The sequence below is a fragment of the Nemorincola caseinilytica genome (assembly GCF_039540515.1).
Classification (GTDB): Bacteria; Bacteroidota; Bacteroidia; order Chitinophagales; family Chitinophagaceae; genus Nemorincola; species Nemorincola caseinilytica.
On the sequence record NZ_BAABFA010000015.1, the window covers coordinates 1 to 57,671 of the forward strand.

The following is a 57,671-nucleotide window of genomic DNA, read 5'->3' on the forward strand; positions in this document are numbered from 1 at the left end:
TGACGGGGTATAAGATCACCAAACTAAAATTCGCTCTAGACCTCGAAGAGGAATTAATAAAAGAAATAGTACTCCTGTGTGGAGGGGATCCAACAAAGATGAATAAATCACCATAACGACTTTCGAACACTTATGGACGGAATCCGGCTACCGTGCCCGCCGTAGGTACAACCTACGGCGAACTGGGGTTAACGAGTAGTATTCTCATTATTCAGTATGCAATAGTTCCTCTATTCTATAAAAACCAAAAGCAGGTCTGTTATATAAATAGTACACTATGCTATCTTTATTGAAATAATAATATATGTATTCTGAGAAAGGTCTTGTGCTGCTGAACTTTAGTCTTTCGTTCACTGTATCATAGGCATAATATGAAAGATCAAGATCAATGCTGCCTTTTCTTTTGATCAATAATTGCGTATCTTTTTGTACTATTATGTCAAAGTATGCCGTTTCTTCATAGGAAGTATCGAACGTGCTCGCACCCGTAGGATCCCACCTCGACTCTTCATATCTTCCTACCATTTTAAGGTCTTCCCTTGCCATTTTTGCTATGTGATCTTTTGGCGATAAAGGATGTGGTTCAATGCCATTCTTTTTACAAGAGATGAAGCCTGCAATAAAGAATAAGAATAGATAAGAGAGAACGCTAAAATTCATTGCAGATATATTCATTACTCGCTATGCAGTATCTCTTCTGTTCGGCAAAAGGTAGATTTTTCGAGCATGTAGGATGAAATACGACCTTCTTTGTAATGATAGTGTATATCATCTTCATAATAACCAGTTGAACGCATCTTTCGAAATCCTAATATTGCATATGTGGTATCAGTAAAACGATAATTACATACATATTCTTCTCCTGTAGACTCTTTTATATAGATGTCCGTATCGTTCATCATCGAAATTTCATAATACAGTTCTTTTGTGATGGTAGTATCGTCACTTGGATAACCCGGAACGGCACAGCCATGATGATATTGCCCTGTCATTTTATGCTTCCCCACCATTTTAGGAATATACTCTTTAGGGGTTAATGTGCGCGGCGGGTCTATTATTTTCTTTTTACAAGAGACGAAGCCTGCAATAAAGAATAAGAATAGGTAAGAGATATATGTAATTCGCATAATGATAATTTTATTGCAAAAACTGTACCAAATGTATGTTGAGTTACTCACGGGAAATCTACTACTGCAGGATTAGTACAAAAATATTCTTCAAATTTTAGTTGGTGAATAAAATGCTCTGTCCATCTATCTGTATAGAATATATCGTTGTCTCGGAAGTGCAGGCTGTTATCGCCCTTTCGTGACCGGGCGGGGTAGGTACCCTCATATTTGTACCGTTCTCCATCAATATTGCGGAATAGACAGACGAATGAGAATGGCAGACCGAAATAGGCTATCAACTTACCATCGGGGCTTACGGCTATCTCTCCATCGAAGCCCGAATTGGCCTGGCCGCTCATGCTTTGCCCGTAGAAGTGCTGTGCTGAATACGATAAACTGATAAGGTTCCACACGCCGCCGCCATGGTCTATCAGGCAATTCACACGGTCTTGCCGGGTATGTATGTCGTAGCCGGTATCGAGGTCGTGGCTTACGAAGTATACCCTGTTGCCATGCACCGCCAGCTTGCCCAGTATGGCCAGGTGGTGGCTGTGCAGCAGGAAGTTGCCGGGACAGGGCACATATCTATACCGTATCGGGTCTATCACTTCGTAGTAGGCCAGCCAGCCATTCTGAGTGCGGTAATACAGCCTGTGTATGGGTGTACTGCTGTCGTATACCAGGCAGCCGGGGGCGGTAGTGCCGGGGTGGGCCGATGTGGGCCTCGGAGCGCCCGCAGGCTGGAACTGTGCCATTACTCGCTGGCCGGTATCGCCCGCTGCAAAATTGTCTTCTGCCGAGCGGGAAGGGCTGACCAAGCTCCATGCGCCAAACGACCGCAGAAAACCATGTACGCGCAGGGTGCCATCGCCCTGCCGGGCTATGTAATATACCCTGTCGTTGGCTGGATATATCAGCCCGCACTCGGCCCGTAGCCCCTGCCACAGCATCTGCCGCATCATAAAGCCGGGAATATGCCTGTAGTCCCAGATGTCTATTATATCGAACCCATGTATGTACCCGTCTACCCCTATGTACAGCAGTGTTCGGCCATCGGGGCTGGCCACGAGGTCGCTCTTTGCCTGCACCTGCCCGCCTGGTACATTCACCTCCTGACCATACTTCATTTTGGCCGCATAGGTGGGGCTTACGCCCAGCCATGTACCATTGTAGCGCACATAGCCATGTATATACCCATCGGTAGCTATGAAGTATATTTTGTCTTCGCCTACGAAGATAAGGGAGGATGCTGCATTGTGCAGACCATTGAATACTTGGTCGTCGGTAAAATTGTGATGCACCCATTCGTGTGGGGTGGCAAAGTCTCCGTTCCATAATTTTTTGATGGTCTCCTGCTGGTTGCCATACCCCGTTTCTGCACGATATGTAAAGGTGTCGAAAGTACCACGATAGCGTGTCGTTCCCCTTCGGCCATGGAACATATAATGCCCATTGTTATCTACACAGGGTATGGCATAGTAGAGGTTCTTTATGATGTTATTCCTATTATCGTCCGACTGGTTGGCGAACCAGCTAGACTGATCCCAGCCATACATCCACATTCCTTCTTTTTCTTCTGCACGCCCAGGGGCAAAAATAGCTCTACAACCCACTTCATAATCGTTGGACGACCCACCATCAAGCAGCAACATATAAGGCGTATGCTTGCATATCCATCCTTGAGGGTTAAGCCCCCCGGGGCTATCATTTATCAGGTTCCTTGGTTTGCCATTTACCATTACCCGTTCCCCTTTGTTCTTTACCATTAACACAAGAGGCTGATAGCCCGGCGTATACGATCCCGCAGGGTAGCCACTTGGTATGCACCACGGTGGGTCTGGTCGCGCTTGTGGTGGCAGAAAAGTAAAATAGTCGAACAATAATTGTCTTTCCCATGGTTTTACACGGTCACGAATAGACCTAGGCGGATCGTAATATGCGGTAGTTATCTTCCCGGTATCTGGATCGGTATGATATCGCCCATCTATCAGTACTACCCCTCTGTTCTTTGTTGCAGCGTATTGGCGGAGTTTGGTGAGTAAATTCCAATAACCTGCGTGGCCATTCCTTTTATCGACTTTATTTATCTCGAAGATATCACCTAGATGTATTCCCTCGCAACCACAGTCGATATACCTAGTAGCTATATAATAGAAGTACATTTGAGTTTCTATTCTTGACATATCAGGGAACAGCCCACGAGCAGGAATATACCACATTTGTTCATGGTCGAAATAGGTCGGATCTTTTCCGGGTGAAACGATATGGTGGGTCTGGCCAAAAACAGAAAGCACCCAAGTGGGTATCTTCACTTCGGTCATTACAGAGACAGCTTCATACACTGAAGCAGAGCATATCACATCGGGATCGAAAGAGTGTATCTCTCTTACATCGCTTTTAAGCCGGGCACATGTCAGGTCGAGATGGCCGTCATGGAATTGATCCCAGAAAAAGGCCATATCGTGAATGAACTTTGGCCTTATATCTTTTAGCATTGCCATTATCTCAGTGCGTTCGGTTTCAGAGACCTCGTGTTTCGACATACCCTGCATTATAATACTACGGCTGAGGTACCGGTGCATTACTTCCTGAGACATACTTCCATGAAAGCGGTAGGCAGGGTCGCCGCTAAGAGTCATTACGCCCGAGCTGTCTCCGCCACCGACGGGGCCGGTGAGTCGGCTTATATGTTCGCTGAATGTAGCAACGCCATCATTCGCATGCACTTCGGGGATAGCCCTGACCTTAGCAGGAAATGGGGCCGGGCCACCATTTGCGGTATCCTTCTGGGCGTCTGTTGCGCTATTCAGCGATCCGTTCTTTATTGTGGGGGGCATAGTGTATTATTTACTAAATGGAGTATTGTTGAACGCAGTACGGTCTGTGGCTTCGTTCAAGCCTGACCGCTGATGACAGCCACAGTCGTTATGTTGAGTATATCCGATCGAAGGACGATCATCTGTTCTGGTATATGGGTATTTACTTTCTATTCCGTACATCTGAGACAGGTAATTTCCCTGATCATTCCGAAGATCATAGAATGTTGAGGTTGCTTTATGACCATCGGTAGGTGAGTTCAAAAGATCTTTTGTCATAGTATTTGCTTTTAAAAGGTGATACTGTTCCAGTTATGATATAGGATAGCTCCACGCCTCGCTTTCTACGGTGATACCGAATGCCTCAGCATTTTGTGTAGTAACGCCTATGACGTAGCCGGGGGCCAGGTAGTAGTCCATATCTATGACCTGCTTGTAAGATGGCTCATAGGCCGACTGTGTGGTCTGCGGTACCATTACTTCTTTCATCAGGTAGAAGCTAGTGCCGCCATCGTTGCTGATGAAGATGCGTATGGCGCCATTGATGCTGGTGCTTTGCAGGGCCTTGATGGTGATGCTTTTGATATGCGAACCGTTGGCGGTAGCAGATGCGGTGAATACGGGATCGATAGTGCCGGAGCCATCGAGGTTGGGGTTGGCCTTGTCTATCAGGATCATACCCGTCTCGGCGGTGACCTGCCTGAAGTTGCAGCAGTCGGTAGGCAGGTCTTCGGGGTATACCCAGTCCAGGCCTTCTACGAATATATTGAATGCATTTTTCGTTTGGGTAGATGCTACCAGCTCATCGCCTGCGGCCAGCTTCAGGTCGCCTGTCAGTACGGTCTCGAACATGGGCAGCAGGGGCGTGGGCGTAGGTGTGGCCTGCAGTACGGGTGTAACAGGAACAGGTACCTCTTTGTACAGGATGATGGCCGTGCCCTTTTTGATGAACAGCCTGACCATACCAGCGGTAACGGGCGCAATGGCCTTGATGGATACGGACCTGATGGTAGCGCCTATGCCACCTGCGGTAAGGATACTTACAGTGTTGCCTGTACCATTGAGGGCAGGGTTTGCGGACGATACGGTATCGATACCTGTGTTGGCGGTCTGCAGGGAGTAGTCCTGGCAGCAGTTCTTACTTGAGCTTTGACACATGATGTTAATGATTAAAGGGTGAGATAATTAAAATCGTATAATCGAATGTATCAATGACCGCAATGTGCGGATACCGTATTTTTCCCGTTTTTTGAATGGGTTTTTTCCCGATGAGATATTTTACGATGCTAATACCTGTTCGGTTATATTGCATTTATTCTTTCTCGCATTCCCTGCCTACCTTTGCACTCCATTCCATAATTCTGATCATAACCTCATAGAAATGAATAACGCATATTTCGATTTTGCAGAACCAAAGAACGAACCGGTACTGGGCTATGCGCCGGGCAGTGCAGAGCGCAAGGCGCTGCAGCATGCACTGGCCGAAATGAAGGCCACCAAGCGCGATATACCCATGTATATAGATGGCGAGGAAGTGCGCAGCGACAATAAGGTAGAGATACGCCCGCCGCATGAGACAGCACACCTGCTGGGCCACTTCCACATGTCTTCGGAAGAGCATGTGCATGATGCTATAGATGCCGCACTGGATGCAAGAGAAAAATGGGCCGCTATGAACTGGGAGCACCGCGCATCTATATTTCTGAAAGCTGCCGACCTGCTAGCCACCAAATACCGCTATCGCATGAATGCGGCCACCATGCTGGGCCAGAGCAAGAACGCCTACCAGGCAGAGATAGACAGCGCCTGCGAACTCATAGATTTCCTGCGCTTCAACGTGCACTTCCTGAGCAAGATATACAAGGACCAGCCCATATCGCCCGCGGGTATGAACAACCGTATGGAGTACCGCCCGCTGGAGGGTTTCGTGCTGGCCGTTACCCCGTTCAACTTCACGGCCATAGGCGGCAACCTGCCTACCAGCGCGGCCATGTGCGGCAACGTGGTGGTATGGAAACCCGCTAATACACAGGTATATTCTGCCAGCGTATTTATGGAGATACTTATAGAAGCAGGCCTGCCTGCCGGTGTCATCAACCTCATATACCCTCCCGGCCCTATGGTGGGCGAGATATGCTATGCGCATCCCTACTTTGCAGGTGTGCATTTCACAGGTTCTACCGGTGTGTTCCAGAGCATGTGGAAGAGCATAGGCAATAACATCAGCCGTTACAGGTCTTACCCCCGCATAGTGGGCGAGACAGGTGGCAAGGATTTCGTATTCGTACACCCATCGGCCAATGTAGATGCCGTAGTGGCCGGCCTGGCGCGTGGCGCATTCGAATTCCAGGGGCAGAAATGCTCTGCGGCATCGCGCGCCTACCTGCCTGCCAACCTTGCAGAAGAGATAAAGAAAAAACTGGTAGCCGAGCTGGCCACCATGAAGATGGGCCCTGTGGACGACTTCACCAACTTCGTAAATGCTGTGATAGATGAAAAGGCATTCAAGAGCATTACTAAATACATAGATGGCGTGAAGAACGGCAATGGCGATGCCAAGATACTCTGCGGTGGCAACTATGACAGCAAGAAAGGCTGGTTCATAGAGCCTACAGTCATAGAGACCACAGACCCGTCTTATGTGACCATGTGCGAAGAGATATTCGGCCCTGTGCTTACCATATATACCTACGAGGCCGACATGTGGATACAGACACTAGAAGTACTGGACAGCACATCGCCATATGCACTTACCGGTGCCATATTCGCGCAGGACAGGTATGCCATAGAGTATATGACCAAGGCACTGGTGAACAGTGCAGGCAACTTCTACATCAACGACAAGCCTACGGGCGCAGTAGTAGGCCAGCAGCCGTTCGGCGGTGCGCGTGCATCGGGCACCAACGACAAGGCGGGCTCTATACTGAACCTCTACCGTTGGCTCAGTGCCCGCACCATCAAGGAGACCTATGTATCGCCTACCGATTACAGGTACCCCTTCCACCAGCCCGACAAGGCCGATAAATAATATTTACAGATACCATAACAAAAGCCACCCGGGGAAGGGTGGCTTTTGTGTTTGTGCTCTTTATCAGGAGAATAGCGATGCCTGTACCGGGCGCGATGATGTGTGTTGCCGGGCTACGGCCGCGCCTATCTCATATACCTCGGTCTCGTTGTAGCGCGATGCCACGGTCACATGTACATCGCCGGCATGTGGCCTGAAGGCCTCCAGCGCCACACCGGGATCATTGTTGTCGCGCGAGAGGTGTGAAAGGAACAGATGGCTCATATGCCCCGGCCGGTGCGTCCTGAATAGATCCAGCGCCTGCGCGTTCGACATATGGCCTTTATCTCCGCTGATGCGTTTCTTCAGGTGGTAGGGGTAGCGGCCGTTGGCCAGCATTTCATCGTCATAGTTAGTTTCCAGGAAGGCTGCATGGCACTGCCCGAAGTAGTGGGCCACATGATCGCAGGGGGCGCCTATGTCGGTGAGCACACCTATACGCACGCCGCTGCTTTCTACAACAAAGCTGTGCGCATCGGCAGCATCGTGCCACTTGGGAAAGGCCGTTACCATAAGCCCGCCTATGGGCACAGGCATATGCGCTACAAAGGCCCGCACATGCTGCAATGGTGGCTTGGTGATGCTGTTGTTCAGTGTGGCGGGGGTTATATACACCGGTAGTCCATATCGCTTCGATAGCACCTCTACACCTTTCACATGGTCTATGTGCTCGTGCGATATGAATATGGCCTTTATCAGGTCCATAGACAGACCCAGGCGGCGCATGCGTTTCTCGGTCTCGCGGCAAGATATGCCGGCATCTATCAGCACGGCCTCGCCGGAATTGCCTATGTAGTAACAATTGCCATTACTTCCCGAGTTCAGCGACGCTATGAATACCGACATGGGCGCAAAGATAAGCACGGCCGCAGTACGGCCGTGCTCCTGTTCTGTTGTATATTATGCAAATAGTGACAACGCCTAGTTACTGCTAGGCTTGTCGTTGGTCTCGTGCGGCGGGTACTGCGGGCGGCTCAGTTTTTTCAGTATACGCTCCGATAGTGTGTCGGAATATATGCCATAGCCTGTTACCAGTATGCCTTTCATGCCCGACGATGATTCTATGGCGTATACCGCAGCCTCATCGGCAGGATCGCTGTCGCCCTCATACCTGTATACCTTCTTTATCTCGAAGTCGTCTATCCCGAACCGGCCGGAATTGTATACGATGTGGTCGCTCTCTATATTGAAGTCTAAAAGATACCCTTCTTCCCTCAGGCTTTCTATTGCCTCGGTAACGGTACCATAATGAAGTGCCCTGTCCATAATGTAGTGGTTTTAGTGGTTTATAAAATGTGTGTGTTTTTATTCGTCTTTTGATGACGGCTATTTTTCATCCTCTGTTTCGCCGCCGGATAGCGGGAAGTGGGTATTGAGCCCGTCCAGGAAGCTCTTATGTTCTTCTTCGGCCTCTTCAGGTGCGGTCAGGTCGTCGTCCGTTTCTCCACCCGAGAGCGGGAAATCATTATTTACCTGTTTCAGCGCACCCTTTACCCAGGATGACAGGTCGTTGTTCTCCGTTTCTGTTCTGTTGTGCTTTTCCATAGTTGTATGTATTAGAGGTGTAGTAAAAGATGGGTCGATCGCAGAGCAGTGATACTGCCTTATGGCATTACTGTAAAGTTACCAACTGATACGTTAAAGGAATTTTAGATCGCCGGGCTATAACGTTATATATTTGTTACACCCTATCGCTTCTTCAGCGGGGGTACGAACATCTTTAGCAGTAGCGCATACAGCCCGGGATGGTTGGCTTCCAGCTTGTCCGGCCGCTCAAAAAAGTATTCGGCTATCACGGCAAAGAACTCTGCATCGCTGGTAGCGCCATACATATCTATTCCTCCGGTATCGCCTCCTTTCATTTCGCGTATGGTGTCGCGTATCATGCCTACCCATGGTATGATATAGGGATGTGACAGCAGGTATTCGGGTATACCGTCCACAGAGCCGTCGGCCTTGTCTATGAGGTGTACGAACTCATGTATCACCGTGTTGCGCCCGTCCAGCTCGTTCCGGAACGACTGCCAGAGTGCCTGCTTCGATAGTATCATTCTGCGATGCATCACCCCATCGCCTACCATGCCTGCTACATCGCGCCCGTCACCGCTCTTGCGGAAGTCGCGCGTGAAAGCGCCGGGATAGATAAGTACCTCATCTATATTGTTGTACCGCCAGTCGGGGAACGCGAATATGGGAATGATAGCCCCTGCGGCCACCAGCAGGCGGTCCTCGTCGCTCACGTCTACGCCCACTCCTCGTACCGATGTGTTCGCAAGAAAGCCCCGTACCCTGTTCAGGAACTGCTGCTTACCATCATCGCCCAGGTCGCTGAAAAAGGACACATTGTCGTTCAGGAATGCACCTGCATCTGCGGGCAGCTTATATTCACTTACTTTCCTTTTCTGCCTTGCATAGAAGTAGACGAACCATACCACGATACCAATAAAAAGCAGGACGCCTATCATAACAGGCACAATATCGCACATATTGTTCGCCCGCCATTGTGGAATTTGTCATCGGCTGCATCTTACTTACAGGCTCCTGGTTTAACTTGCACCTATACATACACCTCTTTTGCCATCCCTTGCACAACATACCGACCTCTCTGACGAGCAGCTGCTGGCCGCCTATCGCGATAGCCGTGACAATCGGTGGTTGGGTGCACTGCTGCAGCGCTATACCGCCCTGCTGCTGGGTGTGGGCATGAAATATCTCAAAGATCATACCTTGGCCGAAGATGCCGTGCAGCATGTATTCGAGACCACGCTCACTCGCCTGCCCGAAGGGCCGATAGCCAACTTCAAAGGCTGGCTGTATGTGCTGATGCGCAACCACTGCCTGCAACTATTGCGCGATAAGCGGTATATGGCCGATGAGACCGCCATACAGGAGGTAGAATACAGTGCGAACGGAGTGGAGGATGCCCAATGGCTGGAACATTCGCTGCAGCAGATGGCCGAGGCGCTGGAGCAGATAAATACCGAACAGCGCGAGGCCATAGAACTCTTCTACCTGCAAAAATGCAGCTATGAGCAGATCATTGAGCGCACAGGCTTTACCTTTATGCAAGTGAAAAGCTATATACAGAACGGCAAACGCAACCTTAAGGCCATACTGATGAAGAAACTAGGAAGTACAGAAAAATGAGCGCCCCGAACAACATACCGCCCACCGGCCGTAACAACGGCGAACGCCCAGGCCTTAGTGAGGAGCGCCTGCTGGCCTACCTGGAAGGAAGGCTGTCGCCGCAGGAGCAGCATGAGGTAGAGCTGTGGCTGGCCGACGAGGGCATGGAAAGCGATGCCGTGGATGGGCTGCGCCAGATGCAGACCGCAGAGCGGTCGCACTCCATAAACAGGCTGAACCATGGCCTGCGCAAAAAGCTGGGCCGCAAAAAGACCAAAAGGCGCGCCGCGCGCACCGATATCAATACCATAGTGGCCCTGCTGTTGGTACTATTGATGGCCGCCATAACATACTTGGTCATAAGGTATGCCATATGAGGAGTTAGGCTTAATAAATAACCTCAAATAGAGATATTTTCGTATCTTTATCAGCCTTAATTGGTATCGGCTCCGGAATGAATAACGAAAATCATGATATTGCCCCCATTGCTATAGATGAACAGAACCTACGCGCGCTCATTAACAATACCGACGACCCGCTATGGCTCGTAGATGTGCATCACAACGTATTGGAATGCAATGAGGCCTTCCGCACATGGGTGCACCACTTTACAGGCAGGCATATAAGCAAGGGCGATAATGTACTGCTGAACGGCGAGCATAAGATATACAACGACAAATTCGAGATGTGCTACAAGCTGGCTCTCAGCGGCAGCAACTTTCGTACTGTAGAGGATATGGTCATAAACGGCGTTCAACACTATACCAGTGTCACTTTCAAGCCCGTGATAGACTCATCGGGCCGGGTAACGGCCGTTAGCTGCTTCGCTCGCGATATCACCGAGCACCGCAAACACCTCTTTCGTATAGAGCAGCAGAATGCCGCCCTGCGCGAGATAGCCTTCATAGAGTCGCACCGCATACGCGGCCCAGTAGCTACGATACTGGGGCTGGAGCAGTTGTATAACTATACAGACCTATCCGATCCTATGAACAAGGAAATAATGGATGGCATCAAAAAAATGGGCCTCGACCTTGATGTCATTATCAGGCAGGTCGTTAAGATGTCCAACGAGATAGGGGTGTGACCTACCTCGTCAGCCGCACATATGCAAGGGTGCTGCCCGCAGTGATGCGCGCCATGTAATTGCCGGGTACAAGCTGTGTTATGTCCAGCTCGTTCCTGTTCACCCAGGTACCTACTTTTCTTCCCTGTACATCGAACAGTTCTATCACATACTGCTTCCATGCCGCAGGCATATCAAAACGTACATGGCCATCTGTTGCCGGGTTAGGGAAGGCGTTCACCTGTTCTACCCCCGGTGTGGCCGTTGCTACAGCGGTAGAGAATTCCGGGCGGTACCTGTCCTTGTAGCGTACAGTGGTCACTATCTCGGTATCGGCCAGGCTTATGGCCGATATCATCAGTGCCGGCTGGTGTTCGCCCTTTACCATCCACCTGTATTCTATGGTGGTACGCTCTATCCCGAACGTTTGCCCGCTGAAGTCTATAGAGTCTATCTCGTTTATCTCTGAACGTACACGCAGGCAGGGTGTAGGCGTCGTAAAGTAGGGGGTAGTGATGGTGCCCCATCCGTCCACACGCGTTTTGCGGTTGCCCTTCTGTTCTATAGACCCGAACACAGCTGCGCCGAACTTCAGGTGAAAATCGGCATTATAGCTATCGCCATAGGTGAGCGGCAGCCTGTACCATACATCGGGCAGGGTATAGTCGGCGCCTACGGGGAAGCCGCTTATAGTGGCGCTGAAGGCCTCTGCCACAAAGGCGGGCGGCGTCACATAGCAGTTGAAATAGGTATGCAGGTCTTTGATGGTGACGCCCGAGGCTATCAGGCCTATACCGGGTATGCTATCGGCCATTTTGGGGCCATAGGCATAGTCGGCCGTGATGCCGGGTATGAAGAGCGATCCCACCAGGGCAGGGTTCACCTCTGCAGGGCGTTTATATTCGTCCAGTCCCTGCGATGTAGGGAAGAGCGTGTAATTCCACACTTTGCCCGTACCACTGTCTGCCGCCCACGACAACACATCGGTAGCACTGGCATTGCTGAAACGCAGCGTATCGCGGTGTACAGGCATATCGGCCCCGGTTATGGTTATCTGGCCATAGGCAGGCGACAGGAATAGGAGTCCGGCAACGATCATGGACCAACGCATCGACATAGAGAGTAGATTTTTCACAAATGTAAGTTCATTAAAGTGTGATGGCAAATATGTGGTGAACATATTTATCGCAGCCATCGTCCTATCACCGGCATAGCGGCCAGTTCGTCCTTCTCTGTGCGCAATACTATACCCACAAAGGCCAGCATCAGTACCGTGGCCGATGCCAGCCGCAGCGGCAGGACAGCGGTAAAGTGCATTACCCCCCACTGTATACCGAAGAACAGCAGCATAAGGCCTATGTAGCGGCCCAGCCGGCCCACTTGGTAGTTGACCGGGAAGTAATGCTGCCCCATCACATAGCATACCACCATCATGATGGTGTAGGCCGCAAGTGTGGTCCATGCACAGGCATACATGCCATATATGGGTATAAAGATGTAATTGAGTGTCAAGGTCAGTACTGCACCTACGATGGTTATTATCATACCCATGTACATCCGGTCGGTTATCTTGTACCATACGGCCAGGTTGTAATATATGCCCAGGGCCACATTGGCGGCCAGCAGTATGGGTACTACACCCAGACCCTCGCGGTACTGCGAACCTATAAAGTATTTCCAGAGGTCTATATAGAGGGCAGTGAAGAGGAAGGCGCAGCAGAGCGTAATGACGAACCACTTCATGACGCGGGCATAGGTAGTGGCCGCATTCCTGTCGGCCGACCGGCTGAAGAAAAATGGCTCTGCCGACATCTTGAACGCCTGTATGAACAGGCTGATGAATATGGCTATCTTATAGTTGGCCGAATATATGCCTACCGCTATCTTCTGCTGCTCAGGGGTGCCTATATACAGCTTGCCCAGCATTATACGGTCTACCGTTTCGTTCACCATACCGCCCATACCTACTATGACCATGGGCCAACTATATTTAAATATTTGTTTCCACAATGCGGTATCAAAGCGCATGCGGTAGCCGCTCCATTCTTTGAACAGCAGCAGGAATGTGATGAAGGCCTGCCCAAGGTTTGCCCATAGCAAGAAACCGACCGGGGAGTTGCCTGTATACCATTTAGCGAATTCAGTTTCGGGGTGGGCTGCTACCTGGTTGGGGCAATATGCCATAAGGTAGACCGTGAGCACAATGTTCACAATGATACCTGCCACGCGTACTATGGCATATTTGCGCGGGCGCCCCTCTTGCCGTAGCCTTGCAAATGGTATGGCGGCAAGCGTATCTATGGCTATTATCAGCACACACAAGGTCACATATTCCGAGTGTCCTCCCAGCTCTATATAATCGGCTATAGGTTCGCGCAGCCATATAAGCAGAGCGCTGAAGGCCAATGTGCTCATGAGCAGTGAGCTGAATGTGGTATTAAAAAGACCGGTCTTGTCGGTACCCTTTGATGCGAAACGGAAGTATGCGGTCTCCAGCCCATAGGTGTACAGCACATTCACCAATGCTATAAAGGAATAGAGCATTGTGAGGTCGCCATAGGCCACCATACCCGATGGGTTGTTGAGTATATAAGTAATGATAGGGGTAAGCAATTGGTTCAGCAGCTTGGCCGCTATATTACTTACGCCATACCATATCGTTTGCCCCGCTAATTGTTTGAGGGATGCCATTTTCCGATGTCAAAAGTAGAAAGTAGTAAGTAGAATATTAGCAGGCAGGCCGATCTTTTACATTTCTATATTTCTATGATCATGCAGTATCGCTATTATAATGACCCGTTTCTTGGGTTCGTCTATATAAAAGTGTATACCAAAAGGAATATCGTACCGCATATGCATGAGGGTTCGTACTCAATCTGGAAATTGCTTGTATCAAAGCCGTTGCGAACCGCTTTTCCAAGCCTTCCTGCTGCTGTCTGTACCACGCTTTTGCTTCTTGGATGTCGCGCTTCGCGTCATCCAGGTGAACGGTACTATACTGCATGGTCAGTCTTCCTTATTCAGCTCATCCAGCAATTCATCTATTGGGCGCAGATCGTCAGAAGATGTAGCCTTTTTCAGACGGGGGTCTATCACATCTTTTTGCCATTGAGGCAATTCGCCTTCTATTGTTTCTATATCCGGATGTTTCTCCCTTATCTTATTCCATTCATCTATAGGAATAATAACAGCCGTGGGGCGGCCGGAACCATCTGCTATATACTGTAAGGACATACTACAAAATTAGCCCATTTTCCTAGAGGATAACCATGTATTAAGTCTATTTTCTGGAAAATGCTTCCGCGTAGTGGATGTTTGGGGTAAACGTGCCAAAATTCAATTATTTGATTTTCAATGTTTTATGTTTTTTGGCACAGCATTGGTTATATACCTGTCAAACCTACCTACGGCAGGCAGGCAAACAAACTAAAACAAACAAAAACGAACTACAATGAAAAACATCTTCAAGTCTCTCGCTCTCGCAACTGTTGCCCTGGTATCTTTCTCTAGCAGCTCTTTCGCACAGGCCACTGCAACTGCTTCTGCATCTGCTAACATCATCACTCCGATATCTATAGTAAAGACAGTAGATATGAACTTCGGTAACGTAGCCGTTTCTGCAACTATAGCAGGTACTGCCGTTCTGGCCCCTGCAGGTACACGCACTACAGGCGGTGCAGGTGGTGTTACCCTTCCTGCTACTACAGGTACCGTAGCTGCTGCCAGCTTCACAGTTTCTGGTCAGGGTGGTTATACTTACGCAATAACTCTTCCTACTTCTTGCACAATAACTGATGGTGCTACACACAACATGACCGTAGACAACTTTACCAGCTCACCTTCTGCCACAGGTACCCTGAGCGCGGGCGGTACTGAGACCCTGAACGTAGGTGCTACCCTGAACGTAGCTGCCGGCCAGGCATCTGGTCTGTACACCAATGCTACCGGTGTACCTGTAACAGTGAACTATAACTAATAAGAACTTTTTAAGAATAGGGGGAGGAAACAGTGATATAGTTTGGTGAAAGCGCTTTCGGAAACGGAGGCGCTTTTTTGTTGTCTGAACCTTGTCATCTATACTACTTAGTCGGCCAGGAACCCGAACTTTCCTGCATTATAATCTTCTATGGCCTGCTTTATCTCATCGTGCGTGTTCATCACAAAGGGGCCATAGCTCACATAGGGTTCGTTCAGCGGCTCGCCGCTCAGAACCAGCAGTATGGTGTTCTTTGTCGCTTTTATGTGTATATCACCGGCCTCGTTCTTTAGCTGCACATAGTGGTTCTCCGGTGCTGTATGATCGTTTATGCTCACCGCCCCATCCACTATCAGTATACCCGTATTGAATTTCGCAGGCAGCGTGAATCTCAGGTCGGCCCCTGCATTCAGGTGCATATCGTACATATGCACCGGCGAGAAGGTGCTGGCCACACCCTTTACGCCATTGTACTCACCTGCCACCACATACACAGTACCCATATTGGCAGGTAGCTGAATGGCCGGCTTTTCGGTATGTACTATGCTCTGGTATTTGGCAGGCGTCATTTTGTGGGCCTTGGGCAGGTTTATCCATAGCTGCAGCATCTCGAAAGCGCCGCCGCTCTTAGTATAGGTCTGCTCATGATACTCCTTATGCAGTACGCCGCCGCCTGCGGTCATCCACTGTATGTCGCCGGGTTTTATCACGCCATGGTTGCCCTTGCTGTCGTGGTGCTCTACAGAGCCTTTGTAGGCAAAAGTGATGGTCTCTATACCCCGGTGCGGATGCACGCCTACGCCACGCGATATCTCTGACGGCGGGTAGTTCACCTCGGCATTGAAGTCCAGCAGGAAGAACGGGCTCATGCGTTCCACAAAGCCCTTACCGCCCGGAAAGAAGTTCATCACCTTGAAGCCATTACCCACCATATGTGTATTGGTAGGCGACAGTACACCCTCTACACCCCTATATCCCGTTGCGCTTAGTTTCTCTGCCGCTTTTGCAGTGGTGCCGAACAATGAGCGCATATATACAAAGGCGCTGGCAAGAATGCCCGAACGTATGAATTCCTTTCTTTCCATAAAATAGATGTTTGTACATCAAATTTACGCATTGTGAGAGTATAGCCATACCGGCAACATCGATACATCCATCGGCAATATCTATATGGCACCTACAGCTTCACGAATTTTCCGCTATACATGCCATTCACCCTCACCAGGTACACCCCGGCAGGCATAGCGGATATATCTATACTCACCTGCGCCCGGTCATATGTATTGCTGAACATGGCCTTGCCCGACATATCGGTAATAACGATGTCCGATATCTTCACTGCGCTTACAATGGTCACTTCATCCCTTGCAGGGTCGGGGTAGATGCGTGTTCCCTGCACCATACCACCGGTGTTTATGCCGGTAATGGGGCATGCCTTCACATATACAGGGCGAGTGACACTCCTGGCAAAACACCAATTGGTGACCGTATAGATGATGGTATCCATACCCACGGTCATGCCTGTCACTACACCACCCGATACGGTGGTTTTGGCGTGCATACTGCTCCATGTGCCACCCGCAGTGGCAGATGACAGGGTGATATTGCCACCTGTGCAAAGTGTGTCGGGTCCCGATATAGCGCTGACAACAGGCGCATTACAGGTGATCTTGCGTACACGGTTGTTCAAACAATCGCCTGCGTACAGATTGCCGAAAGTGTCTACATATATTCCTTGGTGAAAATTGAGCTGTGCCGCGGTAGCAGGCCCGCCATCGCCCGAATAACCCGCTACAGATGAGCCTCCGGCTATGTTGGAAATGATACCTGTATTGATGTCTATCTTCCGTATCTTCTGGTTATCGGTATCGGCAATGATGATATTGCCCAACTTGTCTATGCATACACCTTTTGGCCTTTTTATCATGGCCAGTGTGGCCGCTCCGCCATCGCCGCTATAGCCCCATACACCTGTGCCAGCTATGGTAGTGATGATGCCCGATGCGCTTATTTTCCTTATACGGTCGCCCATCATTTCGGCCACATATATGTTGCCTGCCTTATCTACCGCCAGGCCCGATGGATGATTGATGCCCGCTGCTGTAGCAGGCCCGCCATCGCCACCCGATGTGGCTGTGCCATTGCCGCCTATGGTAGTGATGATGCCATCTATACCTACCTTCCGTACCCTGTTGTTGTGTGCATCGCTGAAGTATACATTGCCTGCGGAGTCCCAGAAAATGCCTTGCGGCTTATTGATCTTTGCTGCTATGGCAGGCCCGCCATCGCCACTATACCCGGCCACGCCTGTGCCTGCTATAGTACTGATAAGCGATCCCTCATTGTTGATGAGGCGCACACGGTCATTGTTCATGTCGGTGATAACAATAGAGCCAAAGGTGCTCACGGCCATGCCATACGGAAAATTGAGCTGCGCGGTAGTGGCCATTATACCATCGCCATTATAGCCTGCCACACCTGTGCCGGCTACTGTGGTGATAATACCTGTAGGGTCTACTTTGCGTATGCGGTTATTGCCTACATTGCCTATATACAGGTTGCCGTAGGTGTCCATACCTACATCGTATGGCTGCGATACGGCCGTGGCTGTGGCCTGTACACCATCGCCAGAGAATGTGGATGTGCCATTACCGGCTACTGTAGTGATGGTCTGTGCAAATGCGGGTATCGATATCAGGCATAGGAATGCCATGATCGTCTTCTTCATAAGGGGGTATTTTTACCTAAATTTAGTATTATATATCAAAAGCATTGAAATTATTTTCCTATCTTTGTACCCGAAACATTTTGTTCCAGCCTTTTTAGTGTCGGCAACTTTTTTGTCCGGCTATCGACTTTCGACCACCATATCGGGTTCATACAAGACACTTTGGGGTTTTATTTAACCAGAACCATTTTTACAAAAAATGACATTTAATGACCTGGGCCTTATTGCGCCCATTCTCAATGCACTTGAGACAGAGGGGTATAAGACCCCTACACCCATTCAGCAGCAGGCCATACCCATCATACTGCAAAAGCGCGATATACTGGGCTGCGCACAGACAGGCACCGGCAAGACGGCAGCCTTTGCCATACCTATACTGCAACTGCTGGATGCCGCACATGCCGAGCGCCAGCAACACAGGATAAAAGTACTGATACTGACACCTACACGCGAACTGGCCATACAGATAGGCGAAAGCTTTGCCGCTTACGGCCGCAACCTGCTGATGCGCCATACAGTGATATTTGGCGGTGTGCCACAGGGTGCGCAGGTACAGGCACTGAAAAAAGGAGTGGATGTACTTATAGCCACACCGGGCCGCCTGCTGGACCTGATAAACCAGGGCTACATAAATATAAAGACACTGGACATCTTTGTACTGGATGAGGCCGACCGCATGCTGGACATGGGCTTCATACACGATGTGAAACGCGTGGTAGCAATGCTGCCTCAAAAGCGGCAAACACTTTTCTTCAGTGCTACAATGCCGCCGGAGATACAGAAACTGGCCAATACCATATTGGTGAACCCGGAGAAGGTAGAGGTGACACCTGTATCATCTACCGCAGATACCATAGCACAGGCGCTTTACTATGTGGACAAGAAGGACAAGCGCATGCTGCTGCAGTATGTGCTGGATGCCGAAAAGATAACCCGTGCGCTGGTCTTCACGCGTACCAAGCATGGCGCCGACAAGGTGGTGAAAGACCTGCACAAGGCAGGTATAAAGGCCGAGGCCATACATGGCAACAAATCGCAGAATGCAAGGCAGCGCGCCCTGGGCAATTTCAAGGATGGTACACTGCGTGCGCTTATAGCTACCGATATAGCTGCCCGTGGTATAGATGTGGACAACCTGTCGCACGTTATCAACTACGAGATACCCGAGGTGCCCGAGACTTATGTGCACCGCATAGGCCGTACCGGCAGGGCAGGCGCCAGTGGTATAGCCATATCTTTCTGCGACGACGATGAAAAAGCAGACCTGAGGAACATCATAAAGCTCATAGGCAAGCAGATACCTGTGGTAGATAACCACCCGTATCCTATGGCATCGAGCGGGCAGGTGGTGATAAACCTGCCAAAGGGCAAAGATGTGGTAACAAGACCCGATGCTGTGGTCCTTAACAGACCTAATAACAACAACCGCCACAAGAACAGCAATAACAGGAATAACAACGGAAATAGGTCTGGCGGTAACAACAGGCACGGCAAGCCTGCGCAGGAAGGCAACAACGCTCAGAACAATAATACTGAACGGAGCACAAAACCTGCACAGCAGGGAGAGAACAGGCAGCACAAACAGAACGACAGGCCTGCCCAGCAGCCACAGCAGCGCAACAACAATAACAACAATAACAACAGGGATAACCACCTGCATGGCAACGACAGGCGCGACAACCGCCCTAAGCCTGCTGCTACAGAGAGGTCTGCGCCACAGCGCCCCGCCAGCTACGATGATGTGGACCTGTCGTGGTAAATGATATATGACATTAAAAAGCAGAAAGGCGCACCGTAAAGTGCGCCTTTCATTTTGCATGTCTTAGTATCAGTACCGGAATGTGACCTCTGTAGCGCCGAAGCCATACCTGCCGCTCCACTCGTTCTTGTAGCGGCCCACCTCGGGCGTGGCTTTCAGCATGGCGTGTACCTCATCGCGCAGCTTGCCCTTGCCCAGTCCATGTATCACTATCATACGCTCCAGCCGGTGCATGATGGCCAGGTGCAGGTAGCGCTCCAGTGTGTCCAGTTGTATCTTTATTATCTCTGCGTTCGATAGGCCCTTGCTATTGCTGCGCAGTTGCTCTATGTGCAGATCCAGCTCGTACCTGGGTTGCTCTGCGGTATGTTTGCTTTGCCCTATGGTCTTTGATGGCCCTATCGCCACGGGCTGCTCATACATGGGCTCCGGCTTTTTCTTTTCCTTTAGCTCTGCGGCCAGCAGGTAGCTGAAAGATGGCTCATTGCCCTGCTGTATAGAGGTAATGTGCTCGAACAGTTTTGCGGGTTTTATCCGTACTATACCCTCTGCCATGGTCTCGTCCGGCGCTGTCAGTGTCCAGTTGAAGCGTGGCTGGTCGTTCATTTCGGCATATGGTATGCTGTGCAGGTATATATTGCCAAAGGCATGCAGTCCGCCTTCCAGCCTGAAGAGCGAACGCTCTGCCATTCGTACATCATATACGAAGCGGATGTTCACCGGCAGCTCGTTCAGCAGGAAGACCTTTACATGGCTCACCATTTCCTCCATATCATCCGTTCTGAACTCGGGTATGAACGAAAGGTAGGCGCCCTTTGCCATACGCCTGGTAGTGGCAGGCAATTTCTCTACCGGTAGTTGCACTGGCATGGCGCTTTTTTTCTGCACGCTCTTTTTCTCTGTGAACCATTTCAGGTATGGGTGGTCTACATCATCATTATACACCGGGAATACCGTGCCCGCTACCTCTACTTCCACCATTTTCTTGTTCACAATGGCCACTACACGCCCTTCTTCGCCTGTGCGTTTCATTACTATCTTATCGCCTATCGAGAATTTCATCTTTCTTGTTGTTTGCTTGCCTCTATCCGCTCTTTTATGAAGGCCACCATCTGCCTCACGGCCTTGCCGCGGTGGCTTATGCTGTTCTTCACATCGGGTGGCAGTTCTGCAAAGGTCTGTGAATATCCCGTGGGAACAAAAATGGGATCATAGCCGAAGCCTCCATCACCGCGTTTCTCCATTATTATCTGCCCCTCGCACACCCCTTCGAAGTAGTGGAGCTCACCCTCCCATACCAGGCATATCACGGCCTTGTAGTATGCGCTGCGGTCGGTAACGTTGGCGATATCGGCAAGCACTTGCTGCAGGTTGGCCTCATCGTCCCGGCTGCCGCTGTAGTGTGCGCTAACCACGCCCGGCCTGCCACCCAAGGCATTCACACATATGCCGCTATCATCGGCAAATACGTTCAGCCCGCTGTGGCGGTGTATGGTCTCGGCCTTTGTGCGGGCATTTTCCTCAAAGGTGTGGTAGGGCTCAGGTATATCGTCCTTAAAGCCTATATCCTTTAGCGACAGTAGTGTCACATTGTCTATCATCTGTTCTATCTCGCGTATCTTACCCTTGTTGTTCGATGCCACAACAAGCCTGTGTGCCGATGCATGCTCCATGTGCCAAAAGTAAAAAGGAATGGCGCAATTCGCTATGGTTCGTACTTTTGTTGCCATCCACCCTTTTTGCGCCGATGGCCAACATCACCCTTTTGTCAGACCTGGGAGTACAGGATGCCGCTGCGGGTATCGTAAAGGGTATGTTGTATAGCTGGGTGCCCGACGCGCGCATCACCGACATCAGCCACGAGGTCACACCCTTCGATACCGTACAGGCGGCTTATGTACTGGGCAGCGCTTACAGCAGCTTTCCCAAGGACACAGTGCATGTGGTGCTGGTAGATATATTTGCCGAGGCAGATACCCTCTTATTGCTTGCTGTGTATGATGGTCATTACTTCCTCGTTCCTGATAATGGTATTCTGCAAATGGCGCTGGGCGATAGTGGGGTCGAAACATGGGTATGTCCCATCGTCTCTGGTGAGCACCCATACGATGCATGGATGGCTACTGTAGCGGGCATCATAAATGGCCTCTCCACTATGTCTCCCGCACAATTGAGGCTGCGCCCCTTGGCCATAGAACCTGTACCACCTGCGGAAGCTGCTGTTGCAGGCCCGGAGGTACTGTGCCGTATACTGCATATAGATAAGTTCGGAAATGTGGTGACGGATATGACCCGCGACCGTTTTGATATGCTGAACCACAGCGGCAATTTTTCCATCACCATAGGGGGGGACACGATACGGAAGGTGAGCAACTACTATACCGATGCCATAAAGGGCGATCCGCTTTGCCGTTTCAACCGGCGTGGCTACCTGGAGATATGTGTGAACAAGGGTGATGCATCAGCCGTGCTGGGGCTGAGGATAGGCGGTATTCCTAACGATATAAAAATAATTTTTGAATGATAGTACGAATAGTACAGATGAGCTTTCGCGATGAGGCCGTAGAGGAATTCACTATCCTGTTCAACGAGCGTAAGGAGCGTATACGCCACTTCGATGGCTGTACCCACCTGGAGCTATGGCAGGACACTGCAAGGCCGTATATATTCTTCACCTACAGTAAATGGGAGTCGCAGGCCGCGCTGGATAAATATCGTTTCTCCGAGTTCTTCAAAGATACATGGGGGCGTACCAAGGCGCTCTTCGCTGATGCGCCACAGGCGTGGAGTGTAGAACAGCGGCATGTGGTAGAGTAGGGGCCTCTCCCCAGTCCTCTCCGAAGGAGAGGGAGGTGTTTACGGCTCTTAGGGCTGGCTAACGGTTGCCGAACAGCATACTGCCTATGCGCACCATATTGCCGCCCTCGGCAAGGGCTATATGGTAGTCGCTGCTCATACCTATAGAGCGTATGGCAAAGTATGGCTTGCCCAGGAAGGATGTCTCTGCAAGGTGTATGAAAAAGTTGTTCAGCCGTGCGAACTCGCTGCGTATCTTCTGCTCATCATCCGTGTTCGATGCCATGCCCATCAGGCCGCAGATGCGCACGTTCTGCATGTCTTCCTTTTGTGCGGTATAGTATTCCATCAGCTCAAAGATGTCTGCCTCATCCATGCCGAATTTCGTCTCCTCATCGGCTATGTGCATTTGCAGCAGCACATCTATCACACGGCTGTTCTTTGCGGCCTGTTTGTTTATCTCCTTCAGCAGGCCAAAGCTGTCCACTGCATGTACCAGGTGCACGAAGGGCGCTATATACTTCACCTTATTGCTTTGCAGGTGGCCTATGTAGTGCCATTGTATATCGGCAGGCAGTTCTGCCTGTTTGCTCACCAGCTCCTGCACATAATTTTCGCCAAAGTGCCGCTGCCCCAGGTCGTACAGCTCCTTTATATCGCTTGCAGGTTTCGTTTTCGATACTGCTACCAGCGTAGCTCCCGCAGCGGCCAGTTCTTTATGCAATGTTTCCCAGACAGCTCTGTTCACCATAATGAAAGTTGTATAAAAAAGCCGGAACTCTGACAGAATTCCGGCTTGTTATCTATTGAATGTTCTTAGTTGGCATATTCGCTCATGAACTTGATGCGCATCATTTTCAGGTGCTCTATGCTCACGTCCCTGTCCTTGAATTCTTCATAGGCGCTCTCCATATCATCGTCATGGCTGTTGCGGAAGTAGTCGAAGATGTCCTCCTGCTCGTTATCGTCCAGTTCCTGTTCCAGGCAGTAGTCCAGGTTCAGGCGGGTGCCGCTGGCCACTATGGTCTCCATCTCCACCAGTAGGTCCGGCAGCGACAGACCCTTGTTCTTGGCTATGGTCTCCAGTGGTATCTTCTTGTCTATGTTCTGAATGATGTACACCTTCATGCCGCTCTTGTTCACCACGCTTTTCATCACAAAGTCGTCGGGCTTCACTACGTCGTTCTCCTCTACATACTTGGCTATCAGCTCTACGAATTTTTTACCATATCGCAATGCCTTGCCCTTGCTCACACCCTGTATCTTCTCCAGTTCGGTAAGCGTGGTAGGGTAGTTGGTGGCCATATCCTCCAGCGAATTCTCAAGGAATATCACGAAGGGTGGCAGGTTCTTCTCCCTGGCCACCTGCTTGCGCAGGTCCTTCAGCATCTCGAAGAGCTGCGGGTCGGTGGTAGAGGTACCGCCGCCGGCGGCGCTTGTCTCCTCATCGTCACAGGTGGCCTCTTCATACTTGTGGTTCAGCGCCACCATTATAGAGTATGGCTTCTTGTGGAATTTCTGTCCCTTCTCGGTTATCTTCAGCAGGCCATATTCTTCTATGTCCTTGCGTATCATGCCTTCCAGCATCATCTGGCGTATGAGCGAGTTCCAGAAGTTGGCATCCATCTGCATCACCAGTCCTGCGCCGAACGACTTCAGCTTATCGTGCCTGAAGGTATGTATCTGCGGATTGGCCTTGCCCAGTATTATGTTCACCACATAGTCTATGCCAAAGCGCTCATCCAGTTCCTTTATGGCATCCAGGGTTATCTTTATGCTGTCCTTTACTTCCAGCTTTTCCTTGGGGTTCTTGCAGTTGTCGCAGTTGCCGCAGTTAGTGGACTTGTATTCCTCGCCAAAATAGTGCAGCAGCAGCTTGCGGCGGCATACGCCGCTCTCTACATAGGCCAGCGTTTCTGAGATAAGCTGTGCCCCCATCTCGCGTTCGCTCAGCGGCTTGTCGCGCATCAGGTGTTCCAGCTTCTGTACGTCCTTGTGCGAGTAGTACAGCAGGCATTTTCCCTCCATACCGTCACGGCCTGCACGGCCGGTCTCCTGGTAATAGTTCTCCAGCGACTTAGGTATGTTGTAGTGTATCACAAAGCGCACATCGGGCTTGTCTATGCCCATGCCAAATGCTATGGTGGCCACTATCACGTCCACTTTCTCCAGCAGGAACTGGTCCTGCCTTTGCGAGCGTATCTGTGCTTCCAGGCCTGCATGGTAGGCCACGGCGCTTATGCCATTGGCCTGCAGGGTCTGTGCCAGCTCTTCGGTCGTCTTGCGGTTCAGCGTGTATATGATGCCGCTCTTTCCCTTCATCGTATTGATGAACTTCACAATGCTTTTCAGCGTCTGTTCCTTGCTTATCTTGGGCACTATCTCGTAGTACAGGTTGGGCCTGTTGAACGAGTCTACGAATATCTGCGGTTCGCGCAGCGCCAGGTTCTTCACTATGTCGTCCTGCACCTTGGGAGTAGCAGTAGCAGTAAGGGCTATGATAGGCAGCTCGGGGTCTATCATGTCTATCATGTCGCGCAGCTTGCGGTATTCGGGTCTGAAATCATGTCCCCATTCCGATATGCAGTGCGCCTCATCTACCGCTACGAACGATATGTTCAGGTCGGAGAAGAAAGATATGTTCTCTTGCTTGGTGAGTGTTTCGGGTGCTACATACAGCATTTTGGTGCGGCCGTCCGTCAGGTCGGACTTCACTTTCTTTTGCTGCGCCTTGCTCAGGGTCGAGTTCAGGAAGTGTGCTATGTTATCGCGAGAGCTGTAGCCGCGTATCAGGTCCACCTGGTTCTTCATCAGGGCTATGAGTGGAGATACTATGATGGCCACACCGTCGCTCAGCAGCGCGGGCAACTGGTAGCAGAGCGATTTGCCGCCACCTGTGGGCATTATCACGAATGTGTCCTTGCCCGACAGTATGCTTTTTATTATTTTCTCCTGCTCGCCCTTAAAAGAGTCGAAACCGAAATATTGTTGTAATTCTTTCTTGAGGTTCACCTTTGCACCACTACCTACTGCGTTCATACACAAAATATTAACTTGTAATTAGAATTTCTGCAGACCAAAACATTACGAGAAATGATATTTCTGAGAAAAGTCTGCGAATTTACGACTGTTAAGTTAATCTATAATGTTTACAATTGCAATAGTTTTGTTATAAAAATAACATGGGGTGTCTGCACTGCAGACACCCCACTATACAATTTCCGCATATTTACCGTTCGATCATCGTTTTTATCACATTTGCCTTTTCTCCGCACGATATACGGGTCAGGTACAATCCCTTCGGTACATCGCCGGTATTAATATTAAAGACATTATATCCATTAGCTGCCTGCATGGTCTGTGTATGGATACTTCTTCCCGTCATATCCATCACGGTTACGGTCACAGTCTTTGCCATGGTCGTATTGTTGTAAACCAGGGTAAATGTGCCGTTCGTAGGGTTGGGGTAGAGCAGGCAGTCCATAGGGTCTTCGGCCAGTGTGTTCTGCACCGTCAGTTGGGCGGCCATATCGCGCAGCGCCTTGTAGGCATTTGCCTTGCCATGTCCCCAGGTATTGGTGCCGGCCGGGGGTATGGTACCCGTATTGGCATCTACTATGGCCGTACGCGCCAGTATGTTCTTTACAGAGTCGGGGGTAAGGGTAGAGTTGAGCTGCAGCATCATGGCTATGATACCCGCTACCGCCGGGCACGACATAGATGTGCCTGCCGCCATGGCATAGGGATATACACGACCATCTATAGTGCTCTTGCTGATGACATAGATGTAATTTTCGTTAAGGGGCGTATAGCTGGTATCGTAAGAGCTGATGGCCGATGCCAGCGCCATGCCCGGCCCGGTGATGTCGGGTTTTATGCGGCCATCAGGCAGCGGCCCCAGGCTGGAGAAGGGGGCTATCCTGCCACTGGTGACACCATAGCTCAGGAATGTTCCGCCGATGTTGGTAAAGGAACCCTTGCTTACATATGCGCCAACAGATATTGCCGAGAAACTACTGCTGATGTCGGATACGGTCATGCGGTTATCCCCATCGACGGCCCATGCGTAACCCAGCTTCTTAAGCTCTCCATAGTATCCCGTAGGCGGTATAAGGAAACCCTCCCACATATCTATGGTCCCCGAGGTGGCTGTGGCCGACAGGCAAATGTTATCTGGTACCAGGCTGTGCAGGTACACAAAGGCATGGGGCTTACCATTATACTCTGTCGGTGTCATGCTGATGGTGATATGGCAGGGGTCGCCATCAGATCCCGTCAGCACATAGTCGTGTACAGTGTCAGAAATGCAGATGGGCCCTGTAGAGTCTATTGCATTCACGCCGTCATATAGCTTTATGTTCAGGCAGAAGGTCCTTCCTGTATCGCCCCACACATCTATCCATGTTTTCCGGTCGGTCGTATCCAGTTGCGGGTCGAATGTCACGAATGTGCTTACCGAAGTATTGGTGGCAGTGAATGTCTTTCGCAGGTGCAGGCTATCCTCTCCGCAGTTGCCGGCGCTGCAGGCGAATATGCGCCCCGGTCCTGTGAGTGCATCGCACGCCTGGCTGAAGAGCGAATGCCCATCGTGCGGGCCTATGCTGCTGCCCCAGCTCAGGTTCGCTATGGCGGGCTTGAACACCGATGCGGCATAGGTGAAGATGTAGTTCATTCCATCTATGATGTCGGTAGCGCCGGCTACGGCCCATTGGCCGGGTGGCGGCATGATGCCTACGAACACCATATCGCTCTCATAGGCCATGCCCCTGTACTTGCTCGATGGGCTGCTGTAGCCCGAGCCCGCTGCTATACCTGCCACATGGGTACCATGTGTGGTAATGGCGGTATCGTAGCCTACCGACCGCATCACATACGGGTCGGTCATCTCGCGCCCATAAGAAAAACCTGCGGGTGGTGTGCCTGTCAGTTTCTGTGTCCATACGCGGCGCACACGGTACAGGGTGTGTGTAGTATCGTAGAGGGTAGGGTGGTCGAAATCGAAACCGGCATCTATGATGCCCACTACCACGTTCTTGCCTGTGAATGGCATAGGCAGGTTTATGCCCTTCTGTGCCGAATCGGCCCTTGTGGTCTTTTTCGCATTATCCAGCAGGGGCGTTATCGGCGCATCAAGGTCTATGTTGGCTATGCCTGCCACTTTGGTAAAAGCCGTTACCTTATCTGCAGGTATCTGCACCGTCCATATGTTGCCCGCACGGGTACCTATGTATACACCCAAGGTATTCAGCGCTGCCTCATCTACATCAGCACCCACTTTTACAAAGGCGCTTATATACATCCTGCCTTCTATCATCTTGTACACATAGCCATCCATGGGTTTCCCATCATTCCCTGCTTTTGCCACATTGTTCAGGTACATACGGGTGTGGGCAGATAGTATGGCATTTTTTGTATCTCGTGCCGACACAGCGCTTGCGCCAGATACTATGGCCAGTAGGTAAAAAAGTACCTTTTTTATCATTGTAACATATTTATCATTGTAAAAATATAGAATAGGGCGAAGAAAAGGAACAGAAAAGCCCGTTCAAGTGGCATTGTTATGGTTTGTGATACTCCCAATATTCTCTTGGTGTTACGATCTTCGTTCTCTTATATCGGGTAAAAGTAAGGTCATTCGTATTGCCTGATATGAGAATGTCGGCTTTGCATTCCAGTGCAAGTTCTAGCAGCATATTATCACTTGCGTCCTTTATGATCTTTACTTTCTTTTTAGGATAAAAGAATGATGCATTGTTCTCTATATCAACAAGAATACTGTTCGCTTTGGCTTTGAAATCAGGGAACTTCGAGAATTTATCACAGTTCAGAACAGTGTAATACTCTGCCATCAGGTCTTCCGATATACATAGCTGGCACTTTCTGCCAAGGTACACGTCCATTAATATGAGGTAGGGAAAGCTTCTTTGGATAAGAGCCGAAACAACAACGTTCGTATCAAGAATGATCTTTTGCATGTCGAACTGCGTTGACCTCTTTTGTTATCTCATCCATGGTCATTTTAGACAGGCCATACTTTTCGGCCAGTTCGATGCTGTCATTCAAATTTTGTTTGCTGAGCTCGTTACTTAAGATCTCCAAAAGGTCTGAAAAAGATAATTTCTCTTTTTTAAGGCCAAACTTGTTGAACTCAAGTTCTGATATGGAAATATTGAGTGTTCTCATTTTTTTATTCCGAACTATATCCAAAACTACAAAAAAACGGCGAACGATAAAAGCCGTTCGCCGAAGATCTATCTGCTTTATAAGCAGTCTTACACCACTTCCCCCTCAAGGTCATAATCAAAGGCTTTGGTGATGCGCACATTCACAAAGTCGCCTATGGGCAGGGGCTTTTTGCTGTGTATCACTACTTCGTTATCTACCTCTACACTGTCGAATTCGGTACGCGCCAGGTAGCGGCCGGCCTCTTTTTTGTCCACTATCACCTTGTAGGTCTTGCCTATGTGCTCCTGGTTCTTCTCGTAAGATATTTCCTGCTGCACTTCCATTATCTCCTGTGCGCGGGCCTCTTTCTCTTCAGATGTAAGGGTGTCTTCCAACTCGTGGGCGCTCGTATTCTCCTCGTGCGAGTAGGTAAAGATGCCCACCCTGTCCAGGCGGCTCTCTTCCAGGAAGGCTTTCAGATCCTCCACATCGTCACGCGTCTCACCCGGGAAACCGGTGATGAGTGTAGTGCGTATGGCTATGCCCGGTACGCGGTCGCGTATGCCTGCTATCAGGTCGGTTATCTCGCGGCGGGTTATCTGGCGCTTCATGGCCTTTAGCATATTGTCCGATATATGCTGCAGCGGCATATCCAGGTAGTTGCATATGTTGTCGCGCTCGCGCATCACATCCAGTATATCCATCGGGAACTTCGATGGGTATGCATAATGCAACCTTATCCAGTGCAGTCCCTCTATGTCCGACAGGTATTTAAGCAGGTCGGACAGGGCGCGTTTTTTGTATATATCCAGGCCATAGTATGTCAGCTCCTGCGCTATCAACATTATCTCCTTCACACCCATGCTCACCAGGCGTTTGGCCTCGCTCACCACCTCTTCTATGGTCTTCGATACATGGCCGCCGCGCATCAACGGTATGGCGCAGAAAGAGCATGTACGGTTGCATCCCTCCGATATCTTCAGGTATGCATAGTGTTTGGGCGTGCTCAGCAGGCGTTCGCCTACCAGCTCGCTCTTATAGTCAGCATTGAATTGTTTCAGTATCAGCGGCAGCTCCATCGTCCCGAACCACGCATCCACTTCAGGTATCTCGGTCAGCAGGTTCTCGCGGTAGCGCTCGCTCAGGCAGCCGGTCACATATACCTTGTCCAGCTTACCGCGGCGTTTCAGTTCCACCTGGTCCAGTATGGTGTTCACGCTCTCTTCCTTGGCCTTGTCTATAAAGCCGCAGGTGTTCACCACCACTATATTATGGTCCAGCTTACGGTTCTCGTGTGTCACATCTATACCATTGGCCGTAAGCTGTCCGCCCAGCATCTCACTGTCCACCATGTTCTTCGAACAGCCAAGTGTAATGATGTTCACCTTGTCGTTCTTCAGTGTTCTCGTTTTCACGTTATCCTATTTTTAAAGCCCCTCCCGACCTCCCCCAGGGGGAGGTGAGATGCCGTGACCGTATGTTTTTTTCTCAGAACTTGCATGTTCGCCTTATTTCTTCCTCATGAATATGCGTATGGGCACACCGGTAAAGTTGAAATGCTCGCGTATCTTGTTCTCCAGGAAGTTGCGGTAAGATTCTTTTACTGCATCGGGGTAGTTGGCAAAGAACGCGAACGAGGGTACCGCTGTGGGTACCTGCTGCACGAACTTTATCTTTATAGAATACCCGCGCGACATGCCCGGAGAGAACGCCTCTATCTCTTTCAGCATCACCTCGTTCAGTACCGATGTGGCTATGCGCTTGCTGCGGTTCTCATACACCTCCAGCGCCTTCTCCATACCCTGGAAGATGCGCGTCTTATCTTTTGCCGATATGAATATGATGGGCACATCATTGAATGGCGCCAGCTTGTTCTTTACTTCTTTCTCATAGTCGCGGGCGGTATTGGTGGCTTTCTCTACCATATCCCACTTATTCACCAGCAGCACTATGCCCTTGCCTTTGCGTGCGGCCAGACTGTATATGTTCACATCCTGCGCGGTAAGGCCCTGTTGTGCGTCTATCAGCAGCATGCACACATCCGATTCGTCCATGGCCTTTATGGCGCGTATCACCGAGTAGAACTCCAGATCCTCATGTACGTTCTTCTTCTTGCGTATGCCCGCCGTGTCTATCAGCACGAATTCCTTGTTGAAGAGCTTGTAATGGGTATGTATCGTATCGCGGGTGGTACCTGCAATGTCCGATACTATGGTACGCTCCTGGTTCACCAGCGCGTTCAGCAGGGTCGATTTTCCGGCGTTCGGCTGTCCTATGATGGCAAATTTCGCCAGGGCGTTGCCATCCTTGTCGGTGGCTTCGGTAGGTGCGTCTTCGGTTATGTGCTCCACTACCTCATCCAGCACTTCCCCGGAACCCGAACCTGATATAGAGGACAGAAAGAATGTCTTCTCAAAGCCCAGCGAATAGAACTCTGTGGCAAAGAGCGCACGCTCACTATTGTCCACCTTGTTCACCACCAGCAGTACGGGCTTGGTAGAGCGGCGCAGTACATCGGCCATATCCTCGTCCTGGTTGGTGATGCCTGTTACGGCATCGCATACAAAGAGTATCAGGTCGGCCTCGTCGACGGCTATATGTACCTGCTTGCGTATCTCGCGTTCAAAGACATCTTCCGACCGCGACACGAACCCACCGGTATCTATCACGTTGAATACCTTGCCGCTCCAGTCGGCAACACCGTACTGGCGGTCGCGGGTCACGCCGCTCTGGTCGTCCACTATGGCCTTGCGCTGTTCCAGCAGGCGGTTGAACAATGTCGACTTCCCCACATTCGGCCTTCCCACTATGGCAACCGTAAAACCAGGCATGTTATAATTTTTTATTTGAGTGTGCAAAGGTACTTGTAAATCCGTTGCCAATGGTGGTTTTTCGTTACGCATATTGTTAATGCGTGAAAAAGAGCGCCCCTACATATTGTAATATCTATGCAATACTTTTCCATTACAGGCCTGTTGCCTACCCTACATCTCTTATCTTTGCGATAACGATCATTTAATATCATGAAGAAACACCTACTTGCTTTATTCGTTATGCTGTCAGCAGCATTCTCCTCGCAGGCCGCCCCCGGAGACACTACCTGGGTACAGGCCAACTTGGACACCCTATCCTGGTATGGCAATTACGATAGTACCGTTACCTTCCCCGCAGCGGGCAGCTACCGTAATATATACATGATAGTCACCATTGGCAAATATGTTTGCCCCGGCTCTCCCACCTACTGCGGCGACTGGGACTACACCGTACAGAACTTCCTGATGACACCAGGTGGCGATACGCTGGAACTGGGTCGCCTCATTACCCCTTATGCCAATTCTAGCGCACCCCGTACACCGCTGGCCTGGAAACACAGGTATGTGTTCGATGTCACCGATTATGCCAGCAAGCTTACCGGATCGGCCACTATGCGCCTGCACTATTCCGGCTATTCCGGCGGCTTTACCGGCGATATCAAGTTCGCCTTCATAGAAGGTACGCCCGACCGCAATGTAACGGGCCTGAACCGCTTATGGAAAGGTAGCTACGGCTATGGTGGCGCTACCAGCATCAATACCAACTTTACCGATGTGCCGCAGACGGCCCCCGCCGGTACACAATCTGCCGAGTTCAAGTTCAATATCACCGGCCACGGCAGCGACGACCTGGGTTGCTGCGAGTTCCTGAGCAAGAACTATAAGGTGATGCTGAACGGAGCGGCCACCGAAACAAAGGCCATATGGCGCGACAACTGTGCAGTGAACGAGCTTTATCCACAGTCGGGTACATGGCTGTACGACCGTGCCAACTGGTGCCCGGGCGCTCTGGTGAACTCCAACTTCCACAAGCTGCCCGGTATCACATCTGGCAGTTCGTTCAATATAGCTCTTGAGTACGATGCATATACCAGCCCCGGTGGCGGCCTTGGCAGCTATACTACAGAGGGCCATATGATATACTATGGTGGCTACAACAAGACCACCGATGCCGGAATAGATGATATAATAGCCCCTACCAACAACGAGAACCATTTCCGCAGCAACCCTATTTGCGGTACACCCACCATCACCGTGAAGAACCATGGCTCTAACAGCATCACGGGTATGACATTCGAGTATGGTGTGAAAGACTCTGCACAGCAGACCCACACATGGATGGGTACACTGAACGCCGGCGAAAGCACAGAGATATCGCTGCCGGCCCTCACCAACCTGGAAACACTGGCCGGCACTACACCTGTAAGCACATTCGTGGCCAGGATAGTGACAGTGAACGGCAGTGCCGACCTGGACCCCACCAACGACAAGATGACCACGCCGTTCAACCCTTCGCCCAAATGGGATGGCCAGTTCCGCATCATGTTCAAGCCCAATAACCAGGGTGCAGGCGGCATCAGCGAGACAAACTGGAAGATATACGACGCCAGCAACACAGTGGTGAAACAGCGTATAAATGCGGCCATAAATACCCTGTATACCGATACCGTGACACTGCCCACAGGCTGCTACAGGCTAGAGATAACCGACGGTAGCTGCGATGGCCTGCACTGGTGGGTATACGACTCCAACCCCGGCCTTGGTGTGAACGCAGGTACTTTCTTCGTGAAGAAATACTCTAGCGCTGCCAACATCAATATGAACGGCTATGTCTATTCGGGTACTTTCTCCAACGACTTCGGCTGCAAGTTCACACAGTATTTCTACACCAATACGCCTGTAAGTGTTACCGATATCACCGCTATGGCAGCAGGTATGGATGTATATCCCAACCCTGCCTACAATGAGGTGAACGTAGAGATAGGTGGTATGACCAATGTGCGTGGCACTATACATATAGTGGACATCATGGGGCGCATAGTAAAAACAGTAGCGTGCAGCGAAATGAGCACGCGCATCGGCACCGGCGATATGAACACAGGTGTGTACACCATACTGTTCGTAGATGCGGCCGGCAACAAGCTGCAGTCGAAACTGGTGATAGCAAAATAGTAAGGCTGTTCATGAAAATAGTATTGCCGGTCGCCCTGATAGGGGCGACCGGCTTTTTTATGCCTTATAAATACGTCAGGTTCAGCAGCCAGTAATGACCGGTCTGGTGCGATGAACATCAGGTAATACCATTTAGACTTTAATATCCGGCATTTGTAAAACCTGTAATAAGCCCCTCCCCAACCCTCCCCGAAAGGGGAGGGCAGTGTTACGTCCTATAATTCGCCATGCCACCATTCTATGTCTAAATGGTGTAATGTATGCCTTTACATGACTTTTTTAAGATAATGTTCAATAAAATATGACCTATTTTTAAACCTATATACCACTGTGTGGTCAAAAACAGAACGACAGACCCTTATAGATGGCAGGGAATACAGAGCATCCGGGCGACCAGGAGCTTATAGCATCCTTCAGGATAGAGGGTGCAAGAGCGGCCGCCTTTACTGCCCTGGTGCGCAAGTACCAGGAGCGCCTGTATTGGCACATACGCCGTATGGTGGTAGTGCATAACGATGCCGACGATGTGCTGCAGAACGTGTTCATGAAGGTATGGAAGGGACTGGAGGGGTTTCGGGAAGAATCGAACCTGTATACCTGGCTGTACCGCATAGCCACCAACGAGACCCTGACGTGGATAGAGGCACAAAAACGCCGGGCCACGGTGCCTATGGATGGCAACGAGGCATTTTATGAGAACAGGCTGCTGGCCCAGCGCGATGCCGACCCGAACAAGATAGAATGGAAACTGCTGCAGGCCATAGCAAAACTGCCCGAGAAGCAACGTATAGTGTTCAACCTGAGGTACTATGATGAGATGCCCTATGACGAAATGGCCCAGGTGCTGGATACATCGGCCGGGGCACTGAAGGCATCTTACCACCATGCGGTAAAAAAGGTGGAACAACACCTGTCGGGTGGTTAAACTATTGAATAAAGAAACTGTCTAATGCTATGATGCAGGACGAGATAAGGAACGAGTTGAATGAGCTGGGAAGTACCCTTGGCAGCAAGGGGCGGGAAATGCCTATGCAGGCGCCGGAGGGGTATTTCGAAGGGCTGGCAGAGAGAATGACCCGCATGGCCGCAGATACGGAAGATCTGCGTATGGCCAGGATAGATATGCCCTATAAGGTGCCCGCCGGATATTTCGATACGCTGCCTGGCAAGGTGATGGAGCGTACAGGCGTGGTACAGAAAAAAGGTATTCTCATTTCCTTCAGGCAGTTGCGCTGGGCGGCCGCAGCGGTACTGTTCATAATGGCAGGCATAGGCGGTTACCAGATGTTCTACGGCAATGAGGCTCCGCGATATGAGCAAGAGATACTGGCAAATGTGGAAGATGGCGATATACAGGAATACCTGGCCGATGCCGGCGGCGCAAAGCCCGATGCCGGAAAAGGTACAAGCATAGACAAAATGGATATAGCACCGGCAGATATAATAGTGTACCTGGATGAGACAGGATGGGACAATGAATATTATTAGCAGAGATGGGTAGTGGTAATGTAAATTTGGAATAAGGCAGATCTGTAAGAGAATGAAAAAGATATTGAGTTCAATGGTGTTCCTGCTGATGATGGCTGCCGTTTCTTATGGCAAGCAGGGCAGGGGCATGGAGCGTATACATGCGGCCAAGATGGCTTATATAACCGACAGGCTGAAATTGCAGGCCGATCAGTCGGTGCGCTTTGTGCCGGTGTATAACGAATACGAGCAGGACCTGCGCGCGATACGGAAACAGTACATGAAGAAGTACAATGTGAAGGATGTGGACGGTAAGACCCGGGAAAACAAGATGGCGGCCCGGCAGAAACTGGAAGAGGACCTGGACTACCAGCAGCAGGTGATAGAACTGAAGCGCAGGTACAACGACCGTTTCCTGAAGGTGCTATCGCAGGAACAACTATCGGACCTGTATGTGGCCGAGAAAGAATTCCGCCAATTGCTGATGCAGCGGCTGAAACAGCGTGAACGTGGCCCGCGACAGCATAGGTAAGGGTGGTCATTTAGCCATCGGTATCGTATTCTTTTAGCTCATAATTAATATCATATATTCATCATTAAACGGAATAGATATGCGAACTACACGACTCAAGATGTATGCAGGCTCGCTGCTGCTGGTAGCGGCCATAAGCCTTCTTTCTGCCTGCCGCAGGGACAAGAACAATGATACCGATACCAAGGAGGACACCGGCTATACTACAGACCAGAACCTGACAGAAAAGATATTCGACGATGCGCAGACCATGTCTGACAAGGGTGCGGTGGTAACGGGCAGCGGCGCCTTCAAGACCACGGCCTGCGGAAGCGTGACGCATGCCGCAGGTACATTCACCATCGACTTCGGATCGGTGAACTGCCTGTGCTCGGATGGGCGTAACCGCAGAGGAAAAATAATAGTGAACTATACAGGGGCCTATGCCGATAGTGGGTCTGTACATACCATCACCTTCGACAATTATTACCAGAACGACAATAAGGTAGAGGGCACCAGGACGGTGACCAATATGGGACATAACAGTGCGGGCCAGCCGTATTTTAATGTGATGGTGAACGGTACCATCACCAAAACAGATGGCAGTGTGATAACCACCAACTTTACCCGTACCCGAACCTGGACGGCAGGATATACGACCCTGCTGAACTGGACGGACGATGTGTACCAGATAACAGGCGCCGGTACCATGACCCGCCCCTCGGGAACAGTGAGTGTGAGCATCACGTCTCCGCTGATGCTGGCCCTGAATTGCAGGTGGATACAGGCAGGTACCATAGTGTATACCCTGCCTAGCAGCCTTACCCGCACGCTGAACTATGGCGCTACAGCCGCCTGCGATGACCAGGCCACGCTGACGTTGCCCAGCGGCACTGTATATACCATCACTTTGCCGTAATATCTTGTATGCATATATAGAGGCAGGCCTGATGGTCTGCCTCTATTTGTTTTCTCTATAGTATACATTTGTAGCCGTTCCGGTAACCAGGCCGCGAACGGTCATTTATTTGAACACGGCTGCGCACATACTAAAGAAATATTGGGGATACGATTCCTTCCGGCCCTTGCAGGAAGATATCATAGCCAGTGTGTTGAGTGGTAAGGACACCGTGGCGCTGCTGCCTACTGGTGGCGGCAAATCGGTATGTTACCAGGTGCCCGCACTGATGATGGGTGGTATGTGCCTGGTGGTATCGCCGCTGATAGCCCTGATGCAGGACCAGGTGAGTCGTTTGCAGCAACTGGGTATAAGCGCAGCTTGCATTCACTCTGGCATGCACCACAATGATGTGGTGCGTATGCTGGCCGATGCTGTACATGGTGCGTATAAGCTGCTGTATGTATCGCCTGAGCGTTTGCGTACAGAGCTGTTCAGAGATCACCTGCCCGAACTGGACCTGCGCATGCTGGCCGTAGACGAGGCGCACTGCATATCGCAATGGGGGCACGACTTCAGACCGGCCTACTTGGGCATAGGCATTGTGCGCGAGGTGCATGGCCGCATACCACTGCTGGCACTCACCGCCAGCGCTACACAAGAGGTGCAGGAAGACATAGTAAGACAGGCCGCCATGCGGGCGCCACAGGTGTATCGCAGCAGTTTTGCGAGAGACAATATCTTTTACCGGGTAGCCTATAGCGAGAACAAGAATGCCGATGTGTTGCGTACCCTCACCGGGGAGTGCAGCATAGTATACTGTCGCAGCCGCAGGCAGACAGAGACACTGGCCGAGTATGTGCGATATGATGGCAAGGATGCTGTGATATATCATGCAGGCCTGCAGAAAGAAGCGCGCGACGAAGCACAGGAACAATGGATGACCGACCGCGCGCCGGTGATGATAGCAACTACTGCCTTTGGCATGGGTATAGATAAGCCCGGCGTGCGGCAAGTGGTGCATTATGATGCGCCCGAGCACCCCGAGGCGTATTACCAGGAGGCAGGAAGGGCGGGGCGCGATGGCAGACCATCTGCCGCCTATGCCGTATATAATGCTACGGATATAAAACGGCTGGAGGACAGTATAGCGTTGCAGTACCCGGCGGAAGCATACCTGCGGCAGGTATACCAGTCGGTAGTAGACTTTTTGCAGATACCCATAACTGCCCAGCCCGATAAGTACTACCCGTTCGATCTGTATGAATTCTCCAGGCGATTCGAATTGCAGGCCACGCAGGCCATGTATGCATTGAAACTGCTGGAGCGGGAAGGCCTGTGGACACTTACGGAATCGGTGTATATGCCTGCCACCATACGTTTTGCTGCCGACAGGCATACGATAGATGCTTTACAGATATCACACCCGCAACTGGGCTATATGGCCGTGAGCCTTTTGCGCATGTACAGCGGTATCTTTCACCACCCGGTGCACATACGCGAGCTGGCCATAGCCCGGCAGTTAAGGATGCAAAAAGAGGATGTGATAAAGGCGCTGCAGCGCCTTGCCGCCATGGAAATAATAGAATACAACAGGCCGGGCGAAGGGCCGCAACTGTTCTTTCATCACTACCGGGTAGATAGCCGTCACCTGCATATAGATATGAAGCGCATAGGCGACCTGCGCCGCCAGCACGAAAAGCGTACCCGTGCCATGATAGCCATGCTGCAGAACACTACCGAGTGCAGGGAGCGGCTGTTGCTGCAGTATTTCGGGGAAACACCGGTGGGCGATTGCGGTCATTGCGATGTTTGTCATGCGGCGCAAGGTGTGCGCATGGGCGATAAGGAACTGGAAGCCTTGCTGCTAAAAGATATCCGTAGCGGAGTGGTGACGCCTAATGAGCTTGCCGCGCGCTATAGGCCGCATATGAAAGAACAGGTGCTGCGCATACTGCGCCAGATGATAGACAGCGGCGTACTGCGGCTGAACGATGGCAAGGTGAATGGCAGGCGTGCAGAGTAGCGCTCATTATTCGCAGGGCGCCATACTATATATATGCCATGTTCCGTTCTGGTTTTATACATTTGGGTATATATGCAGGAAAGGATCCGTTTTTCTATAGTTGGGTTCGGTAATATAGGCAGCCGCCATGCTGCGCAAATAGCGAACAACCCATGGGCACGATTGGTAGCGGTATGCGATATAGATAGCTCGGTAAAAGTTCCGCAGGGAGTTCCTTTCTATACCGACCTGGATACCATGCTGCGAGAAACACCTGCCGACGTGCTATGCGTATGTACACCCAACTACCTGCACGAGCCGCATACCATAGCCGGCCTCGATGCCGGCCTGCATACGGTGGTAGAGAAACCTATGGCCATAAGCGTAGATGAGTGTGAGCGGATGATAGCTGCCGGCAAGCGGAACGACAAGATAATATTCGCGGTAAAGCAGAACCGTTACAATCCACCGGTGCAGGAGGTAAAGAAGCTGATAGCGGCCAATGCACTGGGGCGCATATTCATGGTGCAGGTGAATTGTTTCTGGAACAGGGGCGATGCCTACTATGCCCATAGCGACTGGCGTGGCAGCCGCCTGCGCGACGGAGGTTGCCTCTTCACCCAGTTCAGCCATTTTGTGGACATACTGTATTACCTCAATGGTACCATCACAAGCTCGCACGGCACCATACACAACTATGCCCACATGCACAATACCGAGGTAGAAGATACCGGCAGTTTTGTGATGAATGCAGAGAATGGCGCCATCATCAACTTCAATTTCACTACCTGCTCTTACGAGCGCAATATGGAGGGGTCTATCACCATTTTTGCCGAAAAAGGTACGGTGAAGATAGGCGGCCAATACCTGAACACTATAGAGTACCAGCAACTGGAGGGCGAGCAGCTACCGGCCATCAATATATCGGCCAGGTCTAACGATTATGGGCTGTACCAGGGGTCTATGAGCAATCATGACAAGGTGATACAGAACGTAGTAGATGTGTTGCACCACGATCATCCTGTGATGACCAGCGCCGAGGAGGGCAGGGAAGTAGTACGCATCATACAGATGATGTATGATAGTGTAGGGAAATAAGGATCTTCCGAAAGCTATATTGTCCACTATATACTAATATTATGGCCCTGCATAGCAGGGCCATAATATTAGGGAGTGTATTATTTTTTCTTTGGTGGCTGCGTTTTGGCGCGCTCGGCCTGCATCTTCTGCATATCTTCCAGGCGTGCTGCCCATTTCGACTGTACAGGTGGTTTGGTCTTGTTCTCCTGTATCTGTGCGTGTATGGCCTTTTCGTTGATGAAGTATTTCTGTATCACGAACTGTTGTACGATGCTCAGAAGGTTAGAGCAGGTGTAGTAGAACGTAAGGGCTGCCGCCATCTTATTGAACATACCCATAAGGATAATGGGGAAGATGTAGGGCATGTACTTCAGCATAGGGTTGTTGGGGTCCTGTGGCGTCATGTTGCGATTGTACAGTGCCAGGAAGAGGCTGGATGCCGTAAGCAGCAGGGTGAAGAGACTTATATGATCACCATAGAAAGGCACCTCGAAACCGAAGTTGAAGATACTGTCGTAGGTAGATAGGTCGTTCACCCACAGGAAGCTCTGCTGGCGGAACTCTATGAACGATGGGAAGATGTAGTAGATAGAGAGCAGTATAGGCAACTGGAAGAGCATGGGCATACAGCCACCCAGCGGGTTCACACCGGCAGAGCGGTATAGCTTCATCTGTTCCATGCCAAATTTTTGCTGGTCGTCGCCTATCTTCTCGCGCAGTTCATCCAGCTCGGGTTTCAGTACACGCATCTTGGCGCTGGAGAGGTAGCTTTTGTAAGTGAAGAACGACAGTATGAGCCTTATGAAGAGCGTCATCAGCACTATGAGCAGGGCGTAGTTGTTCACAAAGCTGTCGAAGAGGTAGAATATAGGTATGATGGCCCAGCGATTGATGTACTTAACGAAAGACATGATACCGATACCCAGTGGCACCATCTCTTCCATATCCATATTGTAAGACTTCAGTGTACGGTAGTCGTTGGGGCCTATGTACCAGCGCAGCGATGCCGTCTGTGCGCCGCCCGATGCTTTCAGGGGCAGCTCCATAGTGGCCAGGCTCTGTGCCACTACATTGGTATCGCCGGCCTTGTAGCCGAACTTCGACTCCATACGCGAGAAATGGTCGTCGGCTATGAGGGCCGTACTGAAATACTGCTTGCGGAAGCCCAGCCATTGTGCAGAATTGCTGCTGTTGTTCAGGCCTTTTTCCTCCTGCTGTACGGTAAAGTAGTCGTTGTCTTCGTTGGTATTGCGGTAGTATACCTGCGTGGCCATGCGCTCATTGGTCATGTCCTTCTCTGTAGGCAGCGCGAAGGTATGCCATGTGAGCGGCACCGATGATGCAGGTATGCCCGTAAGCGCTATGCTGCAGCTCATCATATAGCCATCGGCAGGCAGGGTATAGGTGATGTTCACCCTTTTGCCGCCACCCATATCGGCCACGAAGTCTATGCTCTTATCGCCATTGGTCAATTGCTTTACGACGGGGCTGAAGTAGAGGGCCGCAGTAGATATATTATTATCCACAGGCAGTGCCACGCTCAGTTTGTTGTTCTTGCCATTGAAGAGGTAGAGCGGCTGCTGCTCGTAGGTCTTATAGGCCTTCAGCATGGCCGATACCGGGTGCGCACCCTTGGTAGAGAACTGTATAGATACTTTGCTGTTCTCCAGTGTCACCATCTGCTCGGTGCCATTGTAGGCGGCGGGCTGCAGGGCCCTTAGCGCGGCAGTGGCCGAGTCTGTAGCAGTGTCTGCTACCACATTAGGCGTCAGCTTGCTGCTGTCTATGAGTGGCTTGGGGTGGGCCTTTGCGTAGGCCACACTGTCGGTATACTTTTTTTCTAGGTACGACTTTTGTTCGTGCTGGTTGTACATGATGTAGCCTATGAGCAGTACTGCCAGCAGCGAGAAACCTATTACCTGGTTACGGTCCATTTAAAAAACTAATAAGTAATTACAGAAATGAGGCGCAAAGGTAATGGATCTGAGACGACAACAACGAAAAGCAAAGTTGTTATTATTCAATTAATATGTCATTTCTCTATGTAAATATTACGGCCACGGTTTATTTACCCATACATATAGAGTGGTTTTTTAACGTCTCTTTTACATGGGTAAAGGTAAATTGTGGCGGCATCAAACCACATATACAATGAAAAAAGCATTTACTACAGCCCTGTTACTGGCTTCTTTTACCGCTGCGCAGGCGCAGCTTACCACCACCGCCAGCGGCACCAGCGTTCGTGCCAGGGTAAGCGAGCGGGTAGGGCTTACCGATATCTCCATAGAGTATGGCCGCCCGGCGGTAAAGGGCCGCGAGGGCAAGATATGGGGAGACCTCGTACACACAGGTTTCCAGGACCAGGGCTTTGGCAATGGCAACCCCGCACCATGGAGAGCAGGCGCCAATGAGAACACTATAATTGAATTTGGTACGGATGTGACCATAGAGGGCAGGCCGCTGGCGGCAGGCAAGTACGGCTTCTTTGTGGCCTATGGGCCCGATGCATGTACGCTCATATTCAGCAAGGCCACCAGTAGCTGGGGCAGCTACTTTTACGAGCCGGGCGAGGATGTGCTGCGTGTGCAGGTAAAGCCTGTGAAGCTGAACGAGCTGCGTGAACGCCTCACCTACCAGTTCGGCGATGAGACCGACAGCTCTGCCACCATAAGCTTGGAATGGGAAAAGCTGGCCATACCATTCAAAGTGTCTACTGCGCTGCAGCAGTTGCAGATAGCCTCTTTTGAGCGCGAGCTGAGGGGCGAGAAGGGTTTCGACCCACATGCATTGCAGCAGATGGCCGATTACCTGCAGGAGCATGATATAAGGCTGAACGATGCACTGACCTACATAGAGCGTGCAGAACAGAGCATACCCACATTTGGTGTACTGAGCAGCAAGGCCGATATACTGCGCAAACTGAAGAAGGATGCCCAGGCCGACAGCGTGATGAAGGTAGCTATGGAAAGAGGTACTGCACAGGACGTACACTCCTATGCACGCCGCCTGATGGCCACCGGCAAGAAGCAGCAGGCATACGAGGCCTTTCAGCAGAACTATAAGCGCCACCCCGATGCTTACCTTACCTGTGTAGGTATGGCCAGGGGATGCTCGGCCATAGGCAAAACAAAGGATGCGCTGAAATATGCCAACCTTGCGCTGCCCAAGGCGCCCGATGCCGCCAACAAAAAGATAATTGAGGATATAATAGCCAAACTGAAGGAAGGCAAACAGATATGATGCCCACCAGAAACGATGATACAGAAGGCCCCCGCAAGGGGGCTTTTCGTTAACTGTACTATCTTGCGGCGGTATATATGAGTTACCGCCTGCTGCTATTGGGGATGATGATATTGTGCGCCGCGCATGTATATGCACAGCAGGGCAGAGTAGTAGTGGGGCGTATAGATATAGAGGGCGACCGCATCACCAAACGGAGTGTGATACTGCGGGAGATAGGCATGCACGAGGGAGATATCATACCCCGCGACTCGCTGGAACTGATGGTGAACCGTAATAAGCAGCGTCTCTTCAACCTGCAACTGTTCAATGAGGTGGACCAGGATGTGGTGGACGGCCGTGGAGATACAGTAATATGGTATATACGCGTAAAGGAGCGTTGGTACATCATTCCCATAGGCATACTGCAGTTCGCCGACAGGAACATCAATACATGGTGGGCCGACCAGGGCCACGACCTGCGGCGCATATCGGCAGGGCTTACCGTTACCGACCGCAATTTTCGCGGTGCGCTGGAAACATTGTCCATTACCGCGCAGGCGGGGTATACACAAAAACTGGGGTTGAGCTATATACTGCCCTATGTGAACAAACAGCAGACGCATGGTATAGGCATAACGGGAAGTATGGCCCGCAGCCGGCAGATATACTACACCACGGCCGGCAATAAGCTGCGTTTTGCAGGCGACCTTACAGGGCCGGTGGTATGGCAGCAGGCAGAGGGTGGGCTGTGCTATATACACCGCCCGGGCTATGCCAAAAAACATACTATACAGGCCATATACAAGCGGATATGGGTAGGCGATACGATAGCCATGCTGAACCCCGGATACTTTGCGGATAGCAGCAATGTGGCACGCTTCGCAGAGGTGAACTACCGCTATGAGTACAATGGTGTGGACAACTGGAACTACTCGCTACGGGGCGAAAAACTGGTAGCTACTACTGTAGCGCGGGTAGGGATGGAGGGCATACGGTACCAGGCCTTTGTGAATTATGAGGCGGGTATCTTTCGGGGCATAGGGAAACGCTGGTATGCTGCGGCCATATCGCGCGGGCGACTGATGCTGCCACAGAAGCTGCCCTACTACTTCAGGAACGGGCTGGGTACACAGACCGACTATGTGCGCGGGTATGAATACTATGTGACCGATGGTTATAACTATGGCCTGCTGCGCCTGGACCTGAAAAAGGAACTATTCAGCAGAACGTGGTCGCTGCCGGTACGCTATTTTACGGCCGTGCCTGTGCGTATCTATCCCAAGGTGTTCTTTGATGCCGGGTATATAAATGGCCCGGCACAGAACGGCAATACCCTGAACAACACCCTTATGTACAGCATAGGCGCGGGTGTGGACATAGTGACCCTCTACGATGTGAAGGTGCGGATAGAGCTGGCGCGCAACCACCTGGGGCAAAATGGCCTATATTTACACTTCAATAGCGAATAGAAGATCACGACCATGCTGGTAGCATTATACAACCGTACTTTCGATGAGCAGGATGTACCCTTTCTGCAAAGCATATTCCAGCTGCTGGAAGTGCATAAGCTGCAGGTGGCGATATACAAAGAGTTCTATGAGCGCCTGCTGCCGCATGTGACCTTCAGGGAGCAGCCGCGCACCTTTACCGGCCGCCGCGATCTGCCCGCCAATACCGATATGCTCTTCAGCCTGGGTGGCGATGGCACCATGCTGGATGCCGTATGCTTTGTAGGCAATACCAATATACCTCTTATAGGTGTGAACCTGGGCAGGCTGGGCTTCCTGGCCGCCATACCCGAGGAGGAGGCCGAAGCCGCTATATTATCGCTGGTAAGAGGATCATATACGCTGGAGAAACGTACGCTGCTGCACCTGGATGCCAGTATACCGCTCTTCAATGGCGCACCCTTTGCGCTGAACGAGTTCACTATACACCGGCAGGACACTTCCTCCATGATCAAGATACACACTTACCTGAACGGTGAGTTCCTCAATACCTATTGGTCTGACGGGCTTATAGTGGCCACGCCTACGGGGTCTACAGGTTATTCGCTTAGCTGTGGCGGACCGGTGGTGTTTCCGCAGGCATCCAGTTTCGTTATCACTCCTGTAGCGCCGCACAACCTCAATACCCGCCCCATAGTAGTGCCCGACGATAATGTGATCTCGTTCGAGATAGAAGGGCGGTCGGAACATTTCCTGTGTACGCTGGATGCGCGTACCGAGACCATTCGCAGCAATGTGCAGCTGGCCGTGAAGAAGGAGAGCTTCATGGTATCGCTGGTGCGGCCCGATGAGCATAATTTCCTCAAGACCATTCGCCAAAAACTGTACTGGGGTATAGATAAGCGCAATTAGTTCGGTAATGCGATAAACGATAATGTGGTAATGCGACCTTTTGATGTGCGGAAAGGGTTAGCTATTTTTAGCAGGTAACATACTGCATATGGAGCCATTTTTCGTTCACCCCGATATCGCCAGGGCACATACTTTATCTACCGCTTTCTATACCGATGCCGTATACCACAATGCCGCTAAGGAGCGCATTTTTGCACCCTCGTGGCAGTATGTGGCCGATGCAGGTGTGGTGCAGGACAGTGGCGCTGCATATCCCTTTACACTGCTGGAAGGGCATATGGACGAGCCCCTGCTGCTGACCAATGATAGCGGCACGCTGCGGTGCATGAGTAATGTATGCACGCACAGGGGAAATATACTGGTGAACAAGCCCTGCAAGCTGCGCAATATACGATGTGGCTACCATGGCCGCCAGTTCGCGCTGGATGGTAAGTTCCTGTCCATGCCCGAGTTCAGGGAGGTAGAGGATTTCCCCTCGCCTGCCGACGACCTGCATACGCTGCCTGTGTTCCGCTGGGGGCCTATGATGTTCACATCCCTGCTGCGGGAGCTGGCCGTAGAACAGGTGTTCGGCGAAATGATGGAGCGCATACACTGGTACCCCATTGATAGACTGGTACTGCGGCAGGAGTTGTCGAAGGACTACAAGGTAGCGGCCAACTGGGCGCTCTACTGCGAGAACTACCTGGAAGGTTTCCATATCCCATTTGTGCACGAGGGGCTGAACAAGGCGTTGGACTTTGGGGAATATACCACAGAGCTGTTCCGGTACTCTAACCTGCAACTGGGTATAGGCAAAGATGGTGATGTATGCTTCGACCTGCCGGAGACATCTGCGGACCATGGCAAGAAGGTAGCGGCCTACTATTTTTGGGTGTTCCCCAATATGATGTTCAATTTTTACCCCTGGGGCTTGTCGCTGAACATAGTGCGGCCTGCCGGTATAAGCGAGTGTACGGTCTCCTTCCTTACTTATGTGATGGACGAAAGCAAGCTGGGTGCTGGTGCCGGCAGTGGGTTGGACGAGGTAGAGCTGGAAGATGAGGAGGTAGTGCAGCAGGTGCAGCGGGGTGTTCGGTCGCGTTTCTACCGGCATGGGCGATATTCTGCCACGCGGGAGCAGGGCACACACCATTTTCACCGCCTGATAGCAGAATTCATGGGCAAGTAAAGAGGGGGCGGAAAACCTCATTTTTACATAAACCACTAGGTAATAAGCCGTTAGGTTTTTATGCGCCAGAATGCATGAGCGATATGCGCATGTGTGTGGAAAAGAAATTCATCTGTGCATTTGAAACATTGAACAATTATTATATTTTTGATAATAATTGATGTGCTTTATCCAAACGTTTTGTGAAAAAGGCACGTCACTATATAATTAATAGGCGCATAGTGTCATTTTCAGAAAGGTCCATGAGAACACCCATACTTGATATTTCCCGCAGGTCAATTGCCAGGGCTGTCACTACCTGTGCATTTTTGCTGGCGGGTACCATGGGGGCAAGTGCCCAGATAAATGTGAACCAGAACCAGACCGCAGCAGCGCTGGCCACAGCCCTTACCGGCACAGGTGTATTGGTACTGAGCCCCACCCTTACCTGCGATACGGGCGCCAATGGCACCTTTACCACGGTGGTAGACCCCATAGGGGTATCTAACGGTATAGTGCTTACCAGCGGATCGGCCAATGCCATAGCAGCGCCTGCCAGTACCTTTGAGAGCGTAGGACATACGCCCTCGCTTTCTGATGCCGACCTGGCCACACTGGCTGCAGGTACCACCAATGATGCCTGCGTGCTGGAGTTCGACTTCAAAGCGGCGGGAGATACGGTAAAATTCAATTATGTGTTCGCCTCGGAGGAATATCCCGAGTTCGCCTGTTCCAGCTTCAACGACGTTTTCGGCTTTCTTATTTCGGGTGGTGTCACTTCCCCGCCCACATCTTATCCCACGCCTTACAACATAGCGCGCGTACCCGGCACCAATATACCTGTATGTATCAATAGTGTGAACTCTGCGCCCACAGGTACCAGCTATGCCATAGCTACCTGCAATGCATTAGGCCCCGGCTCGCCCTTCAATATGTACTATATCGATAATTCGGCAAGTACACTACTGGTGTATGACGGTAAGACCACCGTGCTCACCGCTATAGCTGCAGTGAGCCCCTGCGATACCTACCACCTGAAGATAGGTATAGCCGATGTGGGCGATAATGCCTACAACTCGGGTGTGTTCATAAAGGGAGGCAGCCTTACCTCTACCGTACCTACCACCATCACGGCTACAGGTACCAGCGGCCTGCCTTATTGCATTCGCGGCTGCAATCCGGGCAACTTTGTTTTCTCTATACCCGAAGAGCAGGATACCAATGTAGTGGTACACTTCAACATACTGGGCACAGCGGTGAACGGCTTCGACTATACCTGGATACCCGATAGCGTGATAATACCCGCATCGGCCACGTCTACCATACTGAATATCAATACATTGCCGGTGCCGCCCACTGGGCCTAAGGTGGTGACGCTGGAGATCCTTAAAGAAGATCCCTGTCATCCCGGGATATTCACACCCGTTGCTACGGCCAGCCTCACCATACTCGACTCTTTCAACTTCCATATCCTTACCCCCGATACCTCTATCTGTGCGGGGCAGTACGTACATGTCATAGCTACCGGCGATACCATGTTCGCCCCCATACTCGATTATCACTGGCTGCCCTCTGCCTCGGTAAGTGACGATACTATGCTGATAGTAGACGTGACACCCGTCGTCACCACTACCTACTCGCTTATAGTGACGGCCGACCCCGCGCTGGGTTGTACTCCGCAGATAAAAACGATAACGGTCTCCATTTTCCCCAACCCTGTACTGACGGTAGACTCGCCGCTGGTGAAGACCTGCGTAGGTACAGGAGTGCCATTGCATGTATATGTGTCGCCACCCGGTACGCCCTATACATATACATGGTCGCCGGGTACGGACCTCAGTGGTACCACCATATATAACCCTGTGGTCACGCCCTCTGTAGCCGGCGATGTGACCTATACTGTGACGGTATACCCCACAGCATTACCCGCCTGCGCCAGTACGGCCAATGTGACCGTGCATACCCTGCCCAACGACTTTGTGCTGCACAACACAGATACAGCGATATGCATAGGTGAATTTGTACAGGCCGATATAACAGGCTCTTCGGAGTTCAACTGGCTGTGGACACCACCTACAGGTGTGTCCGATCCGGGTATAATGGAGCCCACGCTGACACCTACCATCAATACTACCTATACCGTTACGGCATCGTACGCTCATTGCCCCGATATGGTACACAGCTTCTACATAGAGGTAGATACCCCTGCGCCCCTGGTGGTAGTGTATGATACCATATGCCTGCCCATGACCTATACCATAGACCTGACCGTACCGGGCAGTACAGGCATAGGCAATGGCTACTACCACTACCAGTGGTCGCCGGCCACCTATGTGAGCAATGATACGCTTCCCAACCCTGTGATAATGCCCACGGTAGGCGGCTCGCATGTATATACGGTGACGGTGCAGCCACATGCAGCGAGCTGTGCCGTGAATGACATCATAAACCTGTATGTACTACCCAATACCATAGACCTGATGCCGGATACGGCCATATGTAAGGGCCGTTCGGTGCAGATAGTGGCCACAGGCGATCCGCTGTTCCAGTACCAATGGCTGCCGACGGCGGGTATACCCATATCCAATGTGCTGGCGCCGCTCATTACGCCCGATACATCGGCACTGTACAAGGTGCGGGTATCTTTCCACCTCTGCCCCGAATTCTACGACTCTGTGATGATAGATGTGCAGCCTAATCCTGTGGTATATGCAGGTGGCAGCAGGTTCGTGTGCGAGGCCGATACCATACGCCTGAAAGCCTCTGTGATGCCGGACTGGTATACGCACTACAGCTACGACTGGGCCCCGGCCACTCATATAGATCACCCGAACGATAAGGCCGCCGTACTGACCGGTGTGGCCAATGAGACCATCATACTTACCGTATCTACGCCTGCGGGCTGCTATGGTATGGATTCGGCACACATCATAGTGCTGCCCGGCAATTTTGCCAAGATGATACCCAGCATGGACTTCTGCCCGCACGATAGCGCGGTGCTGATACCGGAGGGTGGTGTTTCTTACCAGTGGCTGCCCGACCTGTACCTGAGCGAGGCCAATGCTGCCCGACCAGTGATAAAGCCCATTACCGACCAGAGCTACAGCATAGTGGCCACCAGCGCCGACGGCTGTAAGGATACTGTATACTTCAGCGCATATGTACACCCCGGCGCGGTCATATTCCTGGAAGATTCTGTGACACTGCATCCGGGGGAGACGTACCAGATAGATCCTGAGACGAATGCTACATCGGTATCGTGGAGCCCATCTGGTGGCCTCAATAGCCGCTATATAGTGAACCCCATAGCATCGCCTGCCATCAGCACTAAATATGTGATAACAGGTGTGACAGAATATGGCTGCAAAACAAAAGATTCGATAAACATAAATGTGAGCGAAGAGACACTGATCGGCGTTCCGAACGCGTTCAGTCCGGGAACAGGCGTGAATAACGAATTTAAAATTATAAAGCGCGGTCTTGCGTCATTGAATTATTTCCGTATTTTCAACCGTTGGGGGAACGTAGTGTTCGAAACCACTGATATTGAGAAGGGTTGGAACGGTGAATACAAGGGAGTGCCACAGCCTGTAGGCGTATATGTGTACATGATAGAAGGTACGGCCAAGTCAGGAAAAATATTTAAAAAACAAGGAAACGTAACATTATTACGATAATTTTACCACGATAATTCAAGAAGATGAATACAAAGAATATCATAACCCGTTCGATCTTAACGACCGCTATCGCTGTAAGTGCGTCTGCTGTATCCGCGCAGGATATACATTTTACCCAGTTCGATATGGCACCGCTGGTGGTGAATCCCGCGTTCACAGGCATGTTCGATGGTACTGCCCGTGCGGGTGGTATCTACAGGAGCCAGTGGGGTAGTGTCACTGTTCCTTATGTGACCATGGGCGCGCATGCAGATATGCCGCTGTATGCCGACCAGAGCGGAGGCTATATGGCTGCCGGTCTGCAGGTGTTCAACGACAAGGCGGGCGATGGTAATCTTCAGAATTTCACAGGTCTTCTTTCGCTTGCCTACCACAAGACCATGGGCGAAAGGAACGAGATAGCCGTAGGTATGCAGGGTGGCTATGCCCAGAAGAGCATAGACCTGTCCAAGCTGTACTTCGGCGATGAGTTCATCAACGGTACGGCCAGTGGCGGTTCATCTGCAGAGTATGGCCTTGGCGTAGGCAACCAGGTGAGCTACTTCCTGATAAATGCAGGTGTTAGCTATGCTGGATCTAACAGCGACGGCTCGTTCGGCTATGTGATAGGCCTTGGCGCCAACAATATTAACCAACCCAACGACGCCCTGCTGAAGAAGCAGAACAGCGATGTGGGCCTGGATATGCGCTTCACCGGTCAGCTGGGTCTTACCGTAAAGACCAACGACAGGTTCAGCCTGCGCCCTGCGCTGCTGTTCCAGTCGCAGTCATCGGCCACAGAGGTGATAGGCGGTAATGAATTCATGTACTATGTAGGCAATGAGCCCGGTTACAACAACTTCTCTACAGCAGTATTCCTGGGCGGCTGGTACCGCAGCGGCGATGCCGTGATGATAACAGGCGGTGTGGAGTTCAAGGGTGTACGCATAGGCCTTGGCTATGACTATAATATCTCCTCGCTCAACTCTGCCAGCAATGGCAATGGCGGCTTTGAAATAGCTCTGCGCTATATAGCGCCATACCCGCTGAAATTCGCGGGTAAGCGTGTGGTTCCTTGCCAGCGGTTCTGATCAGGAAAATATTCTTATATTTGAAGGGCTAAAAAAAGTTTTTTTTAAAAGCCCTTCTTTTTTTTAAAACTGATTTATACTTTTATATCCATTAACAACGCTCACGCACATGAGAAAAAATTGGCTGTACCTGTTTTTAGTAACATTGATCGTTATTGCCCCGTTTCATGCCGATGCCCAGAAAAATATGAAGGAAAAGTACCGTAATAAAGGTAATGACCCCCTTTCCAGTCTTTCTTACGGTAAAAAAATGAATTGGGCCGATCAACTGTATCTTCACGGCAGCTACTTCAATGCGATAGATTACTACCAGCAGTTAAAGCAACAGGATGAGCGTAACCCATACATCACATGGCAGCTTGCAGAGTGTTACCGCGCTACCCGCGATTATGTACTTGCTGCACACTACTATACAGAAGTAAAGAACATGGGTAAGGGTCTGTACCCTTATGCTGCATACTATGCGGGCCTGATGTACAAGCAGCAGTGCGAGTACAAACTGGCCATAGAGTCGTTCAACGAGTTTCTGAACGATAACAAGAAGAACGCTGTGAAGAAGGCGCCGAACCCAATAGCCTCGATAGAGAACAACCTGGACAGGACGCCCGACCCCAAGTATACCAAGATACTGAAGAAGCTGATAAAGAAAGAGATAGAAGGCTGCGAAATGGCCATCAAATCTCTGAAAGACCCTCAGCCAGCTACCCTGATAAATGCCGGCCCGAATGTGAACAGCTCTTATACAGAACTGTCTCCGTATCCGCTTGGCGACTCGGCCCTGCTGTTCAGCACTCTGGGTCGCAATCAGGCCACCCGTAATACATTCATAGGTCGTAAGGATCTGATAGAAACAGATACATGGAGCGAGAGCCAGTACAAGGATAAATTCATGTACTCTCATAAGCAGGCCGGTTTCGTAGATTCTTTCCAGTGGCCACTGCCTTTCTGGGATGGTCACTTCAATGATGATAATTTCCACACAGGTAACGGTTGCTGGTCGCCCGATGGTACAAGGTTCTATTTCTCTAAGTGCTATGTAGATGAGGCCGACTCAATGAAGACCAAGTGTAACATCTACTATTCTGTTTTCCAGGAAAGGGGATGGAGCAATCCGGTTCAGCCTGAGATAGGAGAGTTCGGTACCAATACTATGCCTTATGTGGCCAAGGTAGGTAAGAAAGAAGTACTGTTCTTCGCATCGAGCCGCAAGCTGCAGAGCAAGGGTGGATGGGATATATGGTACTCTATCATAGACCCGAGGGACCAGCGTTTCGGTCGTCCGCAGAACTGTGGTAAGGTGGTGAACACCAAGATGGACGAGCTGACGCCATACTACGATCCGCGCGAGGGTAAACTGTACTTCGCATCGAGCGGTCAGGTATCTATGGGTGGTCTGGACGTATACAGCGCTACAGGTGGTCCTTCTCGTTACAGGGATCTTAAGAACCTCGGTTATCCTTATAATACTTGCGCTGACGAGTTGTACTTCATCCTCGATCCCGTGGGCAAACCTGATGGCTACCTGGTATCGAACCGTATAGGTTCTTACGCACTGAAGAACCCTACCTGCTGTAACGACATCTGGCGTATACAGAGGGAGCCAAGGCTGGTAGTGATGGGTAAGGTAGTGGGCAAGAGGAGCGGAGACCTGATGACCGAGAGCGTAGTGAAGATGACAGACCAGAACGGTGATATGCGTACATACAATTCTGAAGATGGTAAGTTCCTCTTCAATATGTCGCGCACACACTCTTATGTGATCACTGCCGATAAGCCCGGTTACACTTCTTCGCGTGCTACGGTGAGCACTATGGAGATCAAGCGTTCCGATCCTGATGATACCGTTACCGTTACTATCTTCCTCGATAGTATCAGGAACAGCTTCAGCGTGAGCAACATCTATTATGAATACGACAAGTCGACCCTGCGTCCAGAGTCTGTAGCATCGCTCGATTCTGTTGTACACTTCCTCGCCGATAACCCTTCTATATCTGTAGAGATCTATTCTTATACAGACTCTAAGGGTAAGGACGACTACAACCTGGCTCTGTCTCAGCGTCGTGCCCAGGCCGTGCTCGACTACTTGGAGAAGAACGGTATAGACCGTGGCAGGATGACCGCCAAGGGCTTTGGTAGCAAGAACGCTGTAGCGCCGAACTCTGTGAATGGCAAGGATAACCCCGCAGGTCGTATGGCCAACCGCCGTACCGAGTTCCGCATAGTTACAGATGTGCCTACACGCCGCGTGATATACAACAGCGCACTGCCCGGTACTATGGACCAGCAGGACCGCAACCTGTCGGTAGAGCCGCAGGGCCTCGAAGACGAGCCTGCCAATGGCAAGCCCGGTGCTAATGATGATGACGAATAATTGTCTCACACAGACATAGAATATAGAAAGGCCGCACACACAGTGCGGCCTTTTTGTTTCCCATTAGAAAGGGGAGGTGTCCACTTTTTTTAGGGCTGTTTAAAAGATCATCGTTACCTGACAGGGGGAAGTGAAACGCCCGTACAGACTCGTTGTTTCGCGCACAAAAGCGTTGATAGGCGCATAAAAGAAATGGCCCACCGGGCAGGCGGGCCATTTACTATGTTATTGTTTTCGGATCTTACTTGGCGAATTCCGCCCTTATCACGTTCAGTGCGCCACCGGCCCTGAACCACTCTATCTGCTGTTCGTTGTAGGTATGGTTCACGATCATCTCGTCGGTAGTGCCGTCGGCATGGTTCAGTACTACAGTAAGCTGTACACCGGGTGCGAAGGTGGTAAGGCCTATCACATCTATGGTGTCGTCTTCCTGTATCTTGTCATAGTCGGCCTTGTCGTTGAAGGTGATGGCAAGCATGCCCTGCTTTTTCAGGTTGGTCTCGTGTATACGGGCAAAGCTCTTTACCAGTATCACGTTCACACCCAGGTGGCGTGGTTCCATGGCTGCGTGCTCGCGGCTGCTGCCCTCGCCATAGTTCTCGTCGCCTACCACTATGCTGCCTATACCTGCGGCCTTGTATGCGCGCTGCACCTTTGGTACCTCGTCATATGCACCTGTAAGCTGGTTCTTTACCTTGTTGGTGTCCATATTGAAAGCGTTCACGGCGCCTATCAGCATGTTGTTCGATATATTATCGAGGTGGCCACGGTATTTCAGCCATGGACCGGCCATAGATATGTGGTCGGTAGTACACTTGCCGAATGCTTTTATCAGCAGCCTCAGGCCATGGTAGTTCAGTCCGTTCCATGCTGCGAATGGTTCCAGCAGTTGCAGGCGGTCGCTGGTGGGGCTTACTATCACCTGTACATTTGAGCCATCGGCGGCAGGAGCATCATAACCCGGATCTTCTACATCAAAGCCGCGTGGAGGCATTTCGTAGCCCTTGGGCTCGTCCAGCATCACTTCTTCGCCCTTGTCGTTCATCAGCTTATCTTTCAGCGGGTTGAAGGACAGGCTGCCCGATATGGCGAATGCCGTAACTATCTCCGGCGATGCCACGAAAGCATGCGTAGAAGAAAGTCCGTCATTACGTTTTGCGAAGTTGCGGTTGAAGGAAGTAACTATGGTGTTCTTCTTGGCAGGGTCGTTCACATGGCGCGCCCACTGGCCTATGCAGGGACCGCAGGCGTTGGCCAGTACCACACCGCCCATTTTATCGAACGTGCCCAGGAAACCGTCGCGCTCTATGGTGTAACGTACCATTTCCGAACCGGGTGTGATGGTATATTCGCTCTTTGCCTTCAGGCCTTTGCTCATAGCGTTCTCTGCTATATATGCCGCGCGCGATATATCTTCGTAAGAAGAGTTGGTGCAAGAGCCTATCAGGGCCACTTCCACTGCATCGGGCCAGCCGTTCTCCCTTACTGCATCGGCCATCTTGCTGATGGGCGTTGCCAGGTCTGGGGTGAAAGGTCCGTTCACATATGGTTCCAGCTCGTCCAGGTTTATCTCTATCAGCTGGTCGTAGTATGCACTTGGGTTGTCGTAAACTTCCTGGTCGGGGCGCAGGTCGGCTATCACGGCATTTGCCAGTTCGGCCACATCGGCACGGTTGGTGCCGCGCAGGTAGTCGGCCATTTTCTCGTCGTAGGCGAACATAGAGCATGTAGCGCCTATCTCGGCGCCCATGTTGCATATAGTGGCCTTGCCGGTACAGCTAAGGCTGTCGGCGCCATCGCCAAAGTATTCTACTATAGCGCCTGTACCACCTTTTACGGTCAGTATACCGGCTACGCGCAGTATTATGTCTTTGGCCGATGTCCAGCCGCTCATTTTGCCGGTCAGCTTCACGCCTATCAGTTTGGGCATTTTCAGCTCCCATGGCAGACCCGCCATTACGTCTACGGCATCAGCGCCGCCTACGCCTATGGCTATCATGCCCAGGCCGCCGGCATTGGGGGTGTGGCTGTCGGTACCTATCATCATACCACCGGGGAAGGCGTAGTTCTCCAGCACTACCTGGTGTATGATGCCCGCACCTGCGCGCCAGAAACCGATACCATACTTGTTGGATATGGAAGCGAGGAAGTCGTACACTTCCTTGTTCACATCTACGGCGGTGGCCAGGTCGGCAGCAGCGCCTACTTTGGCCTGTATCAGGTGATCGCAATGCACCGTACTGGGCACTGCTACCTTTGCACGGCCGCAAGTGCTGAACTGCAGCAGCGCCATCTGTGCCGTAGCATCCTGCATGGCCACGCGGTCGGGGGCGAAGTTCACATAGTCCTTACCCCTTACATAGGCCGCATTAGCGGGCTCGTATGAGTGAGAGTACAATACTTTTTCTGCCAGTGTGAGCGGGCGGCCCAGTATCGCCCGGGCGGCTGCTACTTTTCCGGGTAGTTCCTTGTATACTTTCCGGATGAGTTCAATGTCGAATGCCATGTGTTGGGAGCTTCTTTTAATAAGTCTTTTAGAGGTTGCGAAGTTACGGATCCTGTAATAAATATTAAAATTCGGGAATAATGACTTTTTGCCTGCAGAAAGATATATCATATTGAGCAAAAGGTAGTTCGAAAGATATACGGCCAGTAGCCGTTACTGCTTTTAGGGCATTTTGAAAATGTGGACCTATTACCGGCCTCACGACCTACTTACAGATCATTTCCGTATTATTTTTGTGTACTATGTTACTGAGGACAAGGCGTGGACTATTGTTTTGCCTGCTGCTATTGGTGGGAAGTATCTACTTATGTAAGCGGCTGCTTACAAAGCCGGACAAGAACGAGTTCCATGTGCCGGAAAAGAACATGTTCGTTTTCCCTGGTCTGATGGGGCCATCATCACCATCGGTGCTGCCCGAGAGGCAAATGGCCTCGTGGGGAAAATACCATGTAGATAATAGAAGCGCATTGGCGGTATTGCTCACAGATACGCTGTCGCACTGGATAGGCATAGCTCATGGCCTGAAGGGCATAGGCGTACCCTTCACCATAACGACAGATGTGGCAGAGGCCGTAAAGCACAAGGTGGTACTGGTATATCCGCTCATATCGGGCAAGGTGCTGAACAGGGAGCAACTGCAAGCCATAGCAGCAATACCCAGGAATGGCGGAACACTTATAGCCACAAATGTGTATGGTGGGGGACTGAATGCGGTCTTTGGCTATGAAGAGATAGCAGAGTCGAACAACAGGAGCAGATTGAAGCTGCAGATGAACGACAAAATACCTCAGTTCAACGATATATTCTCTGATGTTATAGATGCCGAGATCATAGTGGCCGGAACTGCGAAAGAGGATGCCATAGCTACTATGGGATATACGAAGGCCGAAACTCCATTGGTAGCATATGACGATGGTACTGCATGCATGACATATAGAGACTATGGTAGTGGCAAGGCCTATGCCTTAGGCCTGGATATAGGCAACTACTTCCGCAGGAATATGAACGGCAGAGGCTTTGACCCCAACAGGGCCTATGTGAACAACTATGAGGCAGGTGTGGACATTCTGTTGCGAATGCTGAAAGAGATATATACTACAGGCAACCCCGATGCGGTGACCATATGGCCGGTACCATTCAACAGGCCTTTCTCAATGATGATGACGCATGATGTCGATTATACAAAGTCGATAGTGAATGCTGCCACCTATGCAGCTATGGAGAAACAATTCAGGATAAAGGCGACCTATTTCATACAGACCAAATACATCAAGGACTGGAACGATGATATCTTTTTCAATGAAAACAATATAAAATATCTGCAGCAGATACATAGGGCAGGCATGGAAATAGCCAGCCATTCTGTTGCGCATTCCAAAGTATTCTCGAAATTTCCGATGGGCACAGGAAATGAGTCTTATCCCGATTACAGACCTTTTGTTTTCGACCGGGAGCATACCTATAACGGAAGCATCTTAGGGGAACTAAGGGTAAGTAAATTCCTGTTGGAACGAAATACGGACAGTGGCATAGTACGATCGTTCAGGCCGGGACACCTGCAATATCCTTTTGGTATATCGCAGGCATTGATGGCCACAGGTTATCGCAACAGCTCTTCTATCACTGCAGGTAATGCCCAGACCGCGCTTCCCTTTATGCTTACATACAACAGGGATCTTGAGACCGAGACCGATATCGTAGAGTTCCCGGTAGCTGTGGAGGACGAACTGGGCCTGCCCATGCTGGAAAGGGTAGACAGCA

47 protein-coding genes (1 of these 47 running past the window's edge) are annotated in these 57,671 nt (G+C 50.9%); 23 read left to right on the top strand and 24 right to left on the bottom strand.

Annotation, left to right across the window (positions count from 1 at the left end):
* Window positions 1–207: 207 nt before the first annotated feature.
* The 4 genes from ABD843_RS11200 to ABD843_RS11215 form a co-directional block, all read right to left on the bottom strand.
* The gene (locus ABD843_RS11200; RefSeq protein WP_345083091.1) at window positions 208–675 is read right to left on the bottom strand and encodes a hypothetical protein; all 468 of its coding nucleotides are present in this window, start codon (window positions 673–675) and stop codon (window positions 208–210) included.
* Window positions 675–1,127 carry a hypothetical protein gene (locus tag ABD843_RS11205; protein WP_345083095.1) on the bottom strand — a complete coding sequence of 151 codons (453 nt, stop codon included), beginning with the start codon at window positions 1,125–1,127 and terminating at the stop codon, window positions 675–677. Before ABD843_RS11205 ends, ABD843_RS11200 begins: the two co-directional genes overlap by 1 nt.
* Before the next feature lie 47 nt (window positions 1,128–1,174).
* Entirely contained in the window at window positions 1,175–2,761 is a 1,587-nt protein-coding gene (locus ABD843_RS11210) for a hypothetical protein (RefSeq protein ID WP_345083098.1), read from the bottom strand.
* A gap of 1,476 nt (window positions 2,762–4,237) precedes the next feature.
* The gene (locus ABD843_RS11215) at window positions 4,238–5,083 is read right to left on the bottom strand and encodes a hypothetical protein (protein ID WP_345083101.1); all 846 of its coding nucleotides are present in this window, start codon (window positions 5,081–5,083) and stop codon (window positions 4,238–4,240) included.
* Window positions 5,084–5,306: 223 nt separating this feature from the next.
* Between ABD843_RS11215 and pruA the strand changes: the two genes are divergently transcribed.
* Window positions 5,307–6,953 (top strand): L-glutamate gamma-semialdehyde dehydrogenase, encoded by a 1,647-nt coding sequence (gene pruA / locus ABD843_RS11220; RefSeq protein WP_345083104.1) that lies wholly within the window; start codon window positions 5,307–5,309, stop codon window positions 6,951–6,953.
* A gap of 63 nt (window positions 6,954–7,016) precedes the next feature.
* Here the strand turns inward: pruA and ABD843_RS11225 are convergent, their stop codons facing one another.
* The 4 genes from ABD843_RS11225 to ABD843_RS11240 all read right to left on the bottom strand — a co-directional run bounded on the left by ABD843_RS11225 (window position 7,017) and on the right by ABD843_RS11240 (window position 9,457).
* The gene (locus ABD843_RS11225; protein ID WP_345083107.1) at window positions 7,017–7,838 is read right to left on the bottom strand and encodes an MBL fold metallo-hydrolase; all 822 of its coding nucleotides are present in this window, start codon (window positions 7,836–7,838) and stop codon (window positions 7,017–7,019) included.
* Window positions 7,839–7,913: 75 nt separating this feature from the next.
* Window positions 7,914–8,258 (bottom strand): hypothetical protein, encoded by a 345-nt coding sequence (locus ABD843_RS11230; protein WP_345083110.1) that lies wholly within the window; start codon window positions 8,256–8,258, stop codon window positions 7,914–7,916.
* 60 nt (window positions 8,259–8,318) lie between these two features.
* Window positions 8,319–8,537: a hypothetical protein gene (locus tag ABD843_RS11235; RefSeq protein WP_345083112.1), complete on the bottom strand. Its 219-nt coding sequence runs from the start codon at window positions 8,535–8,537 to the stop codon at window positions 8,319–8,321.
* 143 nt (window positions 8,538–8,680) lie between these two features.
* Window positions 8,681–9,457, bottom strand: a complete 777-nt coding sequence (locus tag ABD843_RS11240) for a M90 family metallopeptidase (protein ID WP_345083115.1) — start codon at window positions 9,455–9,457, stop codon at window positions 8,681–8,683.
* A gap of 109 nt (window positions 9,458–9,566) precedes the next feature.
* On the opposite strand from ABD843_RS11240, the gene ABD843_RS11245 reads away from it, so the two are divergent.
* The 3 genes from ABD843_RS11245 to ABD843_RS11255 all read left to right on the top strand — a co-directional run bounded on the left by ABD843_RS11245 (window position 9,567) and on the right by ABD843_RS11255 (window position 11,205).
* Window positions 9,567–10,139, top strand: coding sequence for an RNA polymerase sigma factor (locus tag ABD843_RS11245; RefSeq protein ID WP_345083118.1), 573 nt, complete (start codon window positions 9,567–9,569; stop codon window positions 10,137–10,139).
* Entirely contained in the window at window positions 10,136–10,495 is a 360-nt protein-coding gene (locus tag ABD843_RS11250) for an anti-sigma factor family protein (RefSeq protein ID WP_345083121.1), read from the top strand. Before ABD843_RS11245 ends, ABD843_RS11250 begins: the two co-directional genes overlap by 4 nt.
* A gap of 77 nt (window positions 10,496–10,572) precedes the next feature.
* On the top strand, window positions 10,573–11,205 hold the full coding sequence (locus tag ABD843_RS11255; RefSeq protein WP_345083124.1) for a PAS domain-containing protein: 633 nt from the start codon (window positions 10,573–10,575) through the stop codon (window positions 11,203–11,205).
* 1 nt (window position 11,206) lies between these two features.
* On the opposite strand, the gene ABD843_RS11260 is transcribed toward ABD843_RS11255, so the two are convergent.
* From ABD843_RS11260 to ABD843_RS11270, 3 genes are all read right to left on the bottom strand, one after another.
* Complete coding sequence (locus ABD843_RS11260) at window positions 11,207–12,301, bottom strand: T9SS type A sorting domain-containing protein (RefSeq protein ID WP_345083127.1); 1,095 nt, start codon at window positions 12,299–12,301, stop codon at window positions 11,207–11,209.
* Window positions 12,302–12,366: 65 nt separating this feature from the next.
* Window positions 12,367–13,875 (bottom strand): oligosaccharide flippase family protein, encoded by a 1,509-nt coding sequence (locus ABD843_RS11265; protein WP_345083130.1) that lies wholly within the window; start codon window positions 13,873–13,875, stop codon window positions 12,367–12,369.
* Between the two features lie 315 nt (window positions 13,876–14,190).
* Window positions 14,191–14,418: a hypothetical protein gene (locus tag ABD843_RS11270; protein ID WP_345083133.1), complete on the bottom strand. Its 228-nt coding sequence runs from the start codon at window positions 14,416–14,418 to the stop codon at window positions 14,191–14,193.
* A 217-nt stretch (window positions 14,419–14,635) separates the two neighbouring features.
* On the opposite strand from ABD843_RS11270, the gene ABD843_RS11275 reads away from it, so the two are divergent.
* Window positions 14,636–15,160, top strand: coding sequence for a DUF4402 domain-containing protein (locus ABD843_RS11275; protein ID WP_345083136.1), 525 nt, complete (start codon window positions 14,636–14,638; stop codon window positions 15,158–15,160).
* Between the two features lie 107 nt (window positions 15,161–15,267).
* Here ABD843_RS11275 and ABD843_RS11280 read toward each other — a convergent pair whose 3' ends face one another.
* Together ABD843_RS11280 and ABD843_RS11285 are read right to left on the bottom strand one after the other, a co-directional pair.
* Entirely contained in the window at window positions 15,268–16,245 is a 978-nt protein-coding gene (locus ABD843_RS11280; protein ID WP_345083139.1) for a pirin family protein, read from the bottom strand.
* Window positions 16,246–16,337: 92 nt separating this feature from the next.
* Window positions 16,338–17,888 (bottom strand): NHL domain-containing protein, encoded by a 1,551-nt coding sequence (locus tag ABD843_RS11285; RefSeq protein WP_345083142.1) that lies wholly within the window; start codon window positions 17,886–17,888, stop codon window positions 16,338–16,340.
* 199 nt (window positions 17,889–18,087) lie between these two features.
* Between ABD843_RS11285 and ABD843_RS11290 the strand changes: the two genes are divergently transcribed.
* Window positions 18,088–19,647: a DEAD/DEAH box helicase gene (locus tag ABD843_RS11290; RefSeq protein ID WP_345083145.1), complete on the top strand. Its 1,560-nt coding sequence runs from the start codon at window positions 18,088–18,090 to the stop codon at window positions 19,645–19,647.
* A 69-nt stretch (window positions 19,648–19,716) separates the two neighbouring features.
* Here the strand turns inward: ABD843_RS11290 and ABD843_RS11295 are convergent, their stop codons facing one another.
* Window positions 19,717–20,709, bottom strand: coding sequence for a Smr/MutS family protein (locus ABD843_RS11295; protein ID WP_345083148.1), 993 nt, complete (start codon window positions 20,707–20,709; stop codon window positions 19,717–19,719).
* Entirely contained in the window at window positions 20,706–21,320 is a 615-nt protein-coding gene (gene rdgB / locus ABD843_RS11300) for an RdgB/HAM1 family non-canonical purine NTP pyrophosphatase (protein ID WP_345083152.1), read from the bottom strand. The genes ABD843_RS11295 and rdgB overlap by 4 nt, the downstream gene beginning before the upstream one ends.
* Window positions 21,321–21,394: 74 nt before the next feature.
* Here rdgB and ABD843_RS11305 point away from each other — a divergent pair, with 74 nt between their 5' ends.
* On the top strand, window positions 21,395–22,171 hold the full coding sequence (locus ABD843_RS11305) for an SAM hydrolase/SAM-dependent halogenase family protein (protein WP_345083155.1): 777 nt from the start codon (window positions 21,395–21,397) through the stop codon (window positions 22,169–22,171).
* Complete coding sequence (locus tag ABD843_RS11310) at window positions 22,168–22,464, top strand: putative quinol monooxygenase (RefSeq protein ID WP_345083157.1); 297 nt, start codon at window positions 22,168–22,170, stop codon at window positions 22,462–22,464. Before ABD843_RS11305 ends, ABD843_RS11310 begins: the two co-directional genes overlap by 4 nt.
* A gap of 58 nt (window positions 22,465–22,522) precedes the next feature.
* On the opposite strand, the gene ABD843_RS11315 is transcribed toward ABD843_RS11310, so the two are convergent.
* The 7 genes from ABD843_RS11315 to der form a co-directional block, all read right to left on the bottom strand.
* The gene (locus tag ABD843_RS11315; RefSeq protein ID WP_345083160.1) at window positions 22,523–23,194 is read right to left on the bottom strand and encodes a YggS family pyridoxal phosphate-dependent enzyme; all 672 of its coding nucleotides are present in this window, start codon (window positions 23,192–23,194) and stop codon (window positions 22,523–22,525) included.
* Between the two features lie 65 nt (window positions 23,195–23,259).
* A complete protein-coding gene (recQ, locus tag ABD843_RS11320; protein ID WP_345083162.1) occupies window positions 23,260–25,482 on the bottom strand; it encodes a DNA helicase RecQ in 2,223 nt (740 codons plus the stop codon).
* 190 nt (window positions 25,483–25,672) lie between these two features.
* A complete protein-coding gene (locus ABD843_RS11325; protein ID WP_345083165.1) occupies window positions 25,673–27,925 on the bottom strand; it encodes a S8/S53 family peptidase in 2,253 nt (750 codons plus the stop codon).
* Window positions 27,926–28,001: 76 nt separating this feature from the next.
* Window positions 28,002–28,418, bottom strand: coding sequence for a putative toxin-antitoxin system toxin component, PIN family (locus ABD843_RS11330; RefSeq protein ID WP_345083168.1), 417 nt, complete (start codon window positions 28,416–28,418; stop codon window positions 28,002–28,004).
* The gene (locus tag ABD843_RS11335; protein WP_345083171.1) at window positions 28,399–28,626 is read right to left on the bottom strand and encodes a hypothetical protein; all 228 of its coding nucleotides are present in this window, start codon (window positions 28,624–28,626) and stop codon (window positions 28,399–28,401) included. The genes ABD843_RS11330 and ABD843_RS11335 overlap by 20 nt, the downstream gene beginning before the upstream one ends.
* Before the next feature lie 89 nt (window positions 28,627–28,715).
* Window positions 28,716–30,023: a 30S ribosomal protein S12 methylthiotransferase RimO gene (gene rimO, locus ABD843_RS11340; RefSeq protein ID WP_345083174.1), complete on the bottom strand. Its 1,308-nt coding sequence runs from the start codon at window positions 30,021–30,023 to the stop codon at window positions 28,716–28,718.
* A gap of 93 nt (window positions 30,024–30,116) precedes the next feature.
* On the bottom strand, window positions 30,117–31,439 hold the full coding sequence (der, locus tag ABD843_RS11345) for a ribosome biogenesis GTPase Der (protein WP_345083178.1): 1,323 nt from the start codon (window positions 31,437–31,439) through the stop codon (window positions 30,117–30,119).
* A 192-nt stretch (window positions 31,440–31,631) separates the two neighbouring features.
* Between der and ABD843_RS11350 the strand changes: the two genes are divergently transcribed.
* The 7 genes from ABD843_RS11350 (at window position 31,632) to ABD843_RS11380 (ending at window position 39,572) form a co-directional block, all read left to right on the top strand.
* Window positions 31,632–33,593, top strand: coding sequence for a peptide-N-glycosidase F-related protein (locus tag ABD843_RS11350; protein WP_345083181.1), 1,962 nt, complete (start codon window positions 31,632–31,634; stop codon window positions 33,591–33,593).
* 364 nt (window positions 33,594–33,957) lie between these two features.
* Window positions 33,958–34,518 carry an RNA polymerase sigma factor gene (locus ABD843_RS11355; RefSeq protein WP_345083184.1) on the top strand — a complete coding sequence of 187 codons (561 nt, stop codon included), beginning with the start codon at window positions 33,958–33,960 and terminating at the stop codon, window positions 34,516–34,518.
* 29 nt (window positions 34,519–34,547) lie between these two features.
* The gene (locus tag ABD843_RS11360; protein ID WP_345083187.1) at window positions 34,548–35,081 is read left to right on the top strand and encodes a hypothetical protein; all 534 of its coding nucleotides are present in this window, start codon (window positions 34,548–34,550) and stop codon (window positions 35,079–35,081) included.
* A gap of 52 nt (window positions 35,082–35,133) precedes the next feature.
* Entirely contained in the window at window positions 35,134–35,592 is a 459-nt protein-coding gene (locus ABD843_RS11365; protein WP_345083190.1) for a hypothetical protein, read from the top strand.
* Between the two features lie 79 nt (window positions 35,593–35,671).
* A complete protein-coding gene (locus ABD843_RS11370) occupies window positions 35,672–36,490 on the top strand; it encodes a hypothetical protein (protein ID WP_345083193.1) in 819 nt (272 codons plus the stop codon).
* A gap of 109 nt (window positions 36,491–36,599) precedes the next feature.
* Window positions 36,600–38,495, top strand: coding sequence for a RecQ family ATP-dependent DNA helicase (locus ABD843_RS11375; RefSeq protein WP_345083196.1), 1,896 nt, complete (start codon window positions 36,600–36,602; stop codon window positions 38,493–38,495).
* A 72-nt stretch (window positions 38,496–38,567) separates the two neighbouring features.
* Complete coding sequence (locus tag ABD843_RS11380; RefSeq protein ID WP_345083199.1) at window positions 38,568–39,572, top strand: Gfo/Idh/MocA family protein; 1,005 nt, start codon at window positions 38,568–38,570, stop codon at window positions 39,570–39,572.
* Between the two features lie 80 nt (window positions 39,573–39,652).
* Here ABD843_RS11380 and yidC read toward each other — a convergent pair whose 3' ends face one another.
* Window positions 39,653–41,488 (bottom strand): membrane protein insertase YidC, encoded by a 1,836-nt coding sequence (gene yidC / locus ABD843_RS11385; RefSeq protein WP_345083202.1) that lies wholly within the window; start codon window positions 41,486–41,488, stop codon window positions 39,653–39,655.
* A gap of 217 nt (window positions 41,489–41,705) precedes the next feature.
* Here yidC and ABD843_RS11390 point away from each other — a divergent pair, with 217 nt between their 5' ends.
* From ABD843_RS11390 to ABD843_RS11420, 7 genes are all read left to right on the top strand, one after another.
* The gene (locus ABD843_RS11390) at window positions 41,706–42,794 is read left to right on the top strand and encodes a DUF2911 domain-containing protein (protein WP_345083204.1); all 1,089 of its coding nucleotides are present in this window, start codon (window positions 41,706–41,708) and stop codon (window positions 42,792–42,794) included.
* A gap of 77 nt (window positions 42,795–42,871) precedes the next feature.
* Window positions 42,872–44,245, top strand: a complete 1,374-nt coding sequence (locus ABD843_RS11395) for a POTRA domain-containing protein (protein WP_345083207.1) — start codon at window positions 42,872–42,874, stop codon at window positions 44,243–44,245.
* A 12-nt stretch (window positions 44,246–44,257) separates the two neighbouring features.
* A complete protein-coding gene (locus tag ABD843_RS11400; protein ID WP_345083210.1) occupies window positions 44,258–45,136 on the top strand; it encodes an NAD kinase in 879 nt (292 codons plus the stop codon).
* 88 nt (window positions 45,137–45,224) lie between these two features.
* Entirely contained in the window at window positions 45,225–46,307 is a 1,083-nt protein-coding gene (locus ABD843_RS11405; RefSeq protein ID WP_345083213.1) for an aromatic ring-hydroxylating oxygenase subunit alpha, read from the top strand.
* Between the two features lie 242 nt (window positions 46,308–46,549).
* Window positions 46,550–49,963 (top strand): choice-of-anchor L domain-containing protein, encoded by a 3,414-nt coding sequence (locus ABD843_RS11410; protein WP_345083216.1) that lies wholly within the window; start codon window positions 46,550–46,552, stop codon window positions 49,961–49,963.
* Window positions 49,964–49,986: 23 nt separating this feature from the next.
* Complete coding sequence (locus tag ABD843_RS11415; protein ID WP_345083219.1) at window positions 49,987–51,033, top strand: PorP/SprF family type IX secretion system membrane protein; 1,047 nt, start codon at window positions 49,987–49,989, stop codon at window positions 51,031–51,033.
* 250 nt (window positions 51,034–51,283) lie between these two features.
* On the top strand, window positions 51,284–53,404 hold the full coding sequence (locus ABD843_RS11420; protein ID WP_345083222.1) for an OmpA family protein: 2,121 nt from the start codon (window positions 51,284–51,286) through the stop codon (window positions 53,402–53,404).
* Between the two features lie 241 nt (window positions 53,405–53,645).
* On the opposite strand, the gene ABD843_RS11425 is transcribed toward ABD843_RS11420, so the two are convergent.
* A complete protein-coding gene (locus tag ABD843_RS11425) occupies window positions 53,646–55,910 on the bottom strand; it encodes an aconitate hydratase (protein ID WP_345083225.1) in 2,265 nt (754 codons plus the stop codon).
* 242 nt (window positions 55,911–56,152) lie between these two features.
* Between ABD843_RS11425 and ABD843_RS11430 the strand changes: the two genes are divergently transcribed.
* Window positions 56,153–57,671 carry the 5' portion of a polysaccharide deacetylase family protein gene (locus tag ABD843_RS11430; protein WP_345083228.1) on the top strand. 380 nt of this gene lie beyond the right edge of the window, so 1,519 of the gene's 1,899 nt are visible here — the first part of the coding sequence; the start codon lies at window positions 56,153–56,155; the stop codon falls past the right edge of the window.

Coding starts and splice junctions, on each gene's coding strand:
- ABD843_RS11200 (WP_345083091.1), bottom strand. CDS start 675: ATGAATATATCTGCAATGAATTTTAGCGTTCTCTCTTATCTATTCTTA.
- ABD843_RS11205 (WP_345083095.1), bottom strand. CDS start 1,127: ATGCGAATTACATATATCTCTTACCTATTCTTATTCTTTATTGCAGGC.
- ABD843_RS11210 (WP_345083098.1), bottom strand. CDS start 2,761: ATGTTGCTGCTTGATGGTGGGTCGTCCAACGATTATGAAGTGGGTTGT.
- ABD843_RS11215 (WP_345083101.1), bottom strand. CDS start 5,083: ATGTGTCAAAGCTCAAGTAAGAACTGCTGCCAGGACTACTCCCTGCAG.
- pruA (WP_345083104.1), top strand. CDS start 5,307: ATGAATAACGCATATTTCGATTTTGCAGAACCAAAGAACGAACCGGTA.
- ABD843_RS11225 (WP_345083107.1), bottom strand. CDS start 7,838: ATGTCGGTATTCATAGCGTCGCTGAACTCGGGAAGTAATGGCAATTGT.
- ABD843_RS11230 (WP_345083110.1), bottom strand. CDS start 8,258: ATGGACAGGGCACTTCATTATGGTACCGTTACCGAGGCAATAGAAAGC.
- ABD843_RS11235 (WP_345083112.1), bottom strand. CDS start 8,537: ATGGAAAAGCACAACAGAACAGAAACGGAGAACAACGACCTGTCATCC.
- ABD843_RS11240 (WP_345083115.1), bottom strand. CDS start 9,457: ATGATAGGCGTCCTGCTTTTTATTGGTATCGTGGTATGGTTCGTCTAC.
- ABD843_RS11250 (WP_345083121.1), top strand. CDS start 10,136: ATGAGCGCCCCGAACAACATACCGCCCACCGGCCGTAACAACGGCGAA.
- ABD843_RS11255 (WP_345083124.1), top strand. CDS start 10,573: ATGAATAACGAAAATCATGATATTGCCCCCATTGCTATAGATGAACAG.
- ABD843_RS11260 (WP_345083127.1), bottom strand. CDS start 12,301: ATGTCGATGCGTTGGTCCATGATCGTTGCCGGACTCCTATTCCTGTCG.
- ABD843_RS11265 (WP_345083130.1), bottom strand. CDS start 13,875: ATGGCATCCCTCAAACAATTAGCGGGGCAAACGATATGGTATGGCGTA.
- ABD843_RS11270 (WP_345083133.1), bottom strand. CDS start 14,418: ATGTCCTTACAGTATATAGCAGATGGTTCCGGCCGCCCCACGGCTGTT.
- ABD843_RS11275 (WP_345083136.1), top strand. CDS start 14,636: ATGAAAAACATCTTCAAGTCTCTCGCTCTCGCAACTGTTGCCCTGGTA.
- ABD843_RS11280 (WP_345083139.1), bottom strand. CDS start 16,245: ATGGAAAGAAAGGAATTCATACGTTCGGGCATTCTTGCCAGCGCCTTT.
- ABD843_RS11285 (WP_345083142.1), bottom strand. CDS start 17,888: ATGAAGAAGACGATCATGGCATTCCTATGCCTGATATCGATACCCGCA.
- ABD843_RS11290 (WP_345083145.1), top strand. CDS start 18,088: ATGACATTTAATGACCTGGGCCTTATTGCGCCCATTCTCAATGCACTT.
- ABD843_RS11295 (WP_345083148.1), bottom strand. CDS start 20,709: ATGAAATTCTCGATAGGCGATAAGATAGTAATGAAACGCACAGGCGAA.
- rdgB (WP_345083152.1), bottom strand. CDS start 21,320: ATGGAGCATGCATCGGCACACAGGCTTGTTGTGGCATCGAACAACAAG.
- ABD843_RS11305 (WP_345083155.1), top strand. CDS start 21,395: ATGGCCAACATCACCCTTTTGTCAGACCTGGGAGTACAGGATGCCGCT.
- ABD843_RS11310 (WP_345083157.1), top strand. CDS start 22,168: ATGATAGTACGAATAGTACAGATGAGCTTTCGCGATGAGGCCGTAGAG.
- ABD843_RS11315 (WP_345083160.1), bottom strand. CDS start 23,194: ATGGTGAACAGAGCTGTCTGGGAAACATTGCATAAAGAACTGGCCGCT.
- recQ (WP_345083162.1), bottom strand. CDS start 25,482: ATGAACGCAGTAGGTAGTGGTGCAAAGGTGAACCTCAAGAAAGAATTA.
- ABD843_RS11325 (WP_345083165.1), bottom strand. CDS start 27,925: ATGATAAAAAAGGTACTTTTTTACCTACTGGCCATAGTATCTGGCGCA.
- ABD843_RS11330 (WP_345083168.1), bottom strand. CDS start 28,418: ATGCAAAAGATCATTCTTGATACGAACGTTGTTGTTTCGGCTCTTATC.
- ABD843_RS11335 (WP_345083171.1), bottom strand. CDS start 28,626: ATGAGAACACTCAATATTTCCATATCAGAACTTGAGTTCAACAAGTTT.
- der (WP_345083178.1), bottom strand. CDS start 31,439: ATGCCTGGTTTTACGGTTGCCATAGTGGGAAGGCCGAATGTGGGGAAG.
- ABD843_RS11350 (WP_345083181.1), top strand. CDS start 31,632: ATGAAGAAACACCTACTTGCTTTATTCGTTATGCTGTCAGCAGCATTC.
- ABD843_RS11355 (WP_345083184.1), top strand. CDS start 33,958: ATGGCAGGGAATACAGAGCATCCGGGCGACCAGGAGCTTATAGCATCC.
- ABD843_RS11360 (WP_345083187.1), top strand. CDS start 34,548: ATGATGCAGGACGAGATAAGGAACGAGTTGAATGAGCTGGGAAGTACC.
- ABD843_RS11365 (WP_345083190.1), top strand. CDS start 35,134: ATGAAAAAGATATTGAGTTCAATGGTGTTCCTGCTGATGATGGCTGCC.
- ABD843_RS11370 (WP_345083193.1), top strand. CDS start 35,672: ATGCGAACTACACGACTCAAGATGTATGCAGGCTCGCTGCTGCTGGTA.
- ABD843_RS11380 (WP_345083199.1), top strand. CDS start 38,568: ATGCAGGAAAGGATCCGTTTTTCTATAGTTGGGTTCGGTAATATAGGC.
- yidC (WP_345083202.1), bottom strand. CDS start 41,488: ATGGACCGTAACCAGGTAATAGGTTTCTCGCTGCTGGCAGTACTGCTC.
- ABD843_RS11390 (WP_345083204.1), top strand. CDS start 41,706: ATGAAAAAAGCATTTACTACAGCCCTGTTACTGGCTTCTTTTACCGCT.
- ABD843_RS11395 (WP_345083207.1), top strand. CDS start 42,872: ATGAGTTACCGCCTGCTGCTATTGGGGATGATGATATTGTGCGCCGCG.
- ABD843_RS11400 (WP_345083210.1), top strand. CDS start 44,258: ATGCTGGTAGCATTATACAACCGTACTTTCGATGAGCAGGATGTACCC.
- ABD843_RS11405 (WP_345083213.1), top strand. CDS start 45,225: ATGGAGCCATTTTTCGTTCACCCCGATATCGCCAGGGCACATACTTTA.
- ABD843_RS11410 (WP_345083216.1), top strand. CDS start 46,550: ATGAGAACACCCATACTTGATATTTCCCGCAGGTCAATTGCCAGGGCT.
- ABD843_RS11415 (WP_345083219.1), top strand. CDS start 49,987: ATGAATACAAAGAATATCATAACCCGTTCGATCTTAACGACCGCTATC.
- ABD843_RS11420 (WP_345083222.1), top strand. CDS start 51,284: ATGAATTGGGCCGATCAACTGTATCTTCACGGCAGCTACTTCAATGCG.
- ABD843_RS11425 (WP_345083225.1), bottom strand. CDS start 55,910: ATGGCATTCGACATTGAACTCATCCGGAAAGTATACAAGGAACTACCC.